The organism is Chryseobacterium sp. CS3K3.1 (genome assembly GCF_059515165.1).
On sequence record NZ_JCAKRV010000016.1, the window covers coordinates 1 to 57671 of the forward strand.

Below are 57671 nucleotides of genomic sequence, written 5' to 3' on the forward strand. Positions count from 1 at the left end.
TAAAAAAAAATAGGATGCTCAAAAAAAAGCATCCTATTTTTAATAATGTGTGAAAAGTCAATTTTGCTTCGCAAGTCAATGGTGAATTTTTAAAATTGACAAGTGAAACGAATTCACTATTGACCATTCACTTATAACATATTTCTACGTTTACCAAAATCTTACATACAAGGCGGTCAGTAAAAGCAGCGTCATCACAATCAAAACTAATGTCCTGTTGTCTACTTTAAACATTGCTACATCAATGGCAAAGGCTTTAGAATTAATTTTCGGACCTGCAAGACTGATCAGGATCATCGCGATTATGGTGATAAAGAATGACCATCCCATATTGATCAGGAAAGGAATTTCGGTAATGGTATGCACTACTCCGTTCTCAAGCTTTTCATAAGTGAATGCGGTATACATCCAGGTTTCTTTCCCAAAAATTCCCACGGCAAAGCTGTTGAAGAAAATGGCAAGAACAAAACCTAAAATTACTCCTACCAAAGCAGCTGTGCCAGTCGTTCTTTTCCAGAACATTCCCAGAAGAAACATGGCAAAAACTCCCGGACTGATAAAGCCTGTATATTTCTGGATAAATGTGAAACCGCCTTCGCCACCAATTCCTAAAACATCTGTCCAGGTAAAGGCCAGTGCAGCCATCATGGCGATAATAATAACCCAACGACCCGTTCTCACCATCTGAATTTCGGTGGCATCTGTTTTAAGGTATTTTTTATAGATATCCAACGTAAAAATGGTTGAAATACTGTTTACTTTTCCTGCCAGTGAAGCTACAATCGCTGCGGTCAATGCTGCAATAGCCAATCCTTTAAGTCCAACAGGTAAAAATCCCAATATTGCAGAGTATGCCCCGTCTTTTACTCCGTTGAATCCGGGAAGATGTCCCTTGGAATATAAAACATAAGCAGCGATTCCCGGAAGCATTACAATTACAGGCATAAATAGTTTCAGAAAACCTGCAAACAGAATTCCTGTTCTTGCCGTTTTCAGATCTGCTCCCAAGGCTCTCTGTGTAATATACTGATTGCACCCCCAATAGTTCAGGTTAACAATCCATTGCCCGGCAAAATACATGGCCAGACCCGGTAACACCACATATTTCTGTACCTCAAGGTTCTGAGGCATTGCCAAAGTAGTGGTCGTAGTCGTTGGTTTTTGAAGAATCAGCTTAAAGTGCTGCGGTGCCTCGTTGATCAGGGTATTAAATCCTGCCAGCGCATTTCCTACAGCAGCTCCGTTGATTCTCTGGTCCACAATCTGCAACGCCATATAAACCGTCGCAAATCCGCCGATAATAAGGACTGCCACCTGTATAACGTCTGTATATCCAATTACTTTCATTCCTCCGAGACCAATCAAAAGGGCCATAAGTAAAAGACCGATCATAATACCGTGAAGATGCTCTCCTCCCAGTAAAGTATCAATAGCAAGAGCACCAAGGTAAAGGATGGATGTAAGATTCACGATAACATACAGAAACAGCCAGAATACAGCCATAATCAGTGAAACAGATTTGTTATACCTTCTTTCCAGAAACTGGGGCATGGTATAGATCTTATTTTTAAGATAGATTGGAATAAACCAGACTGCGATAATGATCAACGCAAGAGCAGCTATCCATTCGTAAGCGGCAACAGCGATTCCGACAAAGAAACCTTCACCGCTCATTCCGATAAACTGTTCAGCAGAAATATTGGAAGCAATTAAGCTGGCTCCGATCGCCCACCAGGTCAAAGATCCTTCCGCAAGGAAATAATCCTTACTTCCTGTGGATTCAGACTTTTTCTTTTTATAGATCCATAATCCGTAAGAAGCTACCACTACAAAATAGATCAGGAATATGATGATATCAATAGTTGCTAATTTTCCCATAGTTTACTTTTTTACGGAGAATTTATAGATGGTTTTCGAGTGGTATTTCTGTCCGGGCTTCAGTTCTGTGGAAGGAAAAGAGGCCTGATTCGGTGAATCCGGGAAGTGCTGTGTCTCTAAGCAGAATCCTGTTCTGAATTCATTTTTACCTCCGGTTTTGGTATCAAATTTTCCATCAAGAAAATTTCCGGAATAAAACTGCACACCGGGTTCATCCGTGAAGACTTCCATTAATCTTCCTGTTCCCTGGTGATACACTTTCGCGATACTTCTCAAACCTTTTCCATTTAAAATCCAGTTATGGTCATATCCTTTTCCTTTTTTCAGCTGATCATCGTCTGCACTGATATCTTTTCCGATAGACTTTGAAACCGTAAAATCAAAAGGAGTTCCTTTTACTGCTTTCTGCTCACCAGTAGGAATCAATGTTTCATTTACCGGAAGAAAATGATCTGCATTAATCTGTAGTTCATGATCAGTAATCGTTTTAGTAAAATTCCCGGACAGGTTAAAATAAGAATGCTGGGTAAGATTTACCACTGTAGGCTTATCCGTCTCAGCCTCGTAAGAAATTTCCAAGGCGTTATCGTCTGTAAGGGTGTAGAAAACAGTTGTTGTTACCTTCCCCGGATATCCTTCCTCACCGTCTGCGCTGGTATAGGATAATTTCAATGTCGGAAATTTTGCATCCTTTACTATCTCAATATTCCAGAATCTGGTATGAAATCCCTCCTTTCCTCCGTGAAGGCTGTTGGGACCATCATTTTTGTTGATTTCATAGGTTTTGCCATCGAGTGTAAATTTGGCATTAGCAATTCTGTTGCCGTATCTTCCGATCAATGCTCCGAAATAATAAGGGTTGCCATCGAAATATCCTTCGGGTTTTGTAAAGCCAAGGACTACATCCTCATATTTTCCGTTTCTGTCCGGAGCGGTTAAAGAGGTGATAATTCCTCCGAAGTTGATGACCTCAACTTTCATCCCGTTTTTATTGGTCAGCGTGTATTTTTTAATAGAATCACCTTTGGGCGTCACTCCATAGGCTGAAGTTTGAACATTCTCCATTTTTCCTGAAATATCCTGTTTGTTATTTTCTTTTCTACAGCCGAAAATAATTAAAAATAATAAAATAAAAATGCCGTTATATGTTGTTTTTTTCATAATTATTTACATATTTTTTACAATTAATTAACGATAATACATTTCATTCCAACGAAGTGTATTTTTAAAATCACGCATTCTGGTATCTTCATCAATGACTAATGATTCAATTCCTGCTATTTCAGCAAAATCTTCCAGCTGCTCTGCCGAAATATTTTCACTGTAACATGTATGGTGTGCCCCTCCCGCCAGTATCCAGGCTTCTGCGGCTGTGTATAAATCAGGAAGAGGTTTCCATAAAACTCTTGCTACCGGAAGTTTTGGCAGCTCTTCTGTAATTTCCAATGCTCTGGTTTTGTTGATCAGCAGTCTGAAATGGTTTCCAAAGTCCATCAGTGCTGCGTTCAGAGAATCAATATTTCCTCTGGAGTTAAAAACAAGACGAACAGGATCTGCTTTTCCTCCGATTCCCAACGGATGGATCTCACATGAAGGTTTTCCGGCTGCCAGCACAGGGTCTACTTCCAGCATGTGGGAGCCTAAAATAGAAGGGTTAGAAGGATCAAGATGATAGGTATAATCTTCCATAAAGGCATTTCCACCTTCAAGGCCCTGCCCCATTGTTTTCATGGCACGTACCAGTGCCGCTGTTTTCCAATCTCCTTCGCCTGCAAATCCGTATCCTTTCTGCATCAGGCGCTGTACGGCAATTCCCGGCAGCTGTTCCAGCCCGTGAAGGTCTTCAAAGGTATCTGAAAATCCTTTAAATCCTCCATCTTTTAAAAATTTTTCAAGTCCTAATTCAATTTTTGCGGCGGTGTGCAGTGAACTTCTGTTAGCACCTCCTTCCAGAAGGGAAGCTGCCATGTGATAAGAAGATTCATATTCTTCCATAAGGCTTTTTACTTCTCCTTCGCTTACAGAATTGATAACGCTTACAAGATCACCGATTCCCCAGGTATTGACTGAAAAGCCGAACTGGGTTTCAGCTTCCACTTTATCTCCATCTGTTACGGCAACAAATCGCATATTATCTCCGAAGCGTACAAATTTAGCTCCCTGCCAGTCGTCCCAGCCTGCAGCAACACGGCTCCAGTCGCCGATCTGCTTCTGAACTCTTTCTTCCGACCAGTGCCCAACCACAACTTTTCTGTTCTTTCGGAGCCTGCTTACCATAAAACCAAATTCACGGTCTCCATGAGCCGCCTGGTTAAGGTTCATAAAATCCATATCCATGGTAGACCACGGAATATCTCTGTTGAACTGGGTATGCAGATGCAGAAGAGGTTTCTGTAAAATTTTTAATCCTCTGATCCACATTTTGGCTGGTGAAAAGGTGTGCATCCAGGTGATAACTCCTATACAGTTTTCTGCATGATTGGCGGCTGCAATAGTTTCAAATATCTCTTCGGTAGTTTTTACCGTTGGCTTTACAATGATTTTTACCGGAATGAAAGAAGATTTTTCTAGTTCTTCCCCAATTTTTCTTGAGTGGTCTGCCACTTGTGCCAGTGTTTCTGGCCCATATAAATGCTGACTTCCTGTGATGAACCAGACTTCTTTGGTATTGAGAGGTGTTAACATAGTTTTGTTGATCGTTAATAGTTGTTTATCTTAAAGTGTTTAGTGTTTAAATTTCTGTCCGTAGTAGGCATTCTTGCCGTGCTTACGTTCATAATGTTTTTTGATGAGTGAGTCTTTCAGACGTTCCGCATCAGGATTGATCTGCCTGGTGAGATAAGCCATTTCGGCAATGGTTTCCAGCACTTTGCTGTTGTAGACAGCCTTCTCTGCATTTTTCCCCCAGGTAAACGGACCGTGATTGCCTATAAGAACCATTTCTACTTCTTCCGGAGAGAGCTGTTTTTCTTTAAAGCATTCCAGAATCTGTATTCCTGTATTGTATTCGTAGTTTCCTTCGATCAGCTCGTCCCGCATCGGTGGAGCGCAGGGAATATCCGTCGTAAGATGATCTGCATGGGTGGTCCCGAAAACAGGGATATCCAATTGTGCCTGTGCCCACGCCACGGAATAGATCGCATGCGTGTGGGAAATTCCACCGATGTTTTCCCAGTTTTTATACAGATAAGCATGGGTTTTGGTATCAGAAGAAGGTCTGAGACTGCCTTCAATGACATTGGCATCAAAGTCTAAAATCACCATATCTTCCGGCTTTAAAATGTCATAGGGAACACCGCTTGGTTTAATGGCAAAAATACCTTTATCACGGTCTACAGCGCTTACATTTCCGAAAGTATAGACCACCAGCTTCAGGGCATCCAGCTGCATATTCGCTTCATAGCATTCTCTTTGGAGTTCTTTATAGGTATTCATTTTGAGTAGTATTCAAAAGGTTAAATGGGAGAATCAGGAGTTTTGAAGTTCTTTCCTGTTGTTTTTCAGTCTGGTATTGTTTTCTACAAAATCAGCGAGCTTCTGGTATTGCTGCATTAGTTCTCTGTAGTGCTGCACTTCTTCCGCTTTCGGCTGGTATTCCGCTTCAAATGCGGAGCCCATTTTCATACTGGCTTCCTGAACGGTCGGATAAATTCCTGCTGACACGGCCGCATAAACAGCAGCTCCCAAAGCAGGAGTCTGGTCTGAAGCGGCAACAACAATCGGCATATCCAGAACATTAGCAAGGGTCTGCATGATAAACGGCGATTTCCTTGCGACTCCTCCGATTCCGATCACTTTATTGATTTTCACCCCTTCCTCCTCAAAACGGTCAACGATCTTCTTAGCTCCGAAACAAATGGCATTGACTAAAGCTTTGAAAATATGGGGTGCTTTTGTTCCCAGAGAAAGCTGGCTGATCGCTGCCTTAAGTTCCTGATCTGCATCCGGTGTTCTTCTTCCGTTTACCCAGTCCAAGGCAACCGGAACAGTATCTGAAAGAGGAATTTTTTCTGCTTCAAGGGTCAATTTTCGGATAAGTCCGGTCTCCATTTCTTCAGCAAGCTTTGTCTTCTGCTCCTCTGAAATACTTTCGGAATGCATCATCACCTGATGAACCGGCCACATCAGGATATCTTTATACCATGCCAGTACATCTCCAAAGGCAGACTGCCCTGCTTCAAGTCCTATCAGTCCGGGAATTACAGAGCCGTCAACCTGTCCGCAGATTCCTTTTACGGTTGTATCTCCGATAGCTTCCTGTGAGGCTACCATAATATCACAGGTAGAAGTTCCCATAATTCTGATCAGGGTATTTTCTTCCACCTTTGCTCCCACTGCGCCTGAATGGGCATCAAAAGTTCCTACTGTAATAATAGTTTGGGTGGTAAGACCGGTTTTTGCGGCCCATTCTTCATTCAGGCAGCCGGCAATTTCATCTGAAGTATAGGTTTCCCTGTATAATCTTCCTCTGAGCGTTCCCAGAGAAGGATCTAGCCTGTTGAGGAATTCTTCGGAAGGCAGCCCGTCCCATGATTCATGCCACATGGCTTTGTGGCCGGCAGCACAACGGCTTCTTTTGAAGGTTGCCAGGTCTTTATGATCTGATAAAAGATAGGTCAGATAATCACAGTGCTCCATCCAGGTGTATGCAGCATTTTTTACCTCTGCATCAGCTCTGCTGATGTGCAGTATTTTGGCCCAGAACCATTCTGAAGAGTAAATACCGCCTTCATATTTTGTATAATCTTCACCACCCCAGGTTCTTGCAAGGGTATTGATTTCTTCGGCTTCACGGATAGCGGTGTGGTCTTTCCATAAAACCATCATGGCATTGGGATTTTCCTCAAACCCCGGAACCAGCGCCAGAGCTGTTCCGTCACTTGTAACCGGAAGCGGTGAAGAGCCTGTAGTATCAATACAAATACTGACGATCTGCTCTGCCGGTACCCCGCTTTCTTTTACTACTTCTGAAATGGTTTTCTCCAGACCTTCAATATGATCTGAAGGATGCTGTCTGAAACTGTTGGCTGAAGGATTACAAAATTTACCTTCCTTCCATCTCTGGTAGTAGCTGACTGAAGAAGTTATTTCAGAACCGTTTTCAGTATCAATAAGGACGGCCCGTACGGAATCTGTACCGTAGTCCAGCCCGATAACATATTTTTTCATGGTGGTGAAACGTTTTTGATTATTGAGATTTTAAATTCTCCTGATGAGATAAAAACAAATATAAGATTCTATTTTAAATAAATGTAAAAAACACACTTATTTTTTATAACATACTATAAAACAGTTTATTAAATTGTTTTCACCTTTAAAACAACCAAAGAATTGGCCGGAATTTCCGTTGAAATTTCACCTTTTTTAGCTTCTGAATTCTCCTCTTTGGGTTTCACAGGTTCAGCATCGAAATTATTCTCACTGGAAAGCTGTGGGGCAGACAGAAGAATTTTGGTTACTTTTTTACCGATTTTCAGAGTTCCGGGGTTGATACTTACCGTTTTAGCCTGAGTATCAGTATTGACCATTTTTATAATGATCTCATGAGTTTTGGCATCTTTAACTGCTGTAGCGTATAATTTTTCCTGGCCGGATACTGCTTTTCCGTTGCTTTCTATTTTCAGTACATCCGTTCCTTTATTGTTGGAGAATAATTTCTGAACATAATAATTGGGAGTGGCGTAAGATTTCAGATTATTGAACCAGATGAGATCGGGCGTCCACTGCCAGCCATCAGCATGGGCAAAAAGCGGTGCGTAGGAAGTCATATAGACCACATCTGCATTTCTTTCAAGACCGGTCATAAAAGCAGCTTCTGAAAGGGCCGTCAGCCAGTTATTTTTGTTATCAGGTTTTACCACTCCTACCGACTGGGCTGCATATTCCCCGGCAAAGACTTTTGGCCCGGAACGGTCATACTGGTCATATCTGCCTGCATTTTTCATAAACCAGTCGGGTGAGTTGTAATAATGTTCATCTACAATCTGTGCGTTAAGCTGCTTCAGTTCTTTCCAGCCATATTCAAAGAACTCGCCATCGGGTGATGGTCCGCTTCCGGAAATAATCTTAATGCCGGGATATTTTGTATGAATGGCTTTTTCAAATACTTTATAACGTTCAATATAATCCGCTCCCCACTGTTCATTTCCCACTCCGATAAATTTTAAATTAAAAGGTTGTGGATGTCCCATTTCAGCACGGATTTTACCCCATTTTGTTCCGGAATCTCCGTTGGCAAATTCAATCAGATCAAGGGCATCCTGAATATAAGGATCGAGGTCTTCTATTTTTACCAGCTCTGCGGTATTGAACTGACATGCCATTCCACAGCTCAGAATAGGAACCGGTTCTGCACCCAGATCTTCGGAAAGCTGAAAATATTCATAAAATCCTAATCCGAAAGACTGTCCGTAATCCGGTGTAAGCCTGTGTGGAAAGCCTGTGCTCCATTTATTGATAAGGTATTCACGGTCTGCTATATTTCCTATTGTTTTTTTCCACTGATAGCGCTCAGCCAATGTTCTTCCTTCTACAATACAGCCTCCCGGAAACCTCAAAAATCCGGGCTGCAAATCATATAGATTCTGAACGAGATCTTTTCGTAATCCGCCTTTTCTGCCTTTCCAGGTATTTTGAGGGAAAAGTGAGATCATATCCATATTCACAATACCGTTTCCGGTAAATGTAATCCGCAGTTTTGCTTTTTCTACAGTTTGTGGTGATTTAAAAACAGCTGTATATCTCTGCCATCCGTTTCTTTTTATAAGTGTGGAAACTGAAGAAATTTCCTTTCCATTTTCATCAACAAGACTTGCATTTACCGCAGCTATATTTCCTGAAAAATTCTCCAGATCAAAGCTGAAATTATATTGTTCTCCCTGATGAAGCCCTATTCCCCTGAAACCTTCATTCTCCAGAATATAATTCTTATCATTAAGAACGGTAATTCTTGCATAATTCTTATTGGTTTTGGCAGGATCGGAAAAAATGGTCAGAAATCCGGAGTCCAGATTAGGAGAAAGTGTTTTTGTGTTGGGCTGTTTCCATCCTGTAAATGGTTCGTCAAATTCAAAGCTGCGGTTTTTAATCAGTTCCGCATACAATCCGCCATCAGCTGCAAAATTGATGTCTTCAAAGAAAATCCCGTACATGGTAGGTTGTATTTTAACAGGTGCCGGAGTTTCTTTCAAATCCAGGTTAAAAGTACGGACCGTATTATTCTGAGCCGAAAAAAAAGCAGCACTGAGGGAAATCGCGATGGAAAATATTTTATTTTTTGTTGTCATAGATCATATATTTTTGAAAGCTATTGTAGGCTTGCAATGGTTTCAATTGTTCCGAATCAATTTTTATTTTACTTTTAGCGGAATACTTTTCAACCCTGCATCATCAGAAGTTCCGCCGTAAAAAATGGTATAATCGCCGGGTTTTGCAACCAGATCATCTGCTTTTTCATCATAGAAGGCAAATGACTCTTTGGAGAGGGTTAGCTGAATATTTTTTGTTTCTTCAGATTTGATTAAAACTCTTTCAAAAGCTCTTAACGTTTTTACCGGTGCCTGGGCATCATGATTTCTTTTGATATAGACCTGAACGACTTCTTCACCCTCCCTTTCTGAAATATTGGTTACCGGAATTGTGATCGTCACATTTTCGCTGGTACTGATCGTATTTTTGCTGAGTTTTGAATCTCCGTAAACAAATTTTGAATAGCTCAGGCCATGCCCGAACGGATAAAGAGGCTTTTCTGTCATATAACGGTACGTTCTCCCCTGCATATCATAATTTTCAAATCCTTCGTGCTTGCTTGTCTTTGAAAGAGCGTTATCCAGCTGTTCAAGGTTTTTGTAAAAAGTAATGGGCAGTTTTCCGGAAGGGTTATAATCTCCTGCCAAAACATCTGCTACAGCCGTTCCTCCGGATTGTCCGCCATACCAGACATTCAACAAAGCATCATAATTTTTCTCATCCTGTTCCAATCCCAGGGCGCTTCCTGTACAAAGAATAAAAACAACAGGTTTTCCGGTTTTTCTAAGCTCCGCCAACAAGTCCCTCTGGACTTTAGGAAGGGCAATCGAAGTTTTGTCACCTCCTCTGAAGCCTTCTGCATTCACCATCATCTCTTCACCTTCCAGACTTGGTGAAAGTCCGCCAGCGAAGATAATGACGTCTGCATTTTTCACCTTTTCCCTTACCAAAGCAAAATTAACAGGGTCTTTTCTGTACGCTTCAAAGGTGATGCTCACATATTTTCCTTTTTGTGTATGACGCAGTTCTATCTTGTATTCTTTTCCTTTTTCCATTTTTACAGGAAACTCTGAAGGATGTCTTGCATCAGGTCCTTTTCTTGTTGCGATTTCTTTTCCGTCCACGAAAAGTGTATAGATATCGGAAGTGGAAGCAGAAAACACGACCTCTCCTGTATAGGTACTTTTAAAAATCCCTGAAATGATCGCTGAGGTATTTTCTCTTCCTACATTGGGTGCAAGCTGGGTTCCTCCAAAGCTGTTGTAGCTGATGGCAGTAGAATTTACGGAAGTATTGGCCGGCTGCCCTTTGAATTCATTATTATTGAAAAACGCTACTTTCATTCCTTTTGCGCCGTTTTTCTGACTGATAAAATTCTGATAGAGTGATGTTCTGGACGAAGGATCTGTTACTTCACTTCCTTTTTCGTAGATGATTTCAGTATTTGGAAATTTGGTTTTGATTCCGTCTAAAATCGTTACAATGGAAGAAGGGGTTCCGTTATAGTTTCCTAACTGCATCAATCCGTCATCAGCGTTTGGTCCTACAACGGCAATTTTTTTAATATTTCTACTGAGAGGCATAATATTCTTTTCGTTTTTCATCAGCACAATTGACTTTTGTGCCATTTTCAGTGCCTGCTTTTTATGTTCTTCAGAATCGACTACAGAATAAGGAATGGTATTCCAGTGAACGGAAGATTTAGGATCAAGCATCCCAAGCTCAAACCAGCCTTTCAGGATTCTGCGCATTGATGCATCGATATCATTTTCGGTAATCAGCCCGCTGGCCAGAGATTTGTTCAGATTGTTATAAGTATCTCCGCATTCCAGATCTGTCGAATGTTTAAGGGCATCTGCTGCGGTTGTTTTTTCATCAGGATGGGTACCATGGTATTTTTTCTGAAAGAAATCGGCCAGTGCCCAGCAGTCTGAGACTACCATTCCATCATACTTCCATTTTCCACGGAGAATTTCAGTAAGCAACGTATTATTGGCACAACACGGCTGGCCATCAAAAGCATTGTAGGCACACATTACTTCTCTTACATTTCCTTCCTGAACCAATGCTTTAAAAGCGGGCAGATAGGTTTCATACAGATCTCTTTTTGAAATTTCTGCATTGTAGGAATGGCGATTCCATTCCGGTCCGCTGTGTACTGCAAAATGTTTGGCACAAGCGTGGGTTTTAAAATATTTCGGGTCGTTTCCCTGCAGCCCTTTTACTGCAGCAACACCCAGAACAGAGGTAAGATAAGGGTCTTCACCATAGGTTTCCTGGCCTCTTCCCCATCTTGGGTCACGGAAAATATTGATATTGGGTGTCCAGAAGGTCAGTCCTTCGTACCGCCCTGTTTTTTGGGCTTCATCAAAAGATCTGTTGTATTTTGCCCGTGCTTCATCAGAAATCATTTCAAAAGTTTTAAAATGCTCCGGAACATCCCATGTTGCCGCCATCCCGATCGCCTGAGGGAAAACAGTAGCAGTTCCTGCTCTTGCCACCCCGTGAAGCGCTTCATTCCACCATCCGTAGGCTGGAATTTCCAAACGGGGAACTGCCTGGGAATTATCCATCATCATTCCTATCTTTTCTTCTGTGGTCAATAAGGAAAGAAGGTTTTCTATTCTCTCATTAACCGGAAGATCCGGGTTTCTGAATGGGTATTTATAATGGCTCTGGGCAATAAATAAAGGTGCTGCCAGTGTTGCACATAGGATTAATACGATTCTTTTCATAGGTAGTATGGTTTCGATAAAGTCCTAAGACTTTGTGGATTCTGTAAATAATGATTTCTAACCACAGAATTCACGGATTTTCACAGATGACTGCGCATATTTCTTTATAATAATTAGAGGTCAGTAAAGTCCTAAAAACTTTTGTGGATTCTGCAAATAATGATTTAACCACTGATTTCACATATCTTCATGGATAATTATGTTTTCATTATTATTTTATACAAATTGCCTTATCATTGGGCAACAATGCTCTAAAAAACAAATATAACGTTCTATTTTAAATAAATGTAAATAATACACTTAAATTGATAGTAAATCCTACTTACTTTTGGTTTTCATCTACCAAATTGTAGAAATAAAGCCACCATAACCAGTGCTCATGATGGCTTTGGATTCAGTTTACTCTTTGATAAATTTTTGTTTTAGTACCGTATTATTTTTATGAGTAACCTCAATAAAGTAAATACCGGCCGGGAAATCTCCCACATTAATATGGTTTTTTCCTGAATTTATTTTTAATCCGGATCTGATCACACTTCCCCTTCCGTCAAAAATGGTGGCGGCAGCTTCTGACAGATCAGAATCAATGAAAAGGTCTGCTTTTACCGGGTTAGGATATATTTTTATTCCCTCTTTTTTAGCTTCAGCAGAAATGTTTCTGGCACTTAACGATCCGAAATTTAAAGGAAGAACATTAGCTGAATAGGCATTTTCTTCTGTAAGATATGCTTTGAATGATCCTATTACAGGCTCACTTCCAGCAGTTACTTTATAAAAGCCTGTTACTCCGTTTTCTGTTTTCAGCACATAGGCATTCGCCGGGACTTTGATGCTCTGATAGACTCCGTTCATCTGATTGACCGTGATTGCTTTGGGTGTGGAAACATTTCCTGTACCGTTGAAAGTAATATTCCCTGTCGCATTGATGAGTACCGGGGTATTTGCAGGAATAATCCCGTTTGAAATTGCGATACAGCTGATATTATTTGCATCCGGAGACATCAGATAAGCAGTAACTCCGGAAGGTATATTAGCCTGGAATGGTAAGATCAGCACGTCATAGCCATTAATGGTACGGCTGTAAGAAGCTGTATTCGCTGTAAAGTTAAACGGCACCTGAAAATCCTTACCCTGACCGGAAAGGACAAGATTTGAACAAGCTGTCCCTGCAATCACATTATTAGCAGATGAACTTACGTTTGAATTCACATAATAAATGCTGTTAGTGTTGGCACTCATAGGCTGCCAGTTGTTGGAGGATGTAACTCCTGATGCATTTCTGAAGTCTACAGAAGTATAATAGCCGTTTTCCAGTGCATCCATCAGATAGCTGTCGCTTGCGGAGTAGGTTCCCCCGAATTTAGAAGCAATTTCATTTCCTACATTGAAATAAACATCTCCCAGATTAATCGTAAGCACGGAGCTGTAATTGGAATTTCTCAGTCCTAAAATTCCTTTGCATCCGTCTGTAAGCACCTGTCTTGAAATATCTAATGTGATATCGAAGTTTCCTCCCTGTGGAAAATTAATCTTGCCGTAATTATATGATTTCGTTACGCCCTGACTGTTGATATAGTATAAAGTCGTATTGTCCGAATAGCTTTGTCCCGCTGTTGTATAGCTGTTTACATGCAGGATCAGTTTATTGTATCGGTCATTAAGCTGAAGATATCCGTTAGCCGCAGTCATATTATTACTGATAAGAGGGCTTGGATTGGAGAACGTCACCGTTGTATTGCTGATATTGAATCCTGTCCCAAAAGCTGTACTGGTAGCAGTTTGTGTTTCAATTTTATTATAATGAATATCACCGCCTGTCATGAGAGAAGCAGGTCTGTCACCGCTTTTATTGAAAACAAAAGTCATGACACTGGAAGGGCTGATATCAGCAGTAGGCCGGAATGTTGCCGTACTCAAAGAAATAGGTGTGCTCACCATATTGGATTGTGTATTGGTCAGTACTTTTGTTCCTGAAGTCGTGTAAAAAGGCAGATCAACCTTAAGGCTATAAGCATTCTGAGAAGAGTTGATGACCATAAGAACAATCTGATTGCCATCCTGGGAAATATAAGAAGAGCCTTGTAAAACTCCGGTTTTGTCATCCCATTTGGCTTCTATTCTCGTTTTTCCTGTTGTGTATTTGGCATAATGTGAAAGAATATAACCTCTTTTGGTCATTACACCTGCGGGAGTTCCATAAGTTCCGTCACCCATTAAGCCGTAATACCGTTTGGCAGAGTAATGGATCCAGGCATTGATATTACCCAATAATGCATTGTTGACGCTGCCGGCGAAAGTAAAAGCATCTATGTTCCAGCTGAAATCTCTTGCCGGCTGGGTGGATGAAGAGTTCCAGTTGATCAGATATTCTGTCTGCCAGATTTCTTTGTTGTAATTCTGGAATTGTTTGTAGGTAGACTGCATAAGCCCGTATTGATGCCCTCCATACACTTCAAAATTAGCCATTGCCGAAGGATCCAGCAAAGCATTGGCAAAATTATCCGTAAATCCCACACTTTCCGGGGCAATCACTTTACAATTGATAAGCTGTCCGTAATTCTTGATGAAATTGGTAATTTGCGCAGGAGTCCAGATACATCCCTGATACTGTGCCATTTCATCCGGTTCATTTTGAATGGAGATATAATCGAGCTCTACTCCGTTGTTCTGGAGATAGGTAACAAAGCTGTTAAGATAAAGCGCATAATCCTGATAATTTTCCGGCTTTAAATATCCTACCTGCTGTACTCCGTTCGCATCAGTATACACTGCATTCACATGGTTATTGGTTTTCCAGGCTGCGGGCATTGTCCAAGGCGAAGCAAAAATGGTAAGTCCCATAGATTTGGCGAGCTGTGCTGTAGCCAGTACTGAGCTCCAGTTACTGCTGTTTTCGGGAATATACAATCTCATAATGTTATATCCACCTTCACTGGATGTCCCCCAAAGCGTCTGAATCTCTGATGTAGACATATGGTTATAGGCAAACTGAGGGCTGCATACAAATCCCCCGAATCCTTTTATTTTCTGATAAGGAATATTCTTATCAATTTTTACAGTAGTAAGCTGTCCATAAGCCAGACAACTGAAAAACAAACATATAGAATGAATGCTGAAAAGATTTAAAAGTTTTTTCATAATGGTTTAGTTTTAGATAGTCGTGATTTTGATCGTAAACAATTAAAGTAAGGGCAATAGATTCCCCATCAAGACGGTTAATTTTCAAAAACCGTCAGGAAAATACCCTGAATGATATCAGGCAGCGATCTGTTAAATAAAGTTGCTTACAAAATCATCCGCTGTTCTTTCTCTTCATTCTCTGTGAGGGAACTGTATTTCAGATTGGAATGTGAATTAAGATGAGTGTTTCATAATTAAAGTGTTGTTTGTGATGAGTATTGGCCCACTTAGTGAAGCATTTCGCTTTCCGGAGCGCCCAGATAAGAGGATTTTATGCCTCCGGTGTTGATCAGTATCTTTTCAAGGACAATGCCGGGTTCCAGCACTCTGAAACGTAACGTATGTTTTCCAGCCTGCTGAACCAAATGTTTTGTAGCGGATTTAATAATATGTTCAGACTGCCATCTTCCCAATTCTCCTTTGTAATGGCCATTGAAATTGACAATTTGCGGAGTTTCGTTGTCAAAAGAAATTTCGTAGCGGAGTCCTTTATTATGATTAAAATTTAAAGTCGGAGCTAATAATAATTGGACTTCAAACTCGCCTTTTGATTCAAAATTGATATCATATTCCAGCCAGATATTTTCATCAGCTTTTGGATAGGCATTCTGCGGAAACGTTGTCACTCCCGACTTTGTTTTTCCAAAATCAGGAATCACTTCCCAATGGATCCGGTCAGAATTGCTCATTCTTGCAAAGTTTTCTGCTTCAATGGAAACATAGCCGTTTTTCTCCTGAAATACCTTTTCTTTGGGAACCTCAGCGTCAGAAATATAGGTCACTTCAGGCATTATATTTTCTTTTCCGTCTGCCCAACTTTTATATCCTATCCTCATCTGATCCATCATATGCTTCCATTTTCCTCCGACAATTACATTATTGTATTGATTATCCAGATAAGCGTTTCTTTCAAAACATGTCTTCACTTTATCTGCGTAGAAATTGGCTTCAGGATCTTTTTTTGCTGCCAGTTCCCTGTTTTTTGCCACCGCATAGTACATTTCATACAAATTGCTGCATGCATCGATAGGATACAAAACCAACTGATAATAAGCATCCTGATATTCGGCAGGAATCTGCTCTTTTAACCGTAAAGCTTCTACGACCAAAGCTCTGTAATCATTTAAAACCGTTTCAAATTCATGGTAATTCTCAAGGCTGTACGTTTTGCTGTCAAGGGTTTCAGGGGTTACTCTTCTGTTGTATTTGGAATACAGATTAATCATCCTCGCAATTTCCGTAGCGTGTTTTGCACCAAACTGCTGAGCAGCCCATTTCTCAGTATATTCTAAAAGGTTTTTAACATTAAACTGCTTCGGATTCCAGGCCATTTCCAGGAAAAAACTGATCGGAAACTCCATTGGTTTTAAATCTCCTACATTCACTACCCAAAGCTTATCTACTTTATGTTCATAGGAAAGATTCATCTGTTCCCAGACTCTCTGGATGGGACTGATGTTAATCCATTTGGAATTTCTCGGGCCGCCTACATAATCGAAGTGGTAATAGATTCCATATCCGCCTTTATGCAAAGGTTTTGAAAGATCAGGAAGCTTTCTTACATTTCCCCAGTTATCATCACAGAACAGCAGGATCACATCATCCGGAACCCTCATTCCTTTATCATAATAGTCCTGAACTTCTTTATACAATGCCCATACCTGGGGTGTTTTCTCAGCCTTTTTTCCTGTAACATCAGCAATGATTTTACGCTGATCTTTTACAATTTTCTCGAGCAGGGCAATATTGGTTCCCTCTCCCATTGCTTCGTCACCATCACCCCGCATTCCTACTGTTACGAGTTTTTCCCAGTTTTTGCTTCTCTCGAGTCCGGATTTCCAGAACTTTTGTAAAACGTCCGCATTTTTAGCGTAGTCCCAGACATTCGGGAGGTTATTTTTTTTAATATACCTGTGCCAGTCGGTTTGTGCCAAAGCCATAGGCTCATGGTGGGAAGTTCCCATGACAATACCCATTTCATTGGCTAACGGCCCGCTAAGAGGATCATCGTCATAGAATGCCTTTCCCCACATTGTCGGCCAGATATAGTTTCCTTTGAGTCGCAGGATCAGCTCAAAAACTTTCTCATAAAACTTACTGTTTACTCCACCAAAGGTTGCTCTGGCCCAACCTCCCAACGAAGGCTCTTCATCATTAAGGAAAATACCGCGATACTCTACAGCAGGCTCGCCATCGGTATACATTCCTTTTTTAAAGTATACATTATCTTTTTTCTCAACCGGAACATCTGCCCAATAATACCATGGTGAAACACCTATCTGCTGAGACATTTCATAAATCCCGTAAATCGTTCCTCTTTTATCACTTCCTGCAATCACAATGGCTTCAGAAACGCCCGGAAATGGATTACTGACATTCTGAATGATATATTTTTCTCTTTTCCCTGTTAATGCTTTTCCATCCAGCTTTTTTTGACGAATTAAATTATCAATGGTCTTGCTTTTACCTGCTTCACCAATAATGATGACCATTCCGTTCATACCGGAATTTTGGGAAATAAGCTCAGGCTGAACACCGGTTACTTTTTGAAAATCGGATTGAAGATTCGCAACGGCACGCAGAATTCCTTTATCCGAATCGCTGTCTGAAAAAAGCATCAAACCTGAATTACGCTCTTTCAACACCATCGAATTTTCTGTCCTGGCAAAAGAAATAAATGGTTCGGTTGCTTTTACAAAAAAAATAAACAACAACGTAAGAAACAGCGAAATGTTTTTTGTAAAATTCATACTATATCTTTTTGATTTTAATTTTTAAATAAGTTAAGATCCACAAATTCTCCCATTCTCCTGTAGCCCGCTTCATTGGGATGAAGAAAATCATGATCGTGCATATCGTTTAAGATGACTTCCGGATTTTCACTCTGCATATGTTGGGCAAAATCGATGACGGCATCAAACTTCCCGCTGTTCCTGATCCAGTCATTTACTTTTTTCCAGGCCTCGATACGGAAAGGTTTGTCGTAGAATGACTTTCCGAAAGGAAGAATCGTTGCTCCGTACACTTTGATTCCTTTAGCATGTGCCTTATCAATCATCACCTGGTAAGCCGCAATCAGTTCTTCTGTTCTTTTGGAAGCATCATCAGCATCTCTTGTTCCTCCCAGATCATTCACTCCTTCCAAAATAATAAGCCATTTTACGCCTTGCTGATTGAGGATGTTATAATCAAAACGGTCTAATGCTGTAGGACCCAAACCGCCATGCACTACACAATTCCCACCAATCCCGAAATTAAGGACACTTACATTCCCGGTAGAAGGATTTGCCAGTAACCGATGAGAAAAAATATCCGGCCAGCGATTCTGTCTGTTGGTTCCTGATCCTCTTCCATCAGTAATGGAATTTCCCATGATTGCAACAGCATATGAAGGTTCATTGGTCTTTACATCAATATTAAAAAGCGAATACCAATGATCTGTTTTTACAGGATTTTTAAATACCGCAGCATTGGCCTGCTCACCTTTAACAATAAAAGAGGTTGTTCTTGAACCAGGATGCCCGACGACAGATTGGGTTACTTTTCCATAGGAAATGGTAATGGCCAGCAACGAATTAGGCTTCAGGTTAAAGTTCACTTCATCAGAATAGATATCAGATCCGGGGGCAATTTTAAAATTGTTTTTCTTCTCAAACGTTAATGATCTGATGGTGGCTGCATCCACATTGCTGCTATCAGATGGCACGGCAATAGAAACGGCTTTTACCGCCAGACTATCCATGGAATATTTGTTGGAAAAACGTAACCGCAATTTTTTTCCACCCACAGATACACGGACAATCTGACGTAGGGTATTCCCCGAAAGCCCCGGTTCCGGCGGAAGGTTTTTAGGTTCCACCAATTGGGGAGCCGTTGCCCAGGTGGTAAGCCACTGGTCTTTGGAAGACTGCTTTTCCAGACTCTGTGAGGAAGAGCAGGAAACCAAAAATCCCGAAATGATAAAGATGTATAAGTTTTTGAAGCGCATTTTTTCTGTTTTTCGTTTTATCAATCTTTAATTTCTTAGTACAAATCCTCCGTTCGGCTGAATTTCAATCGTAAAGTCGCCTTTTGCATTTACTTTCACTCCCTTTTCTGATGTATTTCCTTTTGCATCATCATTGATAAGTTTCAAGTTTTTCCCTGCAAACATCGGAAGCTTTATTTTCAGTTTTTGGGATTGCTTCTCAGCATTTACGCCAGCCACATACCATTGATCCGCATGTCTTCTCGCAACCACGGCATATTTCCCGGGATAGCCGTCTATGAAAACTGTTTCATCCCAAAGTGTCGGAACTTTTTTCATAAAGCTGAGCTGAAATTCCGGAGCATCGGTCAGGTTATTCGGCATGATGCCAAACATCTGAATGGGATTCTGAAACAGGACTGCTGTAGCCAGCTGAAAACCGTCCGTAGTATGTCTTTTATTTTTATCCCTGTTGGATTTTGTCAAATATTTGTTGAGGAAAGTGCCGCCAAACTCCATGCTTCCCACTGTATTTCTGATGAAAGGATGAAGTGTGGCAAAAAAAGCTTCCTGTTTACGGACATCTTCTGAGAAATAGAGCATTTCTGAAGCAAGAACGGCCTCACTTCCTGCATAATTCGGGTACATTACTTCCCAGCCTCTCGGTAAAGTAGCTCCATGGAAAATTATGGTTAGTCCAAAATCATTGGCATCTGACAGAATATCTTCGTAAAGACGCATGGTTTCCTGTTTGTCTCCTCCGAAGAAATCCACTTTCAGTCCTTTTACACCAACATCTTTCAGCCATTTCATTTCCTTTTTCCGTTCAATGGATGAGCTCATTTTATTTCTAGGTCCCATCGGAGCATCATTCGCCGCACCGTTGGAATTGTACCAAAGTAATACCCCGACATTTTTCGATTTTGCATATTGAATAAGCTCTTTCATGCGGTCTTTACCTATATTTTTATCCCAAAGCGCATCCATAAGAATAAACTGATATTTCAGCGTAGCAGCGAGGTCGATGAATTTCACCTGATCATCATAGTTCATGCTTTTGTCCTGCCACAGAATCCAGCTCCACGTAGATTTCCCAAATTGATAATCCTGTGAAGGCTCATACATCGGATCTATCACATCAAAAGGAATGGTAGTTTCTACGATGGGTTTCAGGGAGCTGCCTACTGTAATTGTTCTCCACGGTGTTTTTCCGGGAAGAGAAACAGCTGCTCCGGTACTTCCGAAGCCGTTATTTTCAGCAATATTCGGATACGCTACTTTATATAGACTTTTTTCTGCTGTGGTTTCAAGGTGTGAAGCACAATACGAACTGTTCACTCCAGTCTCGGAAAGTAATACCCAGCCTTCATTTCCGATATGGAAAAGACCCGGGAAAACGTATCCGTAATCGGATGGCATTCCCAGCTCAGCATCTGCTTTATAGCCGCTTTCATAACTTGGGGCTGTGCGGGCAAATCCTGTCATTGGCTTCATCATAGGTGAAAGAAACGTAGTGGTCTGTGACGGAAATCTGTATCCTGTAGTTTCTGACTGTACCACAACACTCAGCCGCTCTTTCATCGGTGGAATATTATAGCGGAAAGCAATATTGTTGTTGCTGACCTGAAATTCAATGCTTATTTGATGCTGATCTGCATTGATGAAATTAACCGATAAAGTATTGGCTTTGTAATCAATCTCAGATTTTTTGATTTTTTCGTTTGTATATTTCTTAGAAACGATATCTTTTTTGCTGTCGACAAATTTCAGATTCTTTGAGAAATCGGACTCATTGGTTACCAAACCCAGCGGGGATTTTTCAAGCATTGCTTTTCCCTGAAGGATAACATCATATAAGGCTTTTCCGTCCTCTGAAAAAACATGAAGCTTCAGATGCCCATCAGGGCTTGAAATTTCTGCTACCTGCGCAAAGCTTTTGCAGATCAGAAACAGGCTGAATACGATATATAAAACTTTTTTTCTCATAATTAATTATTTTCAAGAAAGGTCCAGTAATCGAAATACATAATATCTGTTGAGGCTTTTCCATTGAATACAAAGTACAGATCATGAGTACCGGTAATCTTTTCAGTTAGCTGAACTTTTACGGTTTCCCAGCGGTCATCTCCACCCGTCATCGGAACCTTTACCGTTGCAGCAACCGGACCGTTCACAGCATCCAGATGAACGGTCATTGTAACGTCACTGTTATGGGTAGTTCCTACTCTTGCAGAGAAGGCAGCGGCTCCTTTTTTCCGGAAATCTACATTCTTTACACTGCTATAAGCCCCATTTTTCTTTGCTTTGATGAAAACACCAGCCTCTTTATTCTGATAGGATTTTACATTTTCCGACCAGGCAATCATTTCAGCCTGATTGAACGAATAAGGATTAACTGCTGCAATAGCTTTTGTAATTCCGTTGGTCATTTTAAATGGTGAGATGGAACCGTCTTTATTGAATGTAAGCTCTTCCAGACTTACCGATCTTGTAAAACCGCTTCCGCCCGGCAATGCACCATTGTGATAAAAGAAATAGGTTTTCCCCCGGAAATCAATAACTCCGGGATGATTGGTGAATGATTTCCCTTCAGTAGGCATTACAATTCCTCCATATTTCCAGGGTCCCTGTGCTGTTTTACCTGTAGAATATCCTATGAATTCGGGAAGCGGACCTCCCGGCCAGAAAAGATAATACAGGCTTTTCCTTTTGTATAGCCACGGCCCTTCCTCGTATTTTGTGGGTCTTTCCGGGTTAGGCTTTCCGTCCCTTTTTCCAAATGATTCTTCGGTCATCGGAACTTCTGTAATATTTCCGGAATAGGAGATCATATCTTCATTCAGCTTTACGTATTTTAATTTAGGATTTCCCCAATACATATGAGCCTGTCCGTCATCATCCACAAAAACGGTGGGATCAATATCTCCCCATTCGCTCTGAACAAGAGGTTTTCCCAGCGGATCATGAAAAGGCCCAAACGGACTGTCGCCAACGGCAACCCCTATAGCGCCTTTGTTATTGGTTTTGGACCACATCGGAACGTATAAAAAAAATTTTCCGTTTCTTTCTACACATTGTGCGGCCCAGGCATCACGTTTTGCCCAGTCGAAATCTTTATACGAGAGAATTGTTCCGTGATCTGTCCAGTTCACCATATCATTGGTGGAATATACTTTCCAGTCGTTCATGGTAAACCAGGTGGAATCGTCTTCATCGTGTGTGGTATATACATACAGCCTGTCATTGTAGACCATTGGTGCCGGATCTGCAGTGTAATTGGTCTGAATAATAGGGTTCTGCGCTGATAAACTTTCGGAAAAACCTATCAGACAAAGCCCCAGTATATATTGTATTGTATTTTTCATAGTCAGTTTTATTTTTTCTGAAAGCTCCAGTAATCGAAATTAAACAGCTTTCTTCCTGCCGTAATATTTTTCCCCTGGAACACAAAATAGACATCGTGAACACCGGAAACAGATTCTGAAATTTTTGAGGTCAGGGTTTTGAACTCTTCCCAGCCACCGGTTCTCGGAATTTCAATCTCGGCTATTTTTGGCCCTTTAACATTATCCAGATGAACTTCCAGAATTCCGCCATCAATTCCTGCGGCAACGGAAGCTGAAAATCCTGAAGTTCCCTTTTCAAAATCTACCGAACGGACCCTGATATACCCTCCTGCTCTGGCATCGGAGACATACACTCCGGTTTTTCTGTTTTCGGAAGTGCTGCATTTTTCCGACCATGCCATAGTTTCGGCTTCGGTTCTCTGATATGGATTTAAGGTTCCAGCCGGAGCTACACCTTCTTTGGTCATGGTGATCTTCGGAATAGTCCCGTCAGCATTATATGTGAATTCTTCTAAAGCAGTTGAGCGTCCATAGCTTCCTCCGGCCGGCAATAATCCGGTATGGTAAAACAGATAGGATTTTCCTTTGAAATCAATAATTCCACCGTGATTGGTAAAGCTGTTGGTCGGCTGGTCGGTCATTATTTTCCCCTGATATTTCCACGGCCCGGTTGGCGATGGGCTGGTTGAATAGGATAAACATTCTGTTCTTCCGGTCATTCCGGCATACATCATATAATATTGATTGTTTCGCTTGTAAAGCCATGGTCCTTCTACATATACATCATCAAATTTTTCCTGCTTTTGCAGAACTTCATCACTTTTCCCGGGACGTCTCAGCCCGCCGAAAGCTTCCACCGATTGCGGAATTTCTGTGATTTTCCCCTGGTAGGAAGTCATATCTTTATTGAGCTTCACATAAAATAATTTACTGTTTCCCCAATACAGATAAGCCTGTCCGTCATCATCTGTAAAAACCGTAGGATCAATATTATCCCAGGTTCCGGTTGAAATCAGAGGTTTTCCCAAAGCATCTCTGAACGGCCCGGTGGGACTGTCAGACACCGCAACCCCAATAGCCATATTGTTGTCAACGGTCTGGGCACAGATATACCAGTAGAATTTTCCGTTTCTTTCAATACACTGTGCTGCCCAGGCCCTGTCCCGTGCCCAGCTGAAGGACTCTAAAGAAATAGGCGAACCATGGTCTGTATAATTGACCATATCTTCTGTGGAATACACCCTCCATTTGGTCATTGTATAAAAATCAAATCCCGGCTGATCATCCCCTGTATAAACATACATTTTCCCTTTATAGACCATGGGAGCCGGATCTGGCGTAAAATGGGTCTGAATAATTGGATTTTGGCCAAAACAAACCTGGAAAAACCCTAATGCTATTATTAAACTTAAATTTTTCATATTCAATATTTTAAGTTTATTTAAAATGAATATCTGTTTTTTGCCCTGAATAACTTACCGTTTTCTGTCGGCCATCAGGAAGAATCAGGTTGAAACTCCTTGTCTCAATCATCCCTTTGTATTTACCTTTCCGGTCACCTATCGTGAGTGTTTTTGATTTTTCGTTCCAGTGAAAAGGTATTTCTGTATAGGCACCTTTTTCATAATTATAATTATCAAATTCATCTTCGTATACAATGAAATCGGTATCGCTTCCCGGATAAACTTTTATGGTAAGATGATCCCATTTTTTTTCAGTGGCATATTGTACATCAGGCCCCAACGGAATGATGCTTCCTGCTTTTGCATACAAAGGAATAGTCTGAAGATTAACAGATTTCTGAATTTCTTTTCCTCCACTGTATTTTTCATTGGTCCAGAAATCAAACCAATCTGTTCCTTCCGGAAGGTAAACTTTCACGCTTTTATTTTGAGTAAAATCTATATTGGAAACCGAATTATCCTTATTGCCGTCGATTTTATTCCAGCCTTCATTTTCATCGGTTTTAACTGTCTTTTCAGGAGTATACTGGGCATTGAGAACCGGCGCCACCAGCAATGATTTTCCAAAAAGATATTCGTTATTTATATCCCATGTTTTTCTGTCTGAAGGAAAATCCATGGAAAGGGCTCTCATAAAGCTTGACCCGTTTTTTGAAACATCATGGGAAACAGAATAGATATAAGGTAACATACTGTAACGCAGTCTGATGAATTTTTCTATTGCATCATACACAATGTCTCCTTTATTTCCAAACTGATAAATTTCCCTCGCAACATCGGTTCCATGAGAGCGCATCATTGGCGTAAAGGTTCCATACTGCAGCCATCGGACATACAGTTCCTGGAACATTGGATTTTTTGAACCTCCATTTCTTTTGTAAGTACCAGCAAAGAAACCACCGATGTCAGAGTTGAAATTCGGATTTCCTGTAAGACTGAAATTCAATCCTGCCGGTACCTGTTTGCGCAATGTTTCCCAGGAAGAATTGACATCTCCGGACCAGGTGTTGGCGGCATATCGCTGCTGGCCTGCAAAAGCTGATCTTGTTAAAATAAAAACCCTTTTATCACCAGTGGTTTCACGCTGATGATCGTAAACACCGCCTACTGTCATCAGCGGATATGCGTTTCTTACTTTTCTGAATGAGCCAAGGTAGGTTTTAGTGTCCAGGTCTTCTGATTTCTGGCTGAGATGATCGGGTTCTGTTGAGTCCATCCACCAGGAATCTACTCCCAGGCTGAAAATACCTTTGTTCAGATATTTCCAATAAATATTTCTGGCTTCAGGATTGTACGCATCATAAACACGGACACCGGAAGGATAATTCATATCCGGAGGCCAGACATCACGGCCTGATTCAGGCCATGTACTGATATTGAAAAGCATTCCCTTTGAATCCATTTCACGGTATTGCCTGGTCATTGGCCCGAATGACGACCAGATGGAAACTGAAAGATGGGCATTCATATCATGGATCTCCTGTACCATTTTTTTAGCATCCGGAAAGTCGGGACTGATGAAGTCCATGGCGTTCCACTGATAATTATTTCCCCAGTATTGCCAGTCCTGTATAATTCCGTCTAAAGGAACTTTCAGATCACGGTATTTTTTAACCACCTCTGTTAGTTCATCCTGGCTTTTGTAACGTTCTTTGCTTTGCCAGTAGCCATATGTCCATAAAGGAAGCATCGGTACATTTCCCGTAAGGTCACGCATTCCGGCAATTACTCCATCTGCATTTTTACCGTAGATAAAATAATAATCAATACCATCTCCCACTTCTGATGAAAAGGATGTTTTCTGAGGCGTATCCGTAAATTGTGTCGGCGAATAGTTGTCCCAAAAGACGCCATATCCTTTTACAGACTGGAAAAAAGGCACAAAATCCCATGTGTTATTCTGAATCATTTTTACATCGGTATTCCGCTGGGACATTTTTCCATTTTGCAGAATTCCCAGACCGTAAACTGGTTCATCTTTTTCAAGCTGAAAATCCTGTCTTACGGAATAAGTTTGCGTTCCAGCATCGTTAAATGGTTTGAAATCATTTGCGGTTTCTTTCAAAAGCTCTTTTCCGGATAGCAATGTATAGGTGATCACTCCATTTTTAGTATTAATGGAAAGCAGAAGGTCATTTGTTTTTAATGAAATAATATTATTTTTTTCTGAAACTGAGAATTTGATTTTCTGCTCCTGTTTAATGACCGACAAACTATTTTTGACAAATGATTTTCCGGCGGGATATTTAATAATCCTGATCTTATTTTCTCCATAAAATTTCACTTCAACATTCATATGATCAGCGAAAAACTTCAATCCTGAATCTGTTTTCTGATAAGACTGCGCACTGACATTTACCATTCCGGAAAACATGATGACTGTAATAATGGAAGTTTTGATGTTCATCTTTGTAAAGCTCATTTCATTTTAAATTTGAATTATTATATCATTACCTTAAAACATTGAAGCTGTTGCAACTTTTATATTCATTATTTTTAACCACAAATCGAAGATTCGACGAAGTCAAAAGGCACAAAAGTTTTAAACACTTAAGTTTTTTCAAAGCCCAAGCTTTATGCGTAAATAAGTACACCTAAGTTTTTGTGAAAATCTTTGATTTTCATCTCATGTGAACTTTTCTGCGGTACCATTTTTAAACTTACTTAAGTGAACTCAAGTGGCTTAAATAAAAGCTTTTGTGACTTTTGTGGTTTTATAAGTCTAAGTCACTTTACTATTTAAAAAGTACCTGGGCAAACTGATGCAGACTATTTCTCCAAACCGGCCATGTATGACCTCCCGGATAATCTGTGTACGTATATTTAATTCCGGTTTTATCCAGTTCTTTCAACATTTTCTGACCGTTTTCATAAGCAATATCATCTTTTCCACCCATTGAAATCCAGAAATTTCTGATACTGGATGAAAAAGCAGATTTATTTTCATTTAAAAATTTGTACTGTTTATCGGCAACATCCTGAAGCATCGGTAACATATATCCTGAGCTGAAAACTCCCAAACCGGAAAACATATCAGAGTTCTGAATTCCGGCATACAGCGTATAAATTCCACCCATGGAAAGTCCTGCCAACGCACGGTTTTCTTTACCTTTTTTTATCCTGTAATTAGATTCGGCAAACGGAATGATGGATTCTTTCAGTTCTTTTTCAAACATCTGAAGATTGCGTTCTCCAAAGTTCCGGATTCCGCCCTGCCCGATATTCGCATCCGGCATAATGATGATCATTTTTTTTGCTTTTCCTTCTGCAATCAGATTATCCAGAATCAGATTGGTTTTGCCCTGGTTCGCCCAACCGCTTTCATCTTCACCTCCGCCATGTAAAATATACAGTGCAGGATAAGATTCAGCAGGATTCTGGTCGTAACCCGGTGGCGTGTAAATAAAAATTCTTCTCCAGGAATTGGTAACTTTGGAATAGAAGTTTTTAATACGGATATCTCCATGAGGGACGTCTTTTAATGCATAGAAATCATCTCCTTCGAAAGGAATATCTATTCCACTGGCATACCTTCCCATTCCGTAGAATGTTTCGCTGGACGGGTCAGCAACCGCAACACCATCAATCAGAAGGGAATAATAATGGAAGCTTCCGCTTTGCGGATCAGTTGTACCTGTCCAGAAGCCATCAGCATCTTTTTTCAGGTCATATTTTTTCCCTAAATCGATCTGAACTTTCTGTGCTTCCGGTGCCTTCACTTTGAACATCACTCTTCCGTCCGGAAGGATCTGAGGATACCGGGCATTTCTGATATTGGTTGCTGCAGGAGTTCCCAAAACGGTAAATCCTTCAAACTTAGTTTTGTCAACAGGCTTAAACAACAGCTGTGAAAAGATGTATAAATCATTTTTCCAAACCTTAAAATCGTGACCGCCTGGTTCTATATAAAAGATATGAGGGATTTTATTTTTTCTCAGATAATCGCTGGTTCTTTTGCTGAAAGGCATCAGCCCGTCTGCATCACCGCAGGAAATAAAAATCAGCTTCAGCTTTAACGCATCCTGTGGATTGGGTAAAAGCTTATTGGGCTCTTTTGTATTGGGTGCAGAAGAAAATGCGCCCAGCCAGGCAAACTTATCAATGTTTCCGAAAGCAAAATTCTGTGTCTGTCCGCCTCCCATTGACAACCCTGCCAAAGCACGGTTTTCACGGTCTTTTTTAACCGGATATTTTTTCTCTACAAACGGAATCAGGTCATTCAGCAGATCTTTTTCAAAAGTTGCGAAGGCCTCAACTTTATCCTGAGCCATTATATTTCCCGTTGCTCTGTCATCCTTCATCGCACGGCCGTTGGGAAGTACAACAATCATCGGCTGCAGTTTTCCCTGTGCATACAGATTGTCCAGAATAATATTGGGTTTTCCCTGATTAAACCACTCTTTTTCATCCCCGCCGATGCCGTGAAGAAGATAAAGAACAGGATATTTTTCACCTTTTTTGAATCCCGGTGGTGTGTAAATCAAAGCTTTTCTTGTTGTTCCAACAGTTTTTGACGGATATTGAATCGTGTCAATTTTCCCGTGGGAAACAGCAGCGTTTTCCACATCGAAACCCTGCGGCGCCTGTTGATCAAAGGTTTGTGCGGAAACGAACATTCCCGACAAAACAAGTCCTAAAGCCCATACAACTGATTTATTCATGATTTTTATTTGTATTTTTTACACTTATTATTCCAGATAAAAAAATAATAGCAAGGCTGTTTTAAAGTTTTATAATTGATTATTTTTAACCGCAAAAGGCACAAAAGTTTTAAACACTTTAATCTTTTCAGAGCCAAACTTCATGTGTAATAAGTACACCTAAGTTTTGTGAAAATCTTTGATTTTCATCTTATGTGAACTTTTTTACACAATCATTTTAAACTTACTTAAGTGAACTCAAGTGTTTTAAAATGAAAGCTTTTGTGCCTTTTGTGGTTATGTTAGGTTCAAACAACCTAACATTAATTCTATCTATTTACAGCAGACTTTTATCTGCTTCTGATTCTTATTTTCCAGCTTGACTGACTCTGAAAAAGTCCACATCTACAAATCCTCCGGTATTTTTAGTGGCATAATTAAAAACTGCGAATTTCGATCCCATAAAAAATCTACGGTAATCAAAGATCATTTTGTAATCTTTTGCCATTTCCGTCCAGTTCTTCTGATCAGTACTGTAATAAAAGTCTGCAAGATCTTTCCCGAGGTTAAAATCAGCATCAATACGGAGGAAAATCTTATCAGAATTAAGAGGAATCCGTTTTTTTTCTTCTTTTTTAACTCCAGTAATGGCTTTTGTTTTATTGTCCAGGCTCACTTCGTTGGTTGAAAAAACAATGAATCTTTCTCCACCTTCCTTCACTACTGACAAAATCCCGGAATCCCCGTTGAAGGCACTGAAACCCGCTACATCTCCATCTTTCATTCCTGTAAGATCCATAGCGACAAGTGCTGAAGAAGTCGGACCTTCCATTCTCTGGGTCAAAGTATTGGGTGCTGCATACAGATTGTCTACCACTCTGCTGGTTTTCAGTCTCAGAAAGCCTTTTCTTTCGGATAAAGACCAGGCTTCATTCACCGGATTATGATTCCATTGCCACTGGATTTTCATTGTTTTATCAGAGAATTCATCGCTTTCCACCAAATGATTTTTGGGTTTGAACGGTGGAAGCGGAACTTCTCCTTTCAAAGGAACTTTTCCGTTATCTCCCAGTACCGGCCAGTCATTTTCCCATTGAACGGGCAGCAGCAGCGGAACGCGTCCTACTCCATTTCTGTCCTGGAAAATAAGGGAATACCAGTTTCCGTTTTTATCATCTATCAAAGCGCCCTGTCCTGCATAGGAAAATCCTAAAAAATTATCTTCCAGAACTACTTTTTTCTCGTAAGGACCTGTCACTTTATCTGCCCTGTAGACTACCTGACGGCGTTTTCCGTTTCTTGGCCAGGATATCATCATCATATAATATTTTCCGTTTCTTTTGATGATCTGATTTCCTTCCAGAAGTCCGGTCTCCGAGGCATCTTTCTGAAATACCTCAGTTCCATCCGGGTTTCCGATCACTTCTTTAAAATCAGGACTCAGTTCAAAAACCTCGTTGGAGGTGAAAACATATATTTTGTCATCATCATCGAAAAACAGTGAAGCATCATGAAAATGCCGTGTTCTGGTAATGAGTTTCCATTTTCCTTTTTCGGGATCATCAGTCACATAGAAATAAGATTTGAAAGGTTCATCATTCGGAGAGAATAAAACGTAATATTTCCCTTTATGATAGCGGATTGAGGAAGCCCATTGGCCCCTTCCATAAACGGTTCCGTTCAATAAATCATATTTTGAGTTGTCATTCAAAGTATCGAAAACATACCCGGACATTTCCCAATGTACCAGATCCCTGGAATGCATTACCGGAGCTCCGGGCATCAGATGCATGGTGGTACTGATCAGGTAAAAATCATTTCCGTTTCTGGTAATGGATAGATCCGGCGCATCTGCCCAGATGATGGGATTTGTAAATGCTGTACTCTGTTTTCCGGAAGGATTTACCTGGGCTGAAAGAAGATTCAGCCCGATAAATCCCAATAAAGAAACTATATAAGATTTTTTGATTTTCAAAATGTACTGTGATGTTTGGTTTTACTCTATTTCAATTTTAGAAGGAAACACTTCGACGAGCTCAGTGTGACATTGTTAATACTAACTTAATTCGGTATAATATCATTGGAAGAGGTGCTGTAAAGCCCGATAAGGCTTCCTGTAAAACCTCCTGCTACATCAGTGGAAAGTATATCTCCTGAAACGGGTCCACCAAGATTTTTGAAGTTTTTGCCGTCCAAAGAATAATTGAAGCTATGTTGATCTTTATCAGCAACAACCTGCAATTTAACCGGTTTGGATAATGAAATTTTCTCGCTGGCAATCAGCTTTGACTGTCCTTTTTCCGTTCTTTCCAATACGATGTAGAAATCTTTATCTTTTTTTGTGATTCCGAAAACATAATTGAATGTTTCACTTTGATAACAGGTAATTCCTGCCAGCTCTTTTCCTGATTTAGGCTTAAAATCCAAGGTTACAGAGGTTTCAAAATCTTCGTGCTGTAATCTGTGGAATAATGCCGAAACCGGGGCCAATGCTTTGATATTGGTTGCAAAAGGGTTTACTTTTACACCGTTTTTTGTAACCGTAATAAAGCTTTCACGCGGTCCGCGCATCGCAATCCATCGGAAATCAAGATTTTTATCGGTTAATTTATCGTTATAGGTAAAGTTTCCGTTCGGGAAAAATCCGCTTTGCCCGGTTTGGTTCTGAACGCCTTGTGGCATTTTCAATTTTGGTTTCATCGGAACCAGGCCATTTTGGAAAACTGGATACGTTCCGCTCCAGTCTACAGGAAGAATGAACGTTTCACGGCCTTTGTTAACCCGGTTGCTGACATTCGGACGAATTGCTAAAAATACACCATACCATTGTCCGTCCGGACCTTCCACCAAATCTGCGTGACCTGCCCAATCCACTTTTTCTTTTCGGTCTCTCGGAAAATATCTTTGTGTAAGAATTGGATTATTTTTAGCGGGAACAAACGGTCCTTTCGGAGAATCTGCCATAAAAATCACTTCGCTATGGTTGCCTCCGGTTCCGCCTTCTGCACACATCAGGTAATATTTTCCGTTCTTTTTGTAAATATGGGGACCTTCAATCCAGATGGGTTTTTGGGAAAGATCCACGCCTCCGTTTACAATAATCTTATCCGAGCCCGCAACTACCTGGTCTTTTTCGAGGTCATAGTCCCAAATCTTAATAACACGGTGGCCGTTGTACTGCTCAGTACCTTTCGGCGGAGCATCATTGTGAACGATATATGCTTTTCCGTCATCATCAAAGAAAACAGAGGGATCAATACCTTCAAAATTCAGTTTCTGAACTTCGCTCCATCCTTTTGACGGATCTTTGGTTTTTACGACCATATTTCCGATACCACCTGCAAACTGGGTAGTAATCATATAAAAAGTATCGTTATGCTTATTGTATTTGATATCCGGTGCATAAATTCCATGCGAAACGCCCGAATTTTCAACTTTAAGCTGTGAAGGCCTGTCCAAAACGTGTCCCACCTGTTTCCAGTTTACCAGATCTTTAGACGTAAAAATCGGAACGCCCGGAAACATTGAGAAAGAAGAGTTTACCAGGTAATAATCGTCGCCTTTTTTGGTAATGCTTGGATCGGGATAACAGCCCTGTAAAATCGGAGAATAAAATTCGTCCGGTTTAAGAGGATTGTCATTATATATTTTATCGTTTCCATGGTAATTAAAGTCTGAGAATGTCTGGGCAGAAATCGAAGTCACCGAGAGCAAAGCAGCTGCTGCAAGGATATTCGTTTTATTTCTGAAGAAAGCTAAATTCATTATATTCTGTTTCATTGTTATTCTTTTTTTATAGTTTTTAAAATGTATATTTTTGAATAGGTGTTGTTCTTTTTAACGCTAAGTCCGCAAATTTTTTAACTACATCCTTAATAAGGTTCGCAAGGGCGTTACACTCAGCAATGGGTATCATATTTTATTATTATAATCGATTACAGATCATTATTTATATAGTTTTTATAAGGTTTTCTTGCGGTTGATTATTTTAATCAATCCCCAGGCTGTAACATAGGATATTCCGGCTATGAAAAATATAATGTTGTAGCCCCCGTTGATGTTTCCTGATTTTTTAAAAGCGTCGAGAACAATTCCGATAAAAAGCGGAAAAATAATTCCTGCCGCTGAGCCCAGCATTCCGCCAAAACCAATGACAGAACTGACATAATTATTAGGCAACTGATCTCCGACCGTAGTCATAAGATTGGCTCCCCATCCTTGATGCGCAGCTGTTGCCAAGGCAATGATGATCGTGATCATCCACATATTATCTACATATTTTGAGAACATGACCGGAACAACCATTAATGCAAATAATAACATTGTAATGCTTCTGGCCCTTCCGATGGCCCAGCCTTTTTTGATCAGAAATGATGAGAGATAACCTCCGCCAATACTTCCGATGGTAGTTCCGCTGTAAATAATAATCAATGGAAGGGATGGTTTTGTTAAATCCATCTTGAATACATCCGAGAAATACGCCGGAAGCCAGAACATGAAGAAATACCAGATAGGATCGGTTAACATTTTACCGATGGCAAATGACCATGTTACTTTATATTTCAGTAATTCCGATAAAGGAATTCTGGTTTTCTCATCTATTTTTTCAGCCTGATCACTTTTTATGTACTGCAATTCTTCCTTGCTGATATTTTTGGCTTTTTCCGGTACGGTATAAAATTTCCACCAAAGAATAATCCAGACCATGCCCAAAGCACCAATCCATACAAAGGTCTGTCTCCAGCCGTAATGCCCAAGAATGAACGGAACCAATAGCGGCGCCAAAATCGCTCCCACCGTCGCTCCCGAGTTAAAAATTCCCGTTGCCAGTGCTCTTTCTTTTTTGGGAAACCATTCGGCCACAGATTTGATGGCAGCAGGAAAATTTCCTGCTTCACTGATGCCTAAGGTACTTCTCGCAATGATAAACCCAATGGTACTTTTTACAAAACCATGTCCTATAGAGGCCAAACTCCATACAATAAGGGAAACCGCATACCCGATTTTGGTTCCTACCTTATCTATAAACCTTCCCATCGCCATATAACCGATGGCATATGTCGTGGTAAAGGCCATGACGATATAGCTGTAATCTTTTTCATCCCAGCTGAATTCTTTTTCCAGCACAGGTTTCAGCAAACCCATTACCTGACGGTCAAGGTAATTGATCGTAGTGGCGAGAAAGACAAGAGACAGCATCCACCATCTTATATTACGGTTTTGAGGAGCCTGCATTGAGTTATTGATTAAGTTGTTGTAATAATTTTTTTGTTTTCACTGTCAGTTCTTCTTCATTAAAATCTTTTCCAATTAGGGAACTTCCCAACCCTGCCGCTATGGCGCCTCCATTGAGCCATTCTCTGATATCTTCAGTTTCAGCATGAATTCCTCCGGTTGGCATAAAATTCATTCCCGGAAAAACAGGTTGCACCGATTTGATGTAGTTCTTCCCTAAAGCATCTGCCGGGAATATTTTAACGAGTGTCAATCCATTCTGATAGGCAATATTGATATCGGAAGGGGTAAAGCAGCCCGGAATCAGAATGATATTTTTTTCGAGAGCATGTTTCACCAGTGCTTCATTGATAACAGGTGTAATGATAAAGTCTGCTTTTACGTTAGCATAATCATCCATTTCCTGTATGTTTTTTACCGTTCCGATTCCTAACAACAGACCAGGAAATTCTGTATGGGAAATTTCTTTCAGCTTAGTGAAATTTTCCAATGCCTGATGGCCGCGGTTGGTGTATTCTATCACACGGATTCCTGCTTCGTATAAAGCTTTTACGATATTTTTTGAGACTTCAAACGATTCGTTATAAAACAACGGAACGATTTTCTGATCTTTTATCTTTAGTACTATTTCACTCATAATGTTTCGATATTAATGCTTTCATCAATGGTATCTCCTTTTATGAAAAGCTTTTTAAAAGCAACTTTTGTCGCATCTTCCAGGATTTGCTCATCAGAATTTCCTTTTAGAATTCCATGAATCAAGGCCGCCATGAAAGAATCACCGCTTCCTACCCTTTCTTCAATGGTATCTGAGTTATATTTTTCCGAAATCAAAAGCTCATCAGTAAATAAGGTGGCAAAATAATTGACCCGGTTTCCGTTTGTAAAGCGGAAGGTATTTGCAACTTTTTCCACCTCCGGGAATTGTCTTCTGATTTCCAATGCTGTTTTTTCGGCCTGTTTCAGAAGATTTTCATCATCAAACTTTCCATTAAGCTCATATTCAACAGGAATATTCAGGAACTGCTCCACAGACCAGATATTTCCCATAAGGACATTCACAAAAGGCATCAGCTCTTTAATTTTGTGAGGATTCTGATTTTGCCAAAGCAACGCTCTGTAATTCAGGTCGAGGGAAACCGTGATATTTCTTGTTCTGGCTTCTTTCATGATTTGCAGACATTTGCGGAATGCGTTGTCACTCAGAGCAGGTGTAATAGTACTGATGTGCAGCCATTTTACTCCTGAAAATATCTCATCATCACTGAAAGTTTCAAAATCTGACTGGGTAAAAACAGACGGAAAGCGGTCGTACACCACTGAAGCGTTCTGCATATCTCCATCAGAAGAAAGATAAAATGTTCCTATTCTCCCTTGAGTTTTTTCTGCAAGGACTTCTATTCCTTTATTGTTAAGCTGGGACTCCAGCTGGTTTCCTACGAAATTTTCCGGTAAAGCTGAAAGCAATTTCACAGGATTCTTCCACTGGGAAAGTGCTGCTGCCACATTATATTCAGCGCCGCCCACATACATCTTCAGAGACTGCTCATTGAGCCAGTTTCCTTCGGAATCCGGGGCAAAGTGGAGGAGCAGTTCCCCGAAACATAGTATTTTCACCGAGTCCTGCATGGTATTAGATTTCAAAATAATTTTTGGTATTATGATAACAGATATCCTGAATGATCTTTCCTACCCATTTTTCATCATCGGGAAGAAGACCTCTTTCCATTTCACTTCCGAACAGATTGCACAAAAGTCTTCTGAAATAATCGTGTCTTGAAAATGACAGCAGGCTCCGGGAATCGGTAAGCATTCCGACAAAAGTGCTGATCAGACCGATATTGGAAAGTGTATTCATCTGTTTGGTCATCCCGTCGAGCTGATCGAGAAACCACCAGGCTGCTCCAAACTGTACTTTGGATTTTATGCCTCCTTCGTTGAAATTTCCGGCAAGGGCTGCCAGAACTTCATTACATGCCGGATTCAGATTGTAAATAATGGTTTTGGCCAGTTTTCCTTCTGAATTCAATGCATCCAGTAAAACACTCAACCGCTGTGCATAATAGGGTTCTCCAATGGCATCGTATCCTGCATTGGCACCCATTTTCCTGAACATTTCTGAATTGTTGTTTCGGGTTGCCCCTACATGAAACTGCTGTACCCAGCCTTTTTCTGCATACATTTTGCAAAGCTCTTTCAGCATATAACCGCATAAGGCATCCGGATCGGAAAATGTCGGAATATTCCCTTTCAGGAATTCTGAAAACTCTTTTTCAAGGTTTGGACTCCACTTTGTGGTATCCGGGAAATATTCAAAGCCGTGATCCGCTACTTTTGCTCCTGTTTCCACAAAATAATTGATTCTGGACTGAAGTGCATTCAACAGATCAGAAGCTGACACAATGGAAAACCCGCAGACTTTTTCAAGCTTTTTAATTCCTGAAAGATACTGTTCGGAATTAATCATATTAATATAAGCATCAGGGCGGAAAGCCGGAAGAACAGCTGTCTGGAAACTGCTGCTTTTTAAAGCTTTATGATGAACCAGATCATCTGCAGGATCATCCGTAGTACACAACGCTTCTACTTTAAAATTCTGAATGATGGATTGTGGTAAAAAGCCGTCTGTCTGCAGACTTTCATTCATCTGATGATATACCGTATCTGCATTATTGGGTGATAAATATTCGTTGATACCAAAAGGATTTTTGAGTTCCAGATGGGTCCAGTGAAACAGCGGATTGCGAAGCGTATAAGGCACCACTTCTGCCCATTTCATGAATTTTTCGTGATCAGAAGCATTTCCGGAAATAAATTGTTCATCAATGCCAAAATTTCTCATGGCTCTCCATTTATAATGGTCACCATCCAGCCAGATAGCGTTTGGAGAACGGAAGTTCTGATTAGCAGAAATAACATCCGGTTCCAGATGATTGTGATAATCGATCACCGGCATGTCTTTGGCATATCCGAAATACAGATTCTCTGCCTTTGCTGATTCAAGCAAAAACAATTCTCCGAAAACGTTTTTATTTTTAATGGAATTACTCATTATTTATTTTTACAATCCTGGATTTAATTAACTTGTTTAAGCTCTGCAAAACCACAAAAGTCACAAAAGCTTTGTTTTTAGAACACTTCAATTATGCTTATGCAGAAAAGTTCACATAAGATGAAAATCAAAGATTTTCACAACACTTAGGTGTCTACATTTAAAAACAGAACCCTTAATGAAACCACTAAGGTCCTGTTTGATGATATGAAGAAATTAGCTTTTATACTCCGCTGAATGCGCTGAAACCTCCGTCAACAGGAATCAATGCTCCTGTGATGAAACTTGCAGCATCGGAACACAGAAACTGTACAACCCCGTTCAGTTCTTCTACTTCTCCAAATCTCTGCATCGGTGTTTTCGCCATTACTTTTTTGCTTCTCTCCGTTAAGCTTCCATCCGGATTCAGAAGGATTGCACGGTTCTGATCTCCAATGAAAAATCCGGGAGCCACGGCATTAACGCGTATTTTATCTCCAAATTTCAATGCCAGATCAGAGGCCAGCCATTGGGTAAAATTGGTAATTGCTGATTTAGCGGCAGAATATCCGGCCACTCTTGTAATTGCTGAATACGCAGCCATGGAAGAAATATTAATAATGTTTCCGCTCCCCTGCTCCGCCATTACTTTTCCGAAAACATAGCTAGGGTAAACGGTTCCGTTGATATTAAGATCGGTAACCTCTGCCCATCCTTTTATATTCATATCAAAAAATGACTGTTCGGGAGATAAGGTGGCTGCCGGAATATTTCCACCCGCTATATTAAGCAGAATATCAATACGGCCATACTTTTCCTTTATTTTCACTGAAGCGGCTTCAAGGCTTTCAATATCCATCACATTGGCTTCTACAGCAAGTGCATCCCCGCCCAAATCTGTCAGTTCTTTTACCCGGGCTTCCAGTGTTTCCTGGTTTCTTCCCAGTGCAACAACTTTTGCTCCGGCTTCTATAAAACTTTTGGCAAGACTGCCTCCTAAAACGCCCGAAGCCCCTGTGATGACTGCTACTTTGTTTTCAATACTAAACAGGTCTTTCATTTTACTTTTTATTATTTATTACAAACGCAGATTAATTTTTTTGTAATTCCGACTGTACTGCAGCCATTACTCCTTCGATCTGGCCCAATGCCAGCATTCTTCCTAAAAATGAATAACCTGGATTATAACCTTTGTCAACATCTTCTGTTAAAAGTCTTCCGTGGTCAATTCTCATCGGAAGATCAGGATTTTCTTTTTCGAATACACGGATCACTTCAATGAGCTTTCCTCTTCCTCCCAGGTGATGAGCCTCGATAAAATCACCATTTTCAAAGACATTTGTGCTTCTCAGGTGAACGAATCTGGTTCTGTGGGCAAATTTTTGCGCAAGCTTTGGAACATCATTCTGAAGGTTGGCGCTTAAAGATCCGGCACAGAATGTTAATCCGTTGTGAGGATTATCAACAGCTTTCAGAAGCCAGTCGATATCTTCTTCATTGGTCACTATTCTGGGTAAGCCCAGTAATGAAAAAGGCGGATCATCAGGATGTACACACATCTGGATATTCCATTTTTCGCAGACAGGCATTATTTTTTCAAGGAAATATTTCATGTTCTGACGAAGCTGATGCTTATCTATACCATCGTACAAAGCCAGCAGACTTTTGAACTTTTCTACAGGATTCAATTCGCCTTCTTTGATATTTCCATTCACGAAACCCTGTGTTTTTACAATGACTGAGTCTATCAGGTCATGATTATCTTTTTCCGTTAAGGTATTTTTTAATTCTTTTACCTTTTGAAGGATTTCCGGGTCATAATCGTTTTCTGCTCCTTCTCTTTTAAGGATATGAATTTCGAAGTATGCAAACTTGGCTTTGTCAAAATAAAGTGAGGATGAACCGTCTTCCCATTCGTGAAAGAGGTCGGTACGTGCCCAGTCGAGAACGGGCATGAAGTTGTAGCAAACTGTTGTAACACCTGCTTTACCCAGATTTTCCAGGCTTATGATATAATTTTCTATTAAAGAGTCACGGTCTTCGCCTCCATATTTGATGGCTTCGCTCACGGGAAGGCTTTCCACAACAGACCAGCGAAGTCCGTGGCTTTCTATATAGTTTTTATAATCATTGATGGCCTCTGAATTCCAGATTTCTCCGTTTGGGATATCGTGCAGGGCAGAAACAATTCCTTCTACTCCTATTTGACGAAGTATGGTGAGTGCTATTTTGTCTTTTTTGCCAAACCAACGCCAGGTTTTTTCCATAGTTTTAAAATTTAATTCAGATAAACAAAGCAGGTGCTTTTCACACCTACTCTGTTACTGATATGAATGTAGAATGAAATTAATTGTATCCTGGATTCTGATATTTTGCTTTAATATCTGCCGATACTTCCATCGCATCAATCTGATTCTGAGGAATCGGTCTCAGATAATGAAATGGTTTTATCGTTCTAGTAACTGTTTGCGGAGCATGATCTCCATAAGAAGCTCCTCCAATCTGATAACTTGCCGCATAATCTCCCCACTTCTGTGTACGTACCAGATCATACCATCTGTAGAATTCTCCGTAATATTCACGGGATCTTTCTGCAAGGATATAATCAATGGTAATTACAGATGGCGTAGCAGCCGTCATCGCTGCACTGTTATCTGCTACATAAGCGGTATTCTGTGCATTATTGAACTTCCATTTTCCGGCACGGGCACGGATGACGTTGATAAGATCTCTGGCTGTCATAGCTCCTGAAGCACCTTTTACAGCTGCTTCTGCAGCAATAAAATAGAATTCTGAAAATTTGGCAACACTGAAAGGACGGGTTAATCCTGCATTCGGATATCCTAATCCATTTGGATCATCGGTACGGTAAGTTCCTATTTTCCAAAGACCAGGATATACAATTCTGCTGATTCCGTTCGGTGCAATGACCCAGTCTGCTCTTCCTGACAGAGTTCCTGCTCCCACACCACTTTGCCCTGCTCCCGTAGGATAAGAAGGAGTCTGGCTGTCATCATTAAGGAAGCTTAAAATAGCTCCTCCTGGCTGTACAGGCAGATTATTGGCATTATAAAGTACAGGTACTGTCGTAAGACCCGTTCCATTCTTGTTCCAGTTTCCTCTGTAAGTGGTTACAAAGGTTCCGTCATAACGGGAATCGTTGGTTTTATCTGCAAAAGTATTTTTAATAACCCCTAAAGTAGGACACATACGAACCCAAGGACGTCCCAAAGGCTGTGATGCTTCTCTCTGTACGGGGCTAACAACGTCTGCCCCTAACCATGCTGTTGTTCTACTACTTTTGATGGCAGTATAGTTCCAGGTCTGCATCCATGCTGCAAAATTGTCCGGAGCCCAGCCTGATCCGAATCCTACAGGATCACTTTCGTTATAGTATGTGCTCGACTGAGTATGATCTGCATACAACATCGATTCGGCATTCCTGTCATTGGAACCTACATTCACATCATAGAAAGTAGGCTGAAGCGCATAAGGTCCGGGATTGTTGATTCCTTCCATGGCGATATCATAAGCCTGCTGGAAATACCACTGGGCATTGTGTCCGTCCGGGTCAGTTCTTGCTGTTTCAGGATACGTTGGAATTCCGTTTGGATTCTGCAGCCACCATCCATAAGTAAGGTAAGCTTTGGCAAGCATCAATCTTGCAACATTTTTGGTTACACCTCCCGTTACCCTTGGTGATGCAGGTAAATTTTCTATTGCTTTTTTAAGGTCAGCAAAAACCGTTTTTGTATATACTTCCGGTACGGTATTTCTTACGGAAGAGGTGGAAGGTAAAGTGTTATATTTCAATTCTCCTGCTCCTAAATCCAGAGGAACTCCTCCATAGGTCTGTACGAGCATGAAGTAGTAAAATCCGCGGAAGAAACGGGCTTCAGAAATCATAGATTCTGCAATTCCGAATCCTGGTCCTTTTTCAATAATTCCGTTGGCAGTATTGATATACGGAAATACGGAGTTCCAGACCATACTTGTAGGAAAGGTATTGGAATTGATAATCCCGTTTCCGGACATATCCAATTCTTTGAAGTTTCCATCCGCACTTTGTGCCCAGGTAGATTCATCAGTTCCGTTCTGACAATTGCTCATAAAGTAGCCGTTGCCATACAGTAATCTCATCTGTCTGTATAAAGCCGTAAATCCCTGATTAACACCATCCGGCGTATTAAAATAATCAGCGGTATATATTGATCTTGGCTGTTCATCAAGAATTTCATTACAACCTGTAAATGTTAAGGATAAAAAGATTGCTCCTAATAACAGTTTTTTATTAAAATTTATCATGACAATACAGTTTTAAAAGGTTAAGTTAAGTCCCATTAAGTAATTTCTTGTGGAAGGGTTATTGGTTCCTATAACAAGCTGGCGGCTCTGATATCCGCTTACCGCCTGATTTTCATTTCCGAAAGAGTTCGGTTCCGGATCCATCCCTGAGAACTTATGATACGGTGAGAATAGTACAACAGGATTAGTCACGGTGAAGTAAATTCTTAAGCTGGTAATTTTCAGATCCTTTAAAAAATCTTTGTTGACATTATATCCTAAAGTAATGGTACGAAGCTTAAGATAAGAAGCATCAAACATGGCTAAAGTTGAAGAATACTTCGGATTATCACCACTCAGATGGCGCCCCGGACGTGGAAAATAAGCTCCTGTATTGTCTTCTGTCCAGTAGTCTACATCCACGTTATTCCCTCTTCCCGTTAATCTGTTAAGATAACTTGCTGATCCGTAAATCGTACTCACCAGGATTCCTCCGTGCTGGAAAGCTCCTACTGTACTCAGTTCAAAATTTTTGTAGGCAAAGCGCATATTAAAACCTCCCTGGAATTTCGGAGCCGTATCAAAAATCTGTCTGTCATCCGGTCCAATTGCTCTTACCGGAGTTCCGTCAGCATTATAGCCTCCGGTATAAAGAACCTTGATAGATCCTATAACATCCGCAGCAGTTCCCGGCTCCAGAATGCTCTGATACGGGTCACCAGCCTGCCAAAGACCGATGTACTGATAATCATACAATGAATTGATATTATGTCCTACAAACCATGAGTTATTGATGTCACGTTGTGTTCCGGATGCAAGCGATAAAATTTTGTTTTTATTGGTGTAAAAATTAACTCCTGCTTCCCAGGTAAATCCATCCGGATTATCAAAAATAACCCCGTTTAAAGAAACTTCAACTCCTTTATTTTCTGTTTCTGCTACATTGGAAACAATGGAAGACCATCCGCTTGATGCCGGAAGGCTTTTCTGTGTTAACAGGTCATAGGTATGGGTTTTGTAATACTCCACACTCCCTGTAAGGCGGTTGTTCAAAATCCCGAAATCTACTCCGTAGTTTTGTGTTTTTGAATATTCCCATCCCAGGCTTGGGTTAGGTGGCTGATTTCCATAGATCCCTGTACTTCCTGCACTTCCGTAGTTATAAGGAGCAACGTTAAATCTTCCCATCGTAGAATATGGATCCACTGCCTGATTGGAGGTCTGTCCCCATCCGGCTCTGAATTTAAGGAGATTAATTGCTTTGATATTCTGCATGAAAGATTCGTTGGTAACATTCCATCCTAGTGATAATGCGGGATAGGTATGCCATTTGTTACCCGGTGCCAGTCTGGAAGATCCATCGGCACGAAGTGTCGCTGTAAGCATGTACCTGTTATCATACGTATACATGATTCTTCCCATCGCTGAAAGCAGGCCGGTTTTCCAGTACACCTGGTCTTCAGGTCTTACGGTAATATCAGCCTGAGGCGACTGTCCTAAATTATAATACTGGAAAAAGTCTGCCGGAACATTCTTTGCACTCATGTATGAGCTTGTATACTTATTCTGTTCTGCTGAATAAAGAGCTACAGCATTTACCTTATGTTTACCAAATGTACGGTCATACGTTAAAAGGTTTTCCAACACCCAGTGGTAGGTCTGGTTATTCCCTCTTCCTGCAGCTGACGGTCCCAGAGGGTTTGTATTGAAGACTCCTACACCACTATAGTTTCCGCTGTTTGAAGTACGGAAATCCAACCCTACATTTAACCTGTATTTTAATCCTTTGATTGGAAGGCTGGCTTCTCCGTAAAGGTTGTTATAGGATGCAAAAGATTTGGTTTCGTCAATATATTTCTCCGCCAGGCTCTCCAGGCTTCTTCTGGTATAAATCCATGTCTGATCGATACCGCCAGCTGTACTCATTACTCTTTTGGGAGTTCCGTCCGCATTATAAGGATTAGCAATAGGAGAATATCCTAAAACAGCTCCTGGGTTTACCCCATTTCCTTCAGAAACAGAATAGTTTGTATTGGTTGTAAAACCAAACTTAAAGACAGATCCTACCTGCTGGTCAATCGCCATTCTCAGGGCGAATCTTTCGTAACTCTGAATAGGAATTAATGCATTTTGTTTAAAATAGGACAATCCTACATTATAATTTCCACCTTCTGTTCCTCCTGAAACCCCTACATCGTGACTGGTCATCATCGCCGGTTTATAAAACAGGCTCTGCCAGTCAGTATTGACGCTGTTATTTTCATCAGCTCCGTTGGAATACAAAGGTGTCGTATTTCCTGCAGGAATGGCATAAGCACGCAGTTTTGCAAACTTAGGACCATCCATCATCGGATATTTTGAAAACAATGTCTGGACTCCTGTAAAGGTATTATAACTGAATTTGGGCCTCTGCCCTTTTGCTCCTCTGTTGGTGGTAACGAGGATAACACCGTTTGCTCCTCTGGACCCGTAGATAGCTGTAGCAGAAGCATCTTTCAGGATGTCAATACTTTTGATATCACTTGAGCTGATGTCTCCCAGTGACCCTACGAAAGGAATACCATCCAATACAATCAGCGGGTTATTATCTCCTGTCAGAGATCGTGTTCCCCTGATACGGATCTGCATGGCAGCCCCCGGTTTTGTGGAGGTTTGTGAGATATCTACCCCTGCCGTTCTTCCCTGTAATGCCTGGGTAATGTTGGCAGAAGGTACTTCACGCAGGGCATCTCCTTTTACAGTGGCTACAGAACCTGTTACAGCTTCTTTTCTCTGGGTTCCATATCCTATCACAACAACTTCATCTATTTTATTTTCTTTAGCTACTGTATCTTTCTTAACCTGTGAATATGCTATGCCGCAAGGCAATAGAGTCATTGCAAAAAACAGTGCTGCTCTATTGCTTTTATTGAAATAAAATCGGTTCATAATTATTATTTTAATATTAGTTGTTGAATAAAAGGCTCTTTAATAATTATTGTGTATAAAAATCCTTAGTGTTTATAAGCCTTTTATTTTTAATTATATATACATATTCACGATGGCTTCAAACAATTCCTGTTTTCCGCTTTTTGGCTGTGGTTCGCCGATTTCGTGAGCTATTCTCTGCAGATCTTCCAGTGTAAGCGTACCTTCTTCAAATGCTTTTCCGTTTCCGTTATCAAAAGAAGCATAACGGTTTGTTCTCAGCTTTTTGTAATCTGAATTTTCAAGGATATCAGCTGCAGCAAGAAGACCTTTTGCGAATACATCCATTCCTGAAATGTGGGAAATGAACAGATCTTCAGCATCAATAGAATTTCTTCTGATTTTGGCATCAAAATTTACCCCTCCGGTTCCCAGACCTCCTGCCGGAAGCAATACAAGCCAAGCCTGAACCATATCGTAATAATCAATTGGGAACTGATCTGTATCCCAACCGTTCTGATAATCTCCTCTGTTGGCATCAATACTTCCTAAAAGGCCTGCATCAACAGCAGCCTGAAGCTCATGTTCGAATGTATGACCTGCCAATGTAGCGTGATTCACTTCAATATTCAGTTTAAAATCCTTATCTAATCCGTAATGTCTAAGGAATCCTATTACGGTTTCAGAATCATAATCGTACTGATGTTTGGTAGGCTCCATTGGTTTAGGCTCAATCAGGAAAGTTCCTTTAAAACCTTGCTGGCGTGCATAGTCTCTTGACATGGAAAGGAAACGGGCAAGGTGATCTTTTTCACGCTTCATGTCTGTGTTCAAAAGGCTCATATATCCTTCTCTTCCACCCCAGAAAACATAATTTTCACCACCAAGCGCTATGGTAGCATCTATTGAATTTTTCACCTGAGTTCCTGCACAGGCTACTACATCAAAATTTGGATTGGTAGAAGCACCGTTCATGTATCTTTCATGAGTGAAAACATTGGCTGTTCCCCATAAAAGCTTAATTCCTGTTTCCTGCTGTTTTTGTTTTGCATATTCCACAATAGTCTGCATATTTTTTTCGTAGTCCTTCCAGTTGTTGGCAGGGTCTACCAGATCGATATCATGGAAGCAGTAATAGTTGAAGCCCATTTTAGACATGAATTCGAAACCTGCATCCATTTTGTGCATTGCTCTTGTTACCGGATCGTTTCCGATATCCCATGGGTGGTGAATGGTAGGTCCTCCGAACGGATCGCTTCCGTTGGCACATAAGGTATGCCACCATGCCATTGCAAATCTTGTCCAGTCTTTCATAGGTTTTCCCATCACGATCTTTTCCGCATCATAGTAACGGAATGCCAACGGGTTCTTACTTTCCTTCCCTTCAAACTTAATTTTTTCAATACCTGTAAAAAACTCTTTTGTACCTGTTAAAGTGTTCATATTTATTTGATTATTTTTATTTTTGTTTTTAATTTTTTGCGTAGAAATTCCCTTCTCACTGATTCTGAAAAGTCAGTAAGAGGACGAAAAATGCTGTTGTAATGGTCCTAGATTATTTCGTTAAGATGATGTTTCCATCTGGCATAGGCTTCTAAATATTGTTCCTGTTTTTCATGTTCGGGCTCTATCACTGCTATTTTTTCGAGTGAAGAGAATGCTTCTCTGGAATCTGAATAAAATCCTATTCCCATTCCGGCAGCTCTTGCTGCTCCTACCGCTCCATCGGTATCATAAAGTTCAATAACCGCATTGCTGACACTGGATAGCGACTGGCGAAAGATTGAACTTAAAAACATATTGGCATTTCCTGCACGGATCACCTGGATATCCATGCCTATATTTCTCATGATATCCATTCCATATTCATAAGAGAATACAATACCTTCCTGTGCTGCACGAAGAATATCGCCTTTTGAATGGATATTGAAGTTTATTCCGTGAATTGAACAGCTTGTATCCTTATTTTCCAGCACTCTTTCAGCTCCGTTTCCAAAAGGAATAATGCTTAACCCTTTAGATCCGATGGGTGAAAGTGAAGCCATATCATTCATATCACCATAGGAAGAAAGCGAAGTTGCAAAATTGTGCTTCAGCCAGGAATTTAAAATTCCGGTTCCGTTGATACACAGTAAAACCCCAAGCCTGATCTGTTCCGGTGTGTAATTGACATGGGCAAATGTATTGACCCTTGATAATTTATCATATTCCAGCTGGTCCAGCACTCCATAAACCACTCCTGAAGTTCCTGCTGTAGAGGCAATTTCTCCAGGATTAAAGACATTCAGGGAAAGCGCATTGTTGGGCTGATCTCCCGCTCTGTAAGAAATAGGTGTACCTTCCTTTAAGCCTAATTCTTCTGATGCTGCCTTTGAAACTGTTGCCTGAATACCAAATGTTGGTACAATTTCCGGGAAGAAACTTTCAGAAATTCCATAGTGGTTAATGATATCCTCCGAAATGCAGTTGTTTTTAAAATCCCAGAATATTCCTTCTGACAATCCTTCAATGGTCATTCCTATCTGCCCTGAAAGTCTCATGGCAATATAGTCTCCGGGAAGCATTATTTTATCTATCTTTTCAAAGATCTCAGGTTCGTTTTCTTTTACCCAGGCAAGCTTTGATGCTGTAAAGTTTCCCGGTGAATTCAACAGATGTGAAAGACATTTTTCTTCTCCTATGGTTTTGAAAGCCTTTTCACCATAAGGTACAGCACGGCTGTCACACCAGATAATGGATGGTCTTAAAAGGTTCTGATCTTTGTCTACAAGAATCAACCCATGCATCTGCCAGGTAATTCCAATTCCTTTGATATCTTCTGCATGTACTCCGGATTCATGCATGACAGCTTCGTGTGCCAACTTAAGATTGATCCACCAGTCTACCGGATTTTGCTCTGCCCAGCCGGGATTTATAGCAGTGATTTTCATCTCTTTTTTGGGAGAAAATTCAGAAGCAATCACTTTTCCGCTGGACGCCTCAATGAGACACACTTTCACAGAAGAACTGCCAATGTCATAGCCTAGTAAGTACATAATTTTTTAAAAGGGTTATTTTATAAGTTTTGTATTGTTTTTCTTGTAGATCTTAGCATCAAATCGGTAATATCTTGCGGCGCGGTGTGATACATCTTTTTGAATTTCATCCAAAGGAACGATATAGGGGAATGAGGATATTTTTTTATGAAAATTCTTAATATCAATATTCTTTTCATTTAAAGCACTGTACAGCTGATAAAGCTGTCTTATGGTGAATCTTTTAGGCAGCAGCTCAAAAATAATGGAGAAATCAGATTCAATCCATTTTCTGATCTCCATTAAAGATTCAGTGATAATTTTGTTATGATCAAAAGGCAGTACCGGAACCTCATCAATAGGATACCAGTCTACGGTATCATATTTTGTACTGTTGATCTTATGATCTATTTTACAAAGAGAAAGATAGGCCACTGTAATGATCCTGTCTATATGATGTTTGTATTCCTGATCCATCCATTTGATATCATGGGCATTGCTCGCTCTCATGGGATCGGCAAAGCATTTGAACTGTTTGAGAACCATTTTTTTAATCCCTGTCAGTTCATGAAGTACCCTTTGTGCTGCATCATCTACATCCTCATCGCTGAAAATAAGACTTCCAGGAAGTTTGATCTGCTTTTCCAACGGAACGTCATCAACATGGCGTTGTACTAGTAATATATTCAACCTGTTTTCATGGTCAAATCCAAAGACAACACAATCTACAGAGACATAAGTATGAATAAAGTTCTGATTCATTAGTTTGTTAACATTTTGGTAACATTACAAATATAAAAATTCATCTGAATAAAAAAAATAAATCCGCTATTATCTACTGCTTATCAATGATTTACATATCGAATTTTTATGATATCAATTGTATAAAAAATATGATAAGGTTATCATTAATTTTACACTTACTTATTTCATAAGACATGAATTCACAATCAATTGCAATTTTATAATACCCTTAAAAAGATTATTTTTTTCTGAATAAATATTATGATAAGAAGAATTATTTTTTTTTTCATTTTGCACGAAAAAAAAATGTAAAAAGCACACTTTTCATTATTAAAAAAGAGGTAAATCATCATTTTAGATTACCATTTTTTATGCTCTAACTACAAATAATTACGAAACAGTCAGCTTAAATAATAATATGATATAAGAATGTAAACATAAAAAAACTCCAGAATACAGCATCTGTGAGGCACCTGAAAATTTCGGAAATCAGAGAATAAAAAACCCTGCAAAAATGGGATTCTGCAGGATTAGATGAAATTTATGTTTTTCCAATCTTAAACGGAAAAATATCTCAAAGATTTGCTTCTTTCTAATAGGGTATATTTCCTTTCCTTAGTCTAAGCAGCACTTGCTGAATTTTTGGAAACAGAAGGAGCATTATCATAACACACACTATTCCCAACAGCATCCAGTCATAATAATCACGGGTAGCACGCGCCAAAACCTGCTGCCGGATCAAAGCATTGAATTGGGCAGCTGAAGCAGCTTTTGCAGTATACACATCATTGCCCGCATTCATATATTGGTTTTGAATATCCATTAAACTAACAGGCAATTGGGTATTTGTTTCTGTCAATGTTTCCCGGAATTTTTCCCTTACTGCCGATTTGGTAAACAGCTGAAGTTCATTATTAACAGCCAGGCTGGCGCTAAAACCAACAAATCTGGCCAATATTCCTATCAATGATGCATTGCCGGCAATTTTTGGCGGTGCCGCGGATGTAGTAAAAGAAACAATCGGAACAAATAAAACACCTGTTGCGGCACCATAGATCAACATAGGCAGAATGAAATCTGCTGTTTCACCCTGCACAGAAACAAAAATCAGCATGTAGACGTAGTAGAGAGCCATAAAACCAAATCCTGCAATAATAATCCTGATCAGATTAAACCCCATCAGTATCAACCGGGAGGTAACAAACATTCCCACTGTAGTTCCTGCAATTACGGCTATCCAGATCGGTATCGTGCTGAGTGGATCATTACCTAAAACAGCCTCAAGATAACCATAAGCAAGCCCCGTGCTTCCTTTGAAAATATAAAACAGAAAAAGCAACAGCAATCCTATCACAAAATTCTTTGCTCTGAAAATTTGTAAATTAATCAATGGCCGTTTAAGCTTCAACTCTCTGGCAACAAAAAGCGCAAGAATAGTTATATTGCAGAGGGTAAGCAGAATAATTACCGGACTGTCATACCAGCCCGACTGCCTTCCATATACAAGGATGTATCCCAGAATCAAAATAAAAGAGCCATAAAACAAATAACCGGCCCAGTCTACCTGATAAAGAGGTACTTTTCTGGTAAATCTTGCCTTACCGTTCATTGTTACCAATACAACCAACGCAAGTAAAATAAGTATCATGACGAGACCATAAAACAGCCTGTTGAAGTCATAAAAATAAAGCACGATGCTGGAGTAGATGGAATAGAACGGGACAGCAATCTGTATACTCCCATAGAGAAGACTATATGCAATTATCCTTGCACGTGTGGAATGCAATCTCGGAAAGATAAGCTGTAAGACAATCCCCGAGGTCAGTGCACAGGTAATTCCCTGCACAAACTGACAGATTACAAACAGTGTCCAGTCTTTGGAATAAAAACAGATAACAGAACATATTATATTAGCTGCAAACGCCGTCAACAAATATTTTCTTGGAGCAAAATATTTTACAATACGAAAATCCAGTGCTAAAAAGGCTACAGTTGAACCATAAGTTACCACCATGGCATATTGAACATCAGTAGCTTGCACACCATAAAAACCCATTGCAGAAACAGGACTGCTATAGTAAGCAAAACTAAAAAGGCAGGTCATCAAAATGGCGAATATTACGGATCTTGCCAGCCATTCGGAAACCCAGGGTTTAAAAACCGGAATTTTGTGAGCCTGCATCGTTAATCTTTTAAAATGTAAACATTGGCATTCATTCCCGCAGAAAGTTTTGCTAATTTTTCAGGGGTATCTCTCAGTCTGATGCGCACAGGAATACGCTGTATGATTTTCACAAAATTCCCGGTGGCATTATCCGGTGGCAGCAATGAATATCGGGAACCTGTTGTGGGAGCAAGTGATTCGATGGCTCCATGGAATTGTTCATCCGGAAAAGCATCTACTTCTACCGTTACAGCCTGACCGGTTTTGAAGCTGCCAATCTGTGTTTCCTTAAAATTGGCAGTGACCCATTTTTCCGCTGATTTATTCACCAGAAATGCCAGCGTCTGACCCGGCTGTATCAATTGTCCTTCCTGAATCGTCTTTTTACCAATCTGTCCGTCAAAAGGTGCAGTAATTACAGTATATTTAATGTCCAGTTCCTGGCGTTTCACCATAGCTTTCCTGATTTTTATTTCTGCTTCTGCTGCATTTCGCTGTGCATGAATATCACTGAGCTTTGATTCGGCTACCCGTAAGGAGGCCTGGGTCTGATCGTAATCAGATTGTGTGATAGACAGAGCAGTGCTGACATTGTCAAATTTTTGTGGTGTGGCTGACTCGTCTGCGAGAAGGTTTTTGTAGCGTTGGAATTCTCTTTTTTGCTGTTTCAGTTTGGCATCAGCTCCGGCCAGTTGTGCTTTTATCACCTCAATACTTTTTCTTTGTGTTTCTTCACTGGCTGCCAAAATAGGCAATTTAGCATACGAACCTGCCAGTTCCGCTGATGCAATATCTCTTTTTAAACCATATTCATCAAGCTCAATAAGAACCAGTGTATCCCCTTTTTTCACCTGTTGATTGTCTTTGTAATAAATCTTACTGATATACCCTCCTACTTTTGCATTAATGGGAGACAAATAGGCATCTACCTGTGCATCATTGGTTTGTTCATAGCGATATTGCCTTATGAAATACAGGACTCCCCATATGAAAATACCTGTTAACAATACAGCTCCCAACCATTGAGTTAGGTTGACAATCCATCGATCTGTTTTATTTTTATTCATAATAATTGGTTTTAAAGAATTCCAGCGATTGCCAGAATCCGGATACGACTAAGTTTTACGTTTGTTTGTGCAGTTGTTAAATCAAATTTTGCTTCCAGTAAGGCGTTTTCTGCTTCAAGAAGATCAGTGAGCAGGGATTCCTGATTGAGATAACTGTTTCGGATTACCCGTAAAGTCTCCGTAGTCCTTAAGATATTTTTCTCTGCGGTTTCCACGCTTTCCAAAGCTTGTTTTTGCTGGAGATAAGCTTCTTTGATCTGAAGGGTAACTTCATCATTTTTCCTATTGGCTTTTTCCTTAGCTTCGCCGCTGATAATCCTGGCCAAAGCAATGGAATGTTTGCTTTTGTATAAATTATCCAGGGAAAACTGTACTCTGATTCCGGTTTGCCCGAATCCCCATATATCATTTGAGTAAGGATAGAATGAGATCTGGGGATAGGTATAATTATAAGTGGAATATAATGACACTTTTGGCAAACGTGCTGCTTTAACCTGACTGATATTTAATTCACTCGATCTAATATCGCTGTCCATCATCTTAAGTTCCGGTGACTGGCTGAGCGCAATATCGAGGTAACCGATGTAATTGCTGTCCTGAATAATTTCCATATCCTGACTTTTTTTATAATCTATTTCCAGCTGTTGAATCTGATCTCTTCCCATCAGCACATTCAGACGTTGTTTTCTGATATCTATTTTTTTCTCTATATCAGACAGGTTTAGTTCCAATTGGGATAATTTTACAGAGGTTCGCAGCACATCGCTTTTTAGTACTACTCCATTTTGATGCAGGCTCGCGATCATTGATAACTGTTTTTTCTCTGCAGCAATTTCTGCATAGAGAAAATCCCGGAAATACAAGAATCTGTACAAATCAAAATACTCAACTGCAATCGTATATTTCACACCGTGCTTTTCCAGCTGAGCTTCATATTGCCTGCGTAACTCTTCTTCCCGCTTCATTTTTATATTTATTCTTTCCTTTCCGCCATTATAGAGATTAAAATTCAGACTATATCCTGCTCCATATCCATAGCTTTTAACGGGTACATCCTGCGGAGACGAAAATAAACCTTCATTATAAAGAAGGAATCTGGAATTGAGCTTCACTTCTCCACCCAGCGAAAGTTCCGGCAGCAAACGGTCTTTAGCTTCAAGTACTTCCAGTTTACTTTGCCGGAGATGTAAATCTGACAGTTTCAGTTGACGATTATTCGCTTCGGCTGCTTTCCACATTTCTTCCAGGCTCATCACCTGAGCAGCGGCTGTGTTCTGGGCATGAATATTTGACATGGGCAGCAACAATACTGCCACCCATAGTGGAAGTAATTTATAGGGTTTCATGAATTTTATTTTTGTAAGTGTTTCTATTTTCCCTTCTTTTAAAGAGCCGGTCTGCCATCATTTTCCCTAGTTCATCAAATATTAAAGTTAAATCAACCATAGGCACATAAGGATAAGAATAGGCCCAGCGGTAGAAATTAATTTGTTCGAAAGTTTCTGCCTGATCAAAACCGCTATGATCGAAAGCTTTTTCTTTGGTTTCAATTTCGGGGTTCTGATCCCGGTTTGTTATTGTATGTTTTATCATAATTCTGTTTTATTTACAAGAGCAAAATTATTCATGGTCAAAAACTATCTTTTAATATAATCAGCCTGATATTTGTTATATTTGGCCATATGGAAATTCTTAAACAACTTTTAGACAGCGTAGATCAAAACCCCGACTCTATCCTGGTGGTACGACAGCAAACTGAACAGCAGATGCCTCCACATCAGCATGATAAGGCACAGCTGTTATTGGTTTTTGGAGGAATTGCTTATCTGAAGACTGCTGAGAAGGATTTTTATATTCCGTCCAGCCATTACATCTGGATACCTGGAAGATATCCCCATAATCTGATGTTTAATACTCAGGATCTGTACATTATTAACATTTACTTTCCGGAAGAAAGCACTAACGGATTTTATAATGAGCTGGGAATCTATCCGGTAAGCAAGCTGTTATCGGAAATGCTTACGTTCAGCGAAAAATGGCAGGGAGACTATTATAAAGGTTCCTGGGAATTTCAATTTCTTATAACACTGAAGGAACTTATATCAAGAGAAAATCTCAAAAAATTTTCAATCCAGCTTCCTACAACTGATGACCACCGGCTTAATGTGATTACGGATCATCTCAGGACCCAGTTACATGAAAAGCTTACTTTAGAGAATACCGCCAGACAGGCAGGAATGAGTGTAAGAAGTCTGACAAGGCTTTTTCAGACAAAACTTCATATTACGTTTATTCAGTATATAAAAATGCTCCGGATTATCCGGGCAATGGAATTGATCAAAGATACCGATCTGAATATGACTGAAATTACCTATGAAATTGGGTACTCTAATATTGCGGCTTTCAGCAATAATTTTTATCAGTTAACCAATATGAGACCTACCGAATTCAGAATAATGTCCAGAATATGAAAACTCATTTATCAGATGTGATTCTAAGGAATTGCTGTTTAAGAATTATGGACAAATAAGACATTATAAAAAAGCCTTAAATCAAATGATTTAAGGTTTTTTGCGAAGAATGAGGGATTCGGACTTGGCGGCAGTACTTATTTTAGTATTGACTATTTGATGATGAGCTGTTAATTAAAACGATAAAGAAATATCTGTCATCAGAAAGACACGCGAACAGGTTGATCCACCAACAACAGAAGTCATTTTTTATGTCGAAGCACCTCTGGAGTCCATTAAAGATAACACTACCATTAAAGATATAAAGGCGTTTTTTGGATAAGGAATTTGATATTATCAATTTTTACGATTTCCCATAGCAAAGCCTCTGATCAGCTATCTGTATATATTTTGTTATTTAATCTCCTACTGAAAATATTATTTTCTATTTTGCCTCTATATCGGGTTCCATGGTGAAGAAGATTGTTTTTCTTTAAAATACCGTATATTTTTCAAAGAACGGTACACTCTTTTTTTTTATAACAATCACTGCAACAGAATCATTTAATAATATCAGAGAAATAACAACCTTTACATACCATCTATTGATGATAATAGTAATACTGTCTTCATTTTCAATTATGTTTCCGGCAGTTTCTTTAAGCCTTGTAACAGTCTGGGATTTTGTTTTACCTTTCAACGAGTAATAAAATAAGTTTTTCAATATACTTAGATATTTTAGTTTAACATAAATTGTTGTATCTTCATTTCCAGTAGCTTTAGGGATTATTCAGATTCGATATCATCAAAAAGTGTTTACTACCGCAAACCTATTCATTGAACTTCAAATCATCTCTGCTCCATGATTAAGCTAAAAAAATGGAATATGACTGTTCATCAAAGTGTCGGAGATCATGACTTTTTCATTACCATTTTTGCTTTTAAATTTTGCATTGTAAAAAAGAAAAGTTTTTCATAATGCTTTCCTTCTGATTATATAATTAATTTGTGTTTATAAAAAAACTTTACACTAGTGGTTATTGTTGGGAACATTTCCACTTCTATATTTTTGAAACCACTTGTATAAAGTTGTTTTTGGGATTCTGTATTTAGAAATCACTTCAGCTCTGGTTATTTCTCCTTTTTCGATCTTACGAAGGATAAATTCAATGATTTCCATTGTATAAATGTTCTTTCTGAATTTAGGTAATAGTGTTCTTGTCGTTTTGTTATTATTTTCTTTGGAGGGCGGTGAATACAGAATCAAATGTTGGGTATAAATTCTAAAGAAATCATATTCCAGTAATTTGCACCACTTCAGTAGTAAATCTGTACACATCGCTTCTTGTAGATACATCTTTTCGATTTCAGAAACTGAACAGCCAAAAAAATTAACTATTCTTAGTGAACTTATTTCACACTCTTTGCAACGCATTTTGATATAGGATCCAATGTGTATATTGTTATAATTAACCATCTGATTATTTTTATTTTATTAAAAATCTTTTCTTCCAGGCAGTTACCGTGTTTCTACTGACATTAAAATGGGCAGCCAACTGCAGATTATTCATTTTATTTTTTTTCTGAAATTCAAGCATTTTTAAAATACTTGCCTTATCATAAGACTTATGTTTCTGGTTGTTAGCATTATGCTTTATCCAAAGGATATTATTAAGTTTAATAACATCTAGTGCAGATAAAACACTTTTACTAAGAATATCTTGACATTGTTTCATTTTATTGGGAAACTGTTCAAGGATAATATCATTGTAAATTTGCTTGTAGTTTGGTCTATCCATTTTTAGAAATTTTAATTGTAATCTGAAGTTATTTTAATGTGTTTAATACCTTCCTGAAAAAATTGATAAGCGAGATACGACTATCAGTGTAATATTTATTGATCTTTTAAAATAAAATCCATAGTTTAGAATAATATTTTATACTTAGTTGTTTTTTATATATATAAATTCTTAATTTTAATAGATTAATAGTAAAAAATATTAGAAAATTGAAAGAGGTATAATCTGTTCTCATTTTCTCTGCAAAGTTCCGCAGACGATTTTGAAGAGAAGAGAAACCAAAGTATACTTAGAGTGCACAGCGCCAAAAGACAGGTATACATTCTGTATACAATTTAACAAAAGCCATTAACTATCAATACATTAATAAAAAACCATGAATTAAATCATTTATCAAAAAAGTATAATTTCTTATATTTTTGTAGTAAAAAATGAGTTCATTTTGTAAATATTTAAATGATGCAAAGTTTTTATTTTCTATTGCTGATTTTCATAGTAGGTGTTACCAATAAATGTTATGCTCAAAGTGATACAGATTGGGAACAACAGGAAACGTATGCCTATTTATTCGGGAGAGATTTTGAAAAAGCAAAAGATAATATAGATACTAAGTTTCTAAATTCATCTGATCACTCTAAGAAGATTATAGGTATGGTGTATCTGATAGATTATTATACCAAATTAAAAAAATATCCTGAAGCCAAACAAACTTTAGAGAAAGCATCCCAATTACTTTCAGAAGATAAAGAAGAATTATTAACAGCGTACGTTAATTATGGCTACGCAAGTTATTATGCAGGTCTTAATGATAAGTACTTATTCAGAAAATATGTCAACAGTAGCATCAACATTTTTGAAAAGCATAAAAACAACAATTTTCTCCTCGCTGTTATATCGTACCTTAAAGTCAATTTTTATGTTCAGCATAATATAAAAAGAGACGTACGAAAATATTATTTAGAGTTAACCAGGTATGCACAACTCTCCAAAAACCCAATAGCAATAAGTTCATCTTATACAAACCTGAGCAGTTATTATATAAAACAATTAGCAAAGACAAACAATGAAGGTTATAGAAAAATGGCCGGGAATGCGCTGCAGGTTTCTTATCAATATGCAGAAAAGATAAAATTTCAAGCGGCACGCGAAAGATGCCTCGTAAAATACTATTTACAGTATGGAGAACTGTATAAAAATCAGAAGGCAGAAAGTCAGAAGGCTTACGCTAAAGCACTGCAAATAGCAGCCAATGAGCCTAAGCTTTCCTACTTTACCCCACTTATATACAACAATATAGGTACTTATTATTATACATTAGGGGAATACAAAACTGCAGAAAACTATCTTTTAAAAGCTTATAATTTATCTAAAAAAAATGATGATACCAACGTATTGAATCTTGTAATGATCATAGATAATATTTCCAATCTCTATGGAAGTATGAAAGATTATGATAAAGTGATAAAGTATACAAAAGAAAGCCAGCATATTACAAATAAGTACTATGAATCACTGTTTAATAATTATAATTCCACCTATGAAGTAATTTATCAGTCTGAAAAAAAAGAAGGTTTTCAGCTGCGACAGTTAAAGAATAAAAGCATTATCCTTTTTATTATTATTACTGTATCCCTCATAGGTATGGCTCTCTTACTTTACTATTATCGTAACAGATTAAAGTTGAAACTTCGCAAAATGAACATAATCAGAAGGGAGAAAGTAGAAATAGAGCAATCATTTATCAGGGAAAAAGAGGAGAAGAATAAGGTAAGAGAAGAATTACAATTAACAAAAACAAAAAAGGAAAAATTATACAGGCAAATACTTGCGACTTCTTTACAACTGGAGCAAAAGAATAACTTCATCAAAAACCTGTCGGCAAAAGTAAGTAATCAGGAAGATATCAATATAGAAAAAGAATTAAAAGAAGATAAAATCATTTCAGGTGATATTAAAAATATTAAGATTTTATTTGAGGAAATTCATCCTGGTTTTTACAAAAAATTAATAGAAATTTCAAGTAAGAAGCTTACAGATTTAGATCTGAAATATGCCGGATATATTTATTTACATATGAATAACAGAGAGATATCCCAAATACTTAAAACTGATCCTAACACTGTGAAAATACAAAAATACAGACTAAAACAAAAGATAGGTTTGCCTAAAGATCAGGACCTGAACTTGTTCCTGCAAAACTTAAACTTTTAATAGGCATTTCTACGGTAGAATTGGGAGTGTCTCTGAAGAATTTTGAAGTCTGAAATTATCTGCATGCACGACAAAATTGCTTAATTTATTTTTAAGAATTCTTAAACTTTTTCTGAGGTACTTTGTTTCTTTAATAGCTACTTCTGCATATCAACTCCCTTTTTTATGATAGGTATAGCTTCCATCCACAACCGGAGAAATAAAGGAGAAATAGAGGGAGAAACAGAACCTCACAGATTTAGATCTGTGAGGTCAATTGTTGCAAAGAGACAATATCATTACAACCATCTGAATGTTGAAAATTACG

At 39.5% G+C, this 57671-nt stretch carries 37 protein-coding genes; 2 read left to right on the forward strand and 35 right to left on the reverse strand.

Annotated features, from left to right (window positions below):
- Window positions 1-150: 150 nt before the first annotated feature.
- The 32 genes from AC5YGI_RS15220 to AC5YGI_RS15375 form a co-directional block, all read right to left on the reverse strand.
- Window positions 151-1878: a sodium:solute symporter family transporter gene (locus tag AC5YGI_RS15220; protein ID WP_496168907.1), complete on the reverse strand. Its 1728-nt coding sequence runs from the start codon at window positions 1876-1878 to the stop codon at window positions 151-153.
- Window positions 1879-1881: 3 nt separating this feature from the next.
- Complete coding sequence (locus tag AC5YGI_RS15225) at window positions 1882-3039, reverse strand: aldose epimerase family protein (protein ID WP_330746075.1); 1158 nt, start codon at window positions 3037-3039, stop codon at window positions 1882-1884.
- Window positions 3040-3066: 27 nt separating this feature from the next.
- Window positions 3067-4563 carry an L-arabinose isomerase gene (gene araA / locus AC5YGI_RS15230; RefSeq protein ID WP_330746074.1) on the reverse strand — a complete coding sequence of 499 codons (1497 nt, stop codon included), beginning with the start codon at window positions 4561-4563 and terminating at the stop codon, window positions 3067-3069.
- 39 nt (window positions 4564-4602) lie between these two features.
- Window positions 4603-5313 (reverse strand): L-ribulose-5-phosphate 4-epimerase, encoded by a 711-nt coding sequence (locus tag AC5YGI_RS15235; RefSeq protein WP_330746073.1) that lies wholly within the window; start codon window positions 5311-5313, stop codon window positions 4603-4605.
- Between the two features lie 33 nt (window positions 5314-5346).
- A complete protein-coding gene (locus AC5YGI_RS15240) occupies window positions 5347-7047 on the reverse strand; it encodes a ribulokinase (protein WP_330746072.1) in 1701 nt (566 codons plus the stop codon).
- Between the two features lie 128 nt (window positions 7048-7175).
- Entirely contained in the window at window positions 7176-9164 is a 1989-nt protein-coding gene (locus AC5YGI_RS15245; protein ID WP_496168909.1) for an alpha-L-arabinofuranosidase family protein, read from the reverse strand.
- 63 nt (window positions 9165-9227) lie between these two features.
- Entirely contained in the window at window positions 9228-11861 is a 2634-nt protein-coding gene (locus AC5YGI_RS15250; RefSeq protein WP_496168910.1) for a beta-glucosidase, read from the reverse strand.
- A gap of 399 nt (window positions 11862-12260) precedes the next feature.
- On the reverse strand, window positions 12261-14999 hold the full coding sequence (locus AC5YGI_RS15255; protein WP_496168911.1) for a T9SS type A sorting domain-containing protein: 2739 nt from the start codon (window positions 14997-14999) through the stop codon (window positions 12261-12263).
- A 269-nt stretch (window positions 15000-15268) separates the two neighbouring features.
- Window positions 15269-17791 (reverse strand): glycosyl hydrolase 115 family protein, encoded by a 2523-nt coding sequence (locus AC5YGI_RS15260; protein WP_496168912.1) that lies wholly within the window; start codon window positions 17789-17791, stop codon window positions 15269-15271.
- 17 nt (window positions 17792-17808) lie between these two features.
- Entirely contained in the window at window positions 17809-19029 is a 1221-nt protein-coding gene (locus tag AC5YGI_RS15265) for an SGNH/GDSL hydrolase family protein (RefSeq protein ID WP_496168913.1), read from the reverse strand.
- Window positions 19030-19056: 27 nt separating this feature from the next.
- On the reverse strand, window positions 19057-20994 hold the full coding sequence (locus AC5YGI_RS15270; protein WP_496168914.1) for a glycoside hydrolase family 97 protein: 1938 nt from the start codon (window positions 20992-20994) through the stop codon (window positions 19057-19059).
- 2 nt (window positions 20995-20996) lie between these two features.
- Window positions 20997-22373 carry a glycoside hydrolase family 43 protein gene (locus tag AC5YGI_RS15275; RefSeq protein ID WP_496168915.1) on the reverse strand — a complete coding sequence of 459 codons (1377 nt, stop codon included), beginning with the start codon at window positions 22371-22373 and terminating at the stop codon, window positions 20997-20999.
- 8 nt (window positions 22374-22381) lie between these two features.
- Complete coding sequence (locus tag AC5YGI_RS15280; protein WP_330746064.1) at window positions 22382-23776, reverse strand: glycoside hydrolase family 43 protein; 1395 nt, start codon at window positions 23774-23776, stop codon at window positions 22382-22384.
- A 16-nt stretch (window positions 23777-23792) separates the two neighbouring features.
- Window positions 23793-26240, reverse strand: a complete 2448-nt coding sequence (locus AC5YGI_RS15285; protein WP_496168916.1) for a glycoside hydrolase family 31 protein — start codon at window positions 26238-26240, stop codon at window positions 23793-23795.
- Between the two features lie 313 nt (window positions 26241-26553).
- On the reverse strand, window positions 26554-28479 hold the full coding sequence (locus tag AC5YGI_RS15290) for an alpha/beta hydrolase-fold protein (RefSeq protein WP_496168917.1): 1926 nt from the start codon (window positions 28477-28479) through the stop codon (window positions 26554-26556).
- Window positions 28480-28825: 346 nt separating this feature from the next.
- Window positions 28826-30433, reverse strand: a complete 1608-nt coding sequence (locus AC5YGI_RS15295; RefSeq protein ID WP_496168918.1) for a glycoside hydrolase family 43 protein — start codon at window positions 30431-30433, stop codon at window positions 28826-28828.
- An 86-nt stretch (window positions 30434-30519) separates the two neighbouring features.
- On the reverse strand, window positions 30520-32238 hold the full coding sequence (locus AC5YGI_RS15300; RefSeq protein WP_496168919.1) for a glycoside hydrolase family 43 protein: 1719 nt from the start codon (window positions 32236-32238) through the stop codon (window positions 30520-30522).
- 180 nt (window positions 32239-32418) lie between these two features.
- Complete coding sequence (locus AC5YGI_RS15305) at window positions 32419-33693, reverse strand: MFS transporter (protein WP_330746059.1); 1275 nt, start codon at window positions 33691-33693, stop codon at window positions 32419-32421.
- 4 nt (window positions 33694-33697) lie between these two features.
- Window positions 33698-34330 carry a bifunctional 4-hydroxy-2-oxoglutarate aldolase/2-dehydro-3-deoxy-phosphogluconate aldolase gene (locus tag AC5YGI_RS15310; RefSeq protein WP_496168920.1) on the reverse strand — a complete coding sequence of 211 codons (633 nt, stop codon included), beginning with the start codon at window positions 34328-34330 and terminating at the stop codon, window positions 33698-33700.
- Window positions 34327-35337, reverse strand: a complete 1011-nt coding sequence (locus AC5YGI_RS15315) for a sugar kinase (protein ID WP_496168921.1) — start codon at window positions 35335-35337, stop codon at window positions 34327-34329. The genes AC5YGI_RS15310 and AC5YGI_RS15315 overlap by 4 nt, the downstream gene beginning before the upstream one ends.
- Window positions 35327-36745, reverse strand: a complete 1419-nt coding sequence (gene uxaC / locus AC5YGI_RS15320; RefSeq protein WP_496168922.1) for a glucuronate isomerase — start codon at window positions 36743-36745, stop codon at window positions 35327-35329. Before uxaC ends, AC5YGI_RS15315 begins: the two co-directional genes overlap by 11 nt.
- 223 nt (window positions 36746-36968) lie before the next feature.
- On the reverse strand, window positions 36969-37784 hold the full coding sequence (locus tag AC5YGI_RS15325) for an SDR family oxidoreductase (protein ID WP_496168923.1): 816 nt from the start codon (window positions 37782-37784) through the stop codon (window positions 36969-36971).
- 31 nt (window positions 37785-37815) lie between these two features.
- A complete protein-coding gene (gene uxuA / locus AC5YGI_RS15330) occupies window positions 37816-38991 on the reverse strand; it encodes a mannonate dehydratase (RefSeq protein ID WP_496168924.1) in 1176 nt (391 codons plus the stop codon).
- A gap of 79 nt (window positions 38992-39070) precedes the next feature.
- On the reverse strand, window positions 39071-41029 hold the full coding sequence (locus AC5YGI_RS15335) for a RagB/SusD family nutrient uptake outer membrane protein (RefSeq protein WP_330746053.1): 1959 nt from the start codon (window positions 41027-41029) through the stop codon (window positions 39071-39073).
- 12 nt (window positions 41030-41041) lie between these two features.
- Window positions 41042-43936 carry a SusC/RagA family TonB-linked outer membrane protein gene (locus tag AC5YGI_RS15340; protein WP_330746052.1) on the reverse strand — a complete coding sequence of 965 codons (2895 nt, stop codon included), beginning with the start codon at window positions 43934-43936 and terminating at the stop codon, window positions 41042-41044.
- Between the two features lie 93 nt (window positions 43937-44029).
- A complete protein-coding gene (xylA, locus tag AC5YGI_RS15345) occupies window positions 44030-45358 on the reverse strand; it encodes a xylose isomerase (protein ID WP_330746051.1) in 1329 nt (442 codons plus the stop codon).
- Window positions 45359-45465: 107 nt separating this feature from the next.
- Window positions 45466-46950: a xylulokinase gene (locus tag AC5YGI_RS15350; RefSeq protein WP_330746050.1), complete on the reverse strand. Its 1485-nt coding sequence runs from the start codon at window positions 46948-46950 to the stop codon at window positions 45466-45468.
- A 15-nt stretch (window positions 46951-46965) separates the two neighbouring features.
- Window positions 46966-47691 carry an NUDIX hydrolase gene (locus AC5YGI_RS15355; RefSeq protein ID WP_047430953.1) on the reverse strand — a complete coding sequence of 242 codons (726 nt, stop codon included), beginning with the start codon at window positions 47689-47691 and terminating at the stop codon, window positions 46966-46968.
- A gap of 574 nt (window positions 47692-48265) precedes the next feature.
- On the reverse strand, window positions 48266-49855 hold the full coding sequence (locus AC5YGI_RS15360) for an MFS transporter (protein WP_496168925.1): 1590 nt from the start codon (window positions 49853-49855) through the stop codon (window positions 48266-48268).
- Window positions 49856-49857: 2 nt separating this feature from the next.
- Window positions 49858-50904, reverse strand: coding sequence for an HlyD family secretion protein (locus AC5YGI_RS15365; protein WP_496168926.1), 1047 nt, complete (start codon window positions 50902-50904; stop codon window positions 49858-49860).
- Between the two features lie 11 nt (window positions 50905-50915).
- Window positions 50916-52250 (reverse strand): TolC family protein, encoded by a 1335-nt coding sequence (locus AC5YGI_RS15370; protein WP_496168927.1) that lies wholly within the window; start codon window positions 52248-52250, stop codon window positions 50916-50918.
- Window positions 52237-52497 carry a hypothetical protein gene (locus tag AC5YGI_RS15375; RefSeq protein ID WP_454509949.1) on the reverse strand — a complete coding sequence of 87 codons (261 nt, stop codon included), beginning with the start codon at window positions 52495-52497 and terminating at the stop codon, window positions 52237-52239. Before AC5YGI_RS15375 ends, AC5YGI_RS15370 begins: the two co-directional genes overlap by 14 nt.
- A gap of 89 nt (window positions 52498-52586) precedes the next feature.
- Between AC5YGI_RS15375 and AC5YGI_RS15380 the strand changes: the two genes are divergently transcribed.
- Window positions 52587-53375, forward strand: a complete 789-nt coding sequence (locus AC5YGI_RS15380) for a helix-turn-helix domain-containing protein (protein ID WP_496168928.1) — start codon at window positions 52587-52589, stop codon at window positions 53373-53375.
- Between the two features lie 472 nt (window positions 53376-53847).
- Here AC5YGI_RS15380 and AC5YGI_RS15385 read toward each other — a convergent pair whose 3' ends face one another.
- From AC5YGI_RS15385 to AC5YGI_RS15395, 3 genes are all read right to left on the reverse strand, one after another.
- Window positions 53848-54078 (reverse strand): hypothetical protein, encoded by a 231-nt coding sequence (locus tag AC5YGI_RS15385; protein WP_330746044.1) that lies wholly within the window; start codon window positions 54076-54078, stop codon window positions 53848-53850.
- A 306-nt stretch (window positions 54079-54384) separates the two neighbouring features.
- The gene (locus AC5YGI_RS15390; protein ID WP_330746043.1) at window positions 54385-54711 is read right to left on the reverse strand and encodes a hypothetical protein; all 327 of its coding nucleotides are present in this window, start codon (window positions 54709-54711) and stop codon (window positions 54385-54387) included.
- Window positions 54712-54841: 130 nt separating this feature from the next.
- A complete protein-coding gene (locus tag AC5YGI_RS15395) occupies window positions 54842-55153 on the reverse strand; it encodes a helix-turn-helix domain-containing protein (RefSeq protein WP_330746042.1) in 312 nt (103 codons plus the stop codon).
- Between the two features lie 456 nt (window positions 55154-55609).
- Here AC5YGI_RS15395 and AC5YGI_RS15400 point away from each other — a divergent pair, with 456 nt between their 5' ends.
- Window positions 55610-57364 carry a hypothetical protein gene (locus AC5YGI_RS15400; protein WP_330746041.1) on the forward strand — a complete coding sequence of 585 codons (1755 nt, stop codon included), beginning with the start codon at window positions 55610-55612 and terminating at the stop codon, window positions 57362-57364.
- Window positions 57365-57671: the final 307 nt, after the last annotated feature.

What these genes read in the sequence shown, in the direction of transcription:
- AC5YGI_RS15245 (WP_496168909.1), bottom strand. Translation starts at nt 9,164, where the DNA reads ATGACAACAAAAAATAAAATATTTTCCATCGCGATTTCCCTCAGTGCT.
- AC5YGI_RS15275 (WP_496168915.1), bottom strand. Translation starts at nt 22,373, where the DNA reads ATGAAAAATACAATACAATATATACTGGGGCTTTGTCTGATAGGTTTT.
- AC5YGI_RS15350 (WP_330746050.1), bottom strand. Translation starts at nt 46,950, where the DNA reads ATGTACTTACTAGGCTATGACATTGGCAGTTCTTCTGTGAAAGTGTGT.
- AC5YGI_RS15225 (WP_330746075.1), bottom strand. Translation starts at nt 3,039, where the DNA reads ATGAAAAAAACAACATATAACGGCATTTTTATTTTATTATTTTTAATT.
- AC5YGI_RS15260 (WP_496168912.1), bottom strand. Translation starts at nt 17,791, where the DNA reads ATGAATTTTACAAAAAACATTTCGCTGTTTCTTACGTTGTTGTTTATT.
- AC5YGI_RS15375 (WP_454509949.1), bottom strand. Translation starts at nt 52,497, where the DNA reads ATGATAAAACATACAATAACAAACCGGGATCAGAACCCCGAAATTGAA.
- AC5YGI_RS15285 (WP_496168916.1), bottom strand. Translation starts at nt 26,240, where the DNA reads ATGAGCTTTACAAAGATGAACATCAAAACTTCCATTATTACAGTCATC.
- AC5YGI_RS15310 (WP_496168920.1), bottom strand. Translation starts at nt 34,330, where the DNA reads ATGAGTGAAATAGTACTAAAGATAAAAGATCAGAAAATCGTTCCGTTG.
- AC5YGI_RS15390 (WP_330746043.1), bottom strand. Translation starts at nt 54,711, where the DNA reads ATGTATCTACAAGAAGCGATGTGTACAGATTTACTACTGAAGTGGTGC.
- AC5YGI_RS15235 (WP_330746073.1), bottom strand. Translation starts at nt 5,313, where the DNA reads ATGAATACCTATAAAGAACTCCAAAGAGAATGCTATGAAGCGAATATG.
- AC5YGI_RS15400 (WP_330746041.1), top strand. Translation starts at nt 55,610, where the DNA reads ATGATGCAAAGTTTTTATTTTCTATTGCTGATTTTCATAGTAGGTGTT.
- AC5YGI_RS15360 (WP_496168925.1), bottom strand. Translation starts at nt 49,855, where the DNA reads ATGCAGGCTCACAAAATTCCGGTTTTTAAACCCTGGGTTTCCGAATGG.
- AC5YGI_RS15280 (WP_330746064.1), bottom strand. Translation starts at nt 23,776, where the DNA reads ATGAAAAATTTAAGTTTAATAATAGCATTAGGGTTTTTCCAGGTTTGT.
- AC5YGI_RS15335 (WP_330746053.1), bottom strand. Translation starts at nt 41,029, where the DNA reads ATGATAAATTTTAATAAAAAACTGTTATTAGGAGCAATCTTTTTATCC.
- araA (WP_330746074.1), bottom strand. Translation starts at nt 4,563, where the DNA reads ATGTTAACACCTCTCAATACCAAAGAAGTCTGGTTCATCACAGGAAGT.
- AC5YGI_RS15365 (WP_496168926.1), bottom strand. Translation starts at nt 50,904, where the DNA reads ATGAATAAAAATAAAACAGATCGATGGATTGTCAACCTAACTCAATGG.
- AC5YGI_RS15325 (WP_496168923.1), bottom strand. Translation starts at nt 37,784, where the DNA reads ATGAAAGACCTGTTTAGTATTGAAAACAAAGTAGCAGTCATCACAGGG.
- AC5YGI_RS15290 (WP_496168917.1), bottom strand. Translation starts at nt 28,479, where the DNA reads ATGAATAAATCAGTTGTATGGGCTTTAGGACTTGTTTTGTCGGGAATG.
- AC5YGI_RS15305 (WP_330746059.1), bottom strand. Translation starts at nt 33,693, where the DNA reads ATGCAGGCTCCTCAAAACCGTAATATAAGATGGTGGATGCTGTCTCTT.
- AC5YGI_RS15255 (WP_496168911.1), bottom strand. Translation starts at nt 14,999, where the DNA reads ATGAAAAAACTTTTAAATCTTTTCAGCATTCATTCTATATGTTTGTTT.
- AC5YGI_RS15370 (WP_496168927.1), bottom strand. Translation starts at nt 52,250, where the DNA reads ATGAAACCCTATAAATTACTTCCACTATGGGTGGCAGTATTGTTGCTG.
- AC5YGI_RS15270 (WP_496168914.1), bottom strand. Translation starts at nt 20,994, where the DNA reads ATGAGAAAAAAAGTTTTATATATCGTATTCAGCCTGTTTCTGATCTGC.
- AC5YGI_RS15240 (WP_330746072.1), bottom strand. Translation starts at nt 7,047, where the DNA reads ATGAAAAAATATGTTATCGGGCTGGACTACGGTACAGATTCCGTACGG.
- AC5YGI_RS15380 (WP_496168928.1), top strand. Translation starts at nt 52,587, where the DNA reads ATGGAAATTCTTAAACAACTTTTAGACAGCGTAGATCAAAACCCCGAC.
- AC5YGI_RS15300 (WP_496168919.1), bottom strand. Translation starts at nt 32,238, where the DNA reads ATGAAACAGAATATAATGAATTTAGCTTTCTTCAGAAATAAAACGAAT.
- AC5YGI_RS15265 (WP_496168913.1), bottom strand. Translation starts at nt 19,029, where the DNA reads ATGCGCTTCAAAAACTTATACATCTTTATCATTTCGGGATTTTTGGTT.
- uxaC (WP_496168922.1), bottom strand. Translation starts at nt 36,745, where the DNA reads ATGAGTAATTCCATTAAAAATAAAAACGTTTTCGGAGAATTGTTTTTG.
- AC5YGI_RS15220 (WP_496168907.1), bottom strand. Translation starts at nt 1,878, where the DNA reads ATGGGAAAATTAGCAACTATTGATATCATCATATTCCTGATCTATTTT.
- AC5YGI_RS15395 (WP_330746042.1), bottom strand. Translation starts at nt 55,153, where the DNA reads ATGGATAGACCAAACTACAAGCAAATTTACAATGATATTATCCTTGAA.
- AC5YGI_RS15355 (WP_047430953.1), bottom strand. Translation starts at nt 47,691, where the DNA reads ATGAATCAGAACTTTATTCATACTTATGTCTCTGTAGATTGTGTTGTC.
- uxuA (WP_496168924.1), bottom strand. Translation starts at nt 38,991, where the DNA reads ATGGAAAAAACCTGGCGTTGGTTTGGCAAAAAAGACAAAATAGCACTC.
- AC5YGI_RS15250 (WP_496168910.1), bottom strand. Translation starts at nt 11,861, where the DNA reads ATGAAAAGAATCGTATTAATCCTATGTGCAACACTGGCAGCACCTTTA.
- AC5YGI_RS15340 (WP_330746052.1), bottom strand. Translation starts at nt 43,936, where the DNA reads ATGAACCGATTTTATTTCAATAAAAGCAATAGAGCAGCACTGTTTTTT.
- xylA (WP_330746051.1), bottom strand. Translation starts at nt 45,358, where the DNA reads ATGAACACTTTAACAGGTACAAAAGAGTTTTTTACAGGTATTGAAAAA.